The organism is Actinomadura sp. NPDC048394 (assembly GCF_040651755.1).
Taxonomy (GTDB): Bacteria; Actinomycetota; Actinomycetes; order Streptosporangiales; family Streptosporangiaceae; genus Spirillospora; species Spirillospora montaniterrae.
The window spans coordinates 57,444-107,148 of sequence record NZ_JBEZJL010000036.1; the positions used below are offsets into that span (position 1 = coordinate 57,444).

The 49,705-nt window shown below is 75.3% G+C and carries 49 protein-coding genes, 2 tRNA genes and 1 pseudogene (1 of these 52 running past the window's edge); 28 read left to right on the plus strand and 24 right to left on the minus strand.

Annotation, left to right across the window (positions count from 1 at the left end; genetic code table 11):
* From AB0C78_RS26025 to AB0C78_RS26050, 6 genes are all read left to right on the plus strand, one after another.
* Positions 1-1,174: the 3' portion of a lysine 5,6-aminomutase subunit alpha gene (locus tag AB0C78_RS26025; RefSeq protein ID WP_360752379.1), read on the plus strand. Its footprint begins 455 nt before the window's first position; the window shows 1,174 of its 1,629 coding nt (coding positions 456-1,629); its start codon lies off the left edge, out of view; the stop codon is at positions 1,172-1,174.
* Positions 1,171-2,025, plus strand: coding sequence for an OAM dimerization domain-containing protein (locus AB0C78_RS26030; protein WP_360752382.1), 855 nt, complete (start codon positions 1,171-1,173; stop codon positions 2,023-2,025). Before AB0C78_RS26025 ends, AB0C78_RS26030 begins: the two co-directional genes overlap by 4 nt.
* Positions 2,022-2,417, plus strand: coding sequence for a hotdog fold domain-containing protein (locus AB0C78_RS26035; protein ID WP_151547137.1), 396 nt, complete (start codon positions 2,022-2,024; stop codon positions 2,415-2,417). Before AB0C78_RS26030 ends, AB0C78_RS26035 begins: the two co-directional genes overlap by 4 nt.
* Before the next feature lie 642 nt (positions 2,418-3,059).
* On the plus strand, positions 3,060-4,763 hold the full coding sequence (lnt, locus tag AB0C78_RS26040; RefSeq protein WP_360752385.1) for an apolipoprotein N-acyltransferase: 1,704 nt from the start codon (positions 3,060-3,062) through the stop codon (positions 4,761-4,763).
* Positions 4,764-4,768: 5 nt separating this feature from the next.
* Positions 4,769-5,515, plus strand: a complete 747-nt coding sequence (locus AB0C78_RS26045; protein ID WP_151545262.1) for a polyprenol monophosphomannose synthase — start codon at positions 4,769-4,771, stop codon at positions 5,513-5,515.
* A gap of 120 nt (positions 5,516-5,635) precedes the next feature.
* Complete coding sequence (locus AB0C78_RS26050) at positions 5,636-6,190, plus strand: FxsA family protein (RefSeq protein WP_360752387.1); 555 nt, start codon at positions 5,636-5,638, stop codon at positions 6,188-6,190.
* A 91-nt stretch (positions 6,191-6,281) separates the two neighbouring features.
* On the opposite strand, the gene AB0C78_RS26055 is transcribed toward AB0C78_RS26050, so the two are convergent.
* On the minus strand, positions 6,282-6,626 hold the full coding sequence (locus AB0C78_RS26055) for an RNA polymerase-binding protein RbpA (RefSeq protein ID WP_067472838.1): 345 nt from the start codon (positions 6,624-6,626) through the stop codon (positions 6,282-6,284).
* A gap of 166 nt (positions 6,627-6,792) precedes the next feature.
* Positions 6,793-7,437 (minus strand): ATP-dependent Clp protease proteolytic subunit, encoded by a 645-nt coding sequence (locus AB0C78_RS26060; protein ID WP_360752390.1) that lies wholly within the window; start codon positions 7,435-7,437, stop codon positions 6,793-6,795.
* A gap of 93 nt (positions 7,438-7,530) precedes the next feature.
* Between AB0C78_RS26060 and AB0C78_RS26065 the strand changes: the two genes are divergently transcribed.
* Positions 7,531-7,827, plus strand: coding sequence for a type II toxin-antitoxin system Phd/YefM family antitoxin (locus tag AB0C78_RS26065; protein ID WP_151545260.1), 297 nt, complete (start codon positions 7,531-7,533; stop codon positions 7,825-7,827).
* Positions 7,828-7,855: 28 nt separating this feature from the next.
* Here the strand turns inward: AB0C78_RS26065 and AB0C78_RS26070 are convergent, their stop codons facing one another.
* Positions 7,856-8,662: a glycerophosphodiester phosphodiesterase gene (locus AB0C78_RS26070; RefSeq protein WP_151545259.1), complete on the minus strand. Its 807-nt coding sequence runs from the start codon at positions 8,660-8,662 to the stop codon at positions 7,856-7,858.
* Positions 8,663-8,778: 116 nt separating this feature from the next.
* Between AB0C78_RS26070 and AB0C78_RS26075 the strand changes: the two genes are divergently transcribed.
* Complete coding sequence (locus AB0C78_RS26075) at positions 8,779-8,994, plus strand: EF-hand domain-containing protein (protein WP_360752394.1); 216 nt, start codon at positions 8,779-8,781, stop codon at positions 8,992-8,994.
* Positions 8,995-9,066: 72 nt separating this feature from the next.
* On the opposite strand, the gene AB0C78_RS26080 is transcribed toward AB0C78_RS26075, so the two are convergent.
* Positions 9,067-9,660, minus strand: coding sequence for a TetR family transcriptional regulator (locus tag AB0C78_RS26080; protein WP_360752396.1), 594 nt, complete (start codon positions 9,658-9,660; stop codon positions 9,067-9,069).
* Between the two features lie 152 nt (positions 9,661-9,812).
* Between AB0C78_RS26080 and AB0C78_RS26085 the strand changes: the two genes are divergently transcribed.
* Positions 9,813-11,363 carry an MDR family MFS transporter gene (locus tag AB0C78_RS26085; protein WP_360752399.1) on the plus strand — a complete coding sequence of 517 codons (1,551 nt, stop codon included), beginning with the start codon at positions 9,813-9,815 and terminating at the stop codon, positions 11,361-11,363.
* A gap of 54 nt (positions 11,364-11,417) precedes the next feature.
* Here AB0C78_RS26085 and AB0C78_RS26090 read toward each other — a convergent pair whose 3' ends face one another.
* The 6 genes from AB0C78_RS26090 to AB0C78_RS26115 all read right to left on the minus strand — a co-directional run bounded on the left by AB0C78_RS26090 (position 11,418) and on the right by AB0C78_RS26115 (position 17,680).
* Positions 11,418-13,322, minus strand: coding sequence for an MFS transporter (locus AB0C78_RS26090; RefSeq protein WP_360752402.1), 1,905 nt, complete (start codon positions 13,320-13,322; stop codon positions 11,418-11,420).
* 147 nt (positions 13,323-13,469) lie between these two features.
* A complete protein-coding gene (locus AB0C78_RS26095; protein ID WP_360752405.1) occupies positions 13,470-14,021 on the minus strand; it encodes a TrmH family RNA methyltransferase in 552 nt (183 codons plus the stop codon).
* A complete protein-coding gene (locus AB0C78_RS26100) occupies positions 14,018-14,632 on the minus strand; it encodes a methyltransferase (RefSeq protein WP_360752408.1) in 615 nt (204 codons plus the stop codon). Before AB0C78_RS26100 ends, AB0C78_RS26095 begins: the two co-directional genes overlap by 4 nt.
* Before the next feature lie 65 nt (positions 14,633-14,697).
* Positions 14,698-15,645 carry a VWA domain-containing protein gene (locus AB0C78_RS26105; RefSeq protein WP_360752411.1) on the minus strand — a complete coding sequence of 316 codons (948 nt, stop codon included), beginning with the start codon at positions 15,643-15,645 and terminating at the stop codon, positions 14,698-14,700.
* The gene (locus AB0C78_RS26110; protein WP_360752413.1) at positions 15,642-16,667 is read right to left on the minus strand and encodes a DUF58 domain-containing protein; all 1,026 of its coding nucleotides are present in this window, start codon (positions 16,665-16,667) and stop codon (positions 15,642-15,644) included. The genes AB0C78_RS26105 and AB0C78_RS26110 overlap by 4 nt, the downstream gene beginning before the upstream one ends.
* Complete coding sequence (locus tag AB0C78_RS26115; RefSeq protein ID WP_360752416.1) at positions 16,664-17,680, minus strand: MoxR family ATPase; 1,017 nt, start codon at positions 17,678-17,680, stop codon at positions 16,664-16,666. The genes AB0C78_RS26110 and AB0C78_RS26115 overlap by 4 nt, the downstream gene beginning before the upstream one ends.
* Before the next feature lie 196 nt (positions 17,681-17,876).
* Between AB0C78_RS26115 and AB0C78_RS26120 the strand changes: the two genes are divergently transcribed.
* Both AB0C78_RS26120 and AB0C78_RS26125 read left to right on the plus strand, forming a co-directional pair.
* Entirely contained in the window at positions 17,877-18,644 is a 768-nt protein-coding gene (locus AB0C78_RS26120; protein WP_360752419.1) for a hypothetical protein, read from the plus strand.
* A gap of 67 nt (positions 18,645-18,711) precedes the next feature.
* Positions 18,712-20,400 (plus strand): DUF885 domain-containing protein, encoded by a 1,689-nt coding sequence (locus AB0C78_RS26125; RefSeq protein WP_360752422.1) that lies wholly within the window; start codon positions 18,712-18,714, stop codon positions 20,398-20,400.
* Positions 20,401-20,419: 19 nt separating this feature from the next.
* Here AB0C78_RS26125 and AB0C78_RS26130 read toward each other — a convergent pair whose 3' ends face one another.
* Together AB0C78_RS26130 and AB0C78_RS26135 are read right to left on the minus strand one after the other, a co-directional pair.
* Positions 20,420-20,686: a hypothetical protein gene (locus tag AB0C78_RS26130; RefSeq protein ID WP_360752425.1), complete on the minus strand. Its 267-nt coding sequence runs from the start codon at positions 20,684-20,686 to the stop codon at positions 20,420-20,422.
* A 131-nt stretch (positions 20,687-20,817) separates the two neighbouring features.
* Complete coding sequence (locus tag AB0C78_RS26135; RefSeq protein WP_360752427.1) at positions 20,818-21,852, minus strand: alpha/beta hydrolase; 1,035 nt, start codon at positions 21,850-21,852, stop codon at positions 20,818-20,820.
* 424 nt (positions 21,853-22,276) lie between these two features.
* Between AB0C78_RS26135 and erm the strand changes: the two genes are divergently transcribed.
* On the plus strand, positions 22,277-23,158 hold the full coding sequence (gene erm / locus AB0C78_RS26140; protein ID WP_360752429.1) for an ErmE/ErmH/ErmO/ErmR family 23S rRNA (adenine(2058)-N(6))-methyltransferase: 882 nt from the start codon (positions 22,277-22,279) through the stop codon (positions 23,156-23,158).
* Between the two features lie 18 nt (positions 23,159-23,176).
* Here erm and AB0C78_RS26145 read toward each other — a convergent pair whose 3' ends face one another.
* Positions 23,177-24,367, minus strand: coding sequence for an FAD-dependent monooxygenase (locus AB0C78_RS26145; protein WP_360752432.1), 1,191 nt, complete (start codon positions 24,365-24,367; stop codon positions 23,177-23,179).
* Positions 24,368-24,443: 76 nt separating this feature from the next.
* Here AB0C78_RS26145 and AB0C78_RS26150 point away from each other — a divergent pair, with 76 nt between their 5' ends.
* The gene (locus AB0C78_RS26150; protein ID WP_360752435.1) at positions 24,444-25,088 is read left to right on the plus strand and encodes a TetR/AcrR family transcriptional regulator; all 645 of its coding nucleotides are present in this window, start codon (positions 24,444-24,446) and stop codon (positions 25,086-25,088) included.
* On the opposite strand, the gene AB0C78_RS26155 is transcribed toward AB0C78_RS26150, so the two are convergent.
* On the minus strand, positions 25,076-26,533 hold the full coding sequence (locus AB0C78_RS26155) for a benzaldehyde dehydrogenase (protein WP_360752437.1): 1,458 nt from the start codon (positions 26,531-26,533) through the stop codon (positions 25,076-25,078). The genes AB0C78_RS26150 and AB0C78_RS26155 overlap by 13 nt on opposite strands.
* A 424-nt stretch (positions 26,534-26,957) precedes the next feature.
* Here AB0C78_RS26155 and AB0C78_RS26160 point away from each other — a divergent pair.
* From AB0C78_RS26160 to AB0C78_RS26170, 3 genes are all read left to right on the plus strand, one after another.
* Positions 26,958-27,035, plus strand: a tRNA-Cys gene (locus AB0C78_RS26160).
* Positions 27,036-27,071: 36 nt separating this feature from the next.
* Positions 27,072-27,144: transfer RNA gene (locus AB0C78_RS26165), tRNA-Arg, on the plus strand.
* A gap of 73 nt (positions 27,145-27,217) precedes the next feature.
* Positions 27,218-27,814 (plus strand): hypothetical protein, encoded by a 597-nt coding sequence (locus AB0C78_RS26170; protein ID WP_360752440.1) that lies wholly within the window; start codon positions 27,218-27,220, stop codon positions 27,812-27,814.
* Between the two features lie 25 nt (positions 27,815-27,839).
* On the opposite strand, the gene AB0C78_RS26175 is transcribed toward AB0C78_RS26170, so the two are convergent.
* The 4 genes from AB0C78_RS26175 to AB0C78_RS26190 all read right to left on the minus strand — a co-directional run bounded on the left by AB0C78_RS26175 (position 27,840) and on the right by AB0C78_RS26190 (position 30,999).
* Complete coding sequence (locus AB0C78_RS26175) at positions 27,840-28,997, minus strand: NAD(P)/FAD-dependent oxidoreductase (protein WP_360752443.1); 1,158 nt, start codon at positions 28,995-28,997, stop codon at positions 27,840-27,842.
* Complete coding sequence (locus AB0C78_RS26180) at positions 28,994-29,713, minus strand: TetR/AcrR family transcriptional regulator (protein ID WP_360752446.1); 720 nt, start codon at positions 29,711-29,713, stop codon at positions 28,994-28,996. Before AB0C78_RS26180 ends, AB0C78_RS26175 begins: the two co-directional genes overlap by 4 nt.
* 109 nt (positions 29,714-29,822) lie before the next feature.
* Positions 29,823-30,599, minus strand: coding sequence for a methyltransferase domain-containing protein (locus AB0C78_RS26185; protein WP_360752449.1), 777 nt, complete (start codon positions 30,597-30,599; stop codon positions 29,823-29,825).
* A gap of 61 nt (positions 30,600-30,660) precedes the next feature.
* Complete coding sequence (locus AB0C78_RS26190; protein WP_360752452.1) at positions 30,661-30,999, minus strand: helix-turn-helix domain-containing protein; 339 nt, start codon at positions 30,997-30,999, stop codon at positions 30,661-30,663.
* Between the two features lie 152 nt (positions 31,000-31,151).
* On the opposite strand from AB0C78_RS26190, the gene AB0C78_RS26195 reads away from it, so the two are divergent.
* On the plus strand, positions 31,152-32,150 hold the full coding sequence (locus tag AB0C78_RS26195; protein ID WP_360752454.1) for a zinc-dependent alcohol dehydrogenase family protein: 999 nt from the start codon (positions 31,152-31,154) through the stop codon (positions 32,148-32,150).
* An 89-nt stretch (positions 32,151-32,239) separates the two neighbouring features.
* On the opposite strand, the gene AB0C78_RS26200 is transcribed toward AB0C78_RS26195, so the two are convergent.
* The 3 genes from AB0C78_RS26200 to AB0C78_RS26210 all read right to left on the minus strand — a co-directional run bounded on the left by AB0C78_RS26200 (position 32,240) and on the right by AB0C78_RS26210 (position 34,297).
* A complete protein-coding gene (locus AB0C78_RS26200) occupies positions 32,240-32,944 on the minus strand; it encodes an iron-containing redox enzyme family protein (RefSeq protein WP_360752456.1) in 705 nt (234 codons plus the stop codon).
* A gap of 500 nt (positions 32,945-33,444) precedes the next feature.
* Positions 33,445-33,813 carry a DUF4180 domain-containing protein gene (locus tag AB0C78_RS26205; RefSeq protein WP_360752459.1) on the minus strand — a complete coding sequence of 123 codons (369 nt, stop codon included), beginning with the start codon at positions 33,811-33,813 and terminating at the stop codon, positions 33,445-33,447.
* Entirely contained in the window at positions 33,806-34,297 is a 492-nt protein-coding gene (locus tag AB0C78_RS26210; RefSeq protein ID WP_360752461.1) for a helix-turn-helix domain-containing protein, read from the minus strand. Before AB0C78_RS26210 ends, AB0C78_RS26205 begins: the two co-directional genes overlap by 8 nt.
* Positions 34,298-34,424: 127 nt before the next feature.
* Between AB0C78_RS26210 and AB0C78_RS26215 the strand changes: the two genes are divergently transcribed.
* On the plus strand, positions 34,425-34,973 hold the full coding sequence (locus AB0C78_RS26215) for an AAA family ATPase (RefSeq protein ID WP_360752464.1): 549 nt from the start codon (positions 34,425-34,427) through the stop codon (positions 34,971-34,973).
* A gap of 42 nt (positions 34,974-35,015) precedes the next feature.
* Here the strand turns inward: AB0C78_RS26215 and AB0C78_RS26220 are convergent, their stop codons facing one another.
* Positions 35,016-35,726, minus strand: coding sequence for a TetR/AcrR family transcriptional regulator (locus tag AB0C78_RS26220; RefSeq protein WP_360752466.1), 711 nt, complete (start codon positions 35,724-35,726; stop codon positions 35,016-35,018).
* A 126-nt stretch (positions 35,727-35,852) separates the two neighbouring features.
* Here AB0C78_RS26220 and AB0C78_RS26225 point away from each other — a divergent pair, with 126 nt between their 5' ends.
* Positions 35,853-36,869: an ATP-binding cassette domain-containing protein gene (locus AB0C78_RS26225; RefSeq protein WP_360752469.1), complete on the plus strand. Its 1,017-nt coding sequence runs from the start codon at positions 35,853-35,855 to the stop codon at positions 36,867-36,869.
* Complete coding sequence (locus AB0C78_RS26230) at positions 36,866-37,708, plus strand: ABC transporter permease (protein WP_360752472.1); 843 nt, start codon at positions 36,866-36,868, stop codon at positions 37,706-37,708. The genes AB0C78_RS26225 and AB0C78_RS26230 overlap by 4 nt, the downstream gene beginning before the upstream one ends.
* 55 nt (positions 37,709-37,763) lie before the next feature.
* On the opposite strand, the gene AB0C78_RS26235 is transcribed toward AB0C78_RS26230, so the two are convergent.
* The gene (locus tag AB0C78_RS26235; protein WP_360752474.1) at positions 37,764-38,294 is read right to left on the minus strand and encodes an N-acetyltransferase; all 531 of its coding nucleotides are present in this window, start codon (positions 38,292-38,294) and stop codon (positions 37,764-37,766) included.
* Positions 38,291-39,373, minus strand: coding sequence for a ribosome small subunit-dependent GTPase A (rsgA, locus tag AB0C78_RS26240; RefSeq protein WP_360752477.1), 1,083 nt, complete (start codon positions 39,371-39,373; stop codon positions 38,291-38,293). The genes AB0C78_RS26235 and rsgA overlap by 4 nt, the downstream gene beginning before the upstream one ends.
* A gap of 334 nt (positions 39,374-39,707) precedes the next feature.
* On the opposite strand from rsgA, the gene AB0C78_RS26245 reads away from it, so the two are divergent.
* The 8 genes and pseudogenes from AB0C78_RS26245 to AB0C78_RS26280 all read left to right on the plus strand — a co-directional run.
* Positions 39,708-40,934 (plus strand): hypothetical protein, encoded by a 1,227-nt coding sequence (locus AB0C78_RS26245; protein ID WP_360752479.1) that lies wholly within the window; start codon positions 39,708-39,710, stop codon positions 40,932-40,934.
* 85 nt (positions 40,935-41,019) lie between these two features.
* Complete coding sequence (locus AB0C78_RS26250) at positions 41,020-41,757, plus strand: response regulator transcription factor (protein ID WP_360752482.1); 738 nt, start codon at positions 41,020-41,022, stop codon at positions 41,755-41,757.
* A 47-nt stretch (positions 41,758-41,804) separates the two neighbouring features.
* The gene (locus AB0C78_RS26255) at positions 41,805-43,265 is read left to right on the plus strand and encodes a HAMP domain-containing sensor histidine kinase (RefSeq protein WP_360752485.1); all 1,461 of its coding nucleotides are present in this window, start codon (positions 41,805-41,807) and stop codon (positions 43,263-43,265) included.
* A 92-nt stretch (positions 43,266-43,357) separates the two neighbouring features.
* A complete protein-coding gene (locus AB0C78_RS26260; RefSeq protein ID WP_360752488.1) occupies positions 43,358-44,737 on the plus strand; it encodes a bifunctional glycosyltransferase family 2/GtrA family protein in 1,380 nt (459 codons plus the stop codon).
* Entirely contained in the window at positions 44,737-46,890 is a 2,154-nt protein-coding gene (locus AB0C78_RS26265) for a glycosyltransferase family 39 protein (protein ID WP_360752492.1), read from the plus strand. Before AB0C78_RS26260 ends, AB0C78_RS26265 begins: the two co-directional genes overlap by 1 nt.
* An 18-nt stretch (positions 46,891-46,908) precedes the next feature.
* Entirely contained in the window at positions 46,909-49,008 is a 2,100-nt protein-coding gene (locus AB0C78_RS26270; protein WP_360752494.1) for a glycosyltransferase family 39 protein, read from the plus strand.
* Positions 49,009-49,122: 114 nt separating this feature from the next.
* Positions 49,123-49,422 (plus strand): 4a-hydroxytetrahydrobiopterin dehydratase, encoded by a 300-nt coding sequence (locus AB0C78_RS26275; RefSeq protein ID WP_360752496.1) that lies wholly within the window; start codon positions 49,123-49,125, stop codon positions 49,420-49,422.
* 5 nt (positions 49,423-49,427) lie between these two features.
* A pseudogene (locus AB0C78_RS26280) lies at positions 49,428-49,705 on the plus strand (dethiobiotin synthetase); the annotation flags it as partial.

A 49,705-nucleotide genomic window follows, 5' to 3' on the forward strand; every position in this document is an offset into this window, starting at 1 on the left:
CGCCGCCGACCCGCCGCGCCCGCTCGTGTACCTCATCGTCGCGACCGGCGACATCTACGAGGACATCCCGCAGGCGCAGGCCGCCGCCCGCGAGGGCGCCGACGTCGTCGCGGTCATCCGCTCCACCGGGCAGTCGCTGCTGGACTTCGTCCCCGAGGGCGCCACCCGCGAGGGCTACGCCGGCACCTACGCCACCCAGGAGAACTTCCGGCTGATGCGCGCGGCGCTCGACGACGTCTCGCGCGAGCTCGGCCGCTACGTCCGGCTGACCAACTACGCCTCCGGGCTGTGCATGCCGGAGATCGCCACGCTCGCCGGGCTGGAGCGCCTGGACATGATGCTGAACGACTGCATGTACGGCATCATCTTCCGCGACATCAACCCCCGCCGCACCTTCATCGACCAGCGCTTCTCCCGGCAGATCCACGCCCGCGCCGGGATCGTCATCAACACCGGCGAGGACAACTACCTCACCACCGCCGACGCGGTCGACGCCGCGCACACCGTGATCGTCAGCCAGCTGCTCAACGAGCGGTTCGGGCACGAGGCGGGCCTCGCCGACGCCCAGCTCGGCCTCGGCCACGCCTTCGAGATCAACCCGGCGATCCCCGACTCGTTCCGGCTGGAGCTGGCGCACGCCCAGCTCGTCCGCGAGCTGTTCCCCGGCGCGCCGCTGAAGTACATGCCGCCGACCAAGCACATGACCGGCAACATCTTCGCCGGCTACCTGCTGGACGCGTTCTTCAACCTCGCCGGGGTGCTGACCGGGCAGTCGATCATCCTGATCGGGATGATGACCGAGGGCATCCACACCCCCTGGCTGTCGGACCGCGACCTGGCGCTGGAGAACGTCCGCTACGTCCGCGACGCCTGCGGCGCCCTCGCCGAGGACTTCATGCCGCGGCCCGACGGGATGATCGTCCAGCGGGCCAGGCAGGTGCTGTCGGAGTCGGTGGAGCTGCTGGAGCGCATCAACGACGACGGGCTGCTCACCGCGATCGCCGAGGGCACCTTCGGCGTCACCCGCCGCCCGCCCGACGGCGGCAAGGGACTGGACGGCGTCGTCGAACGCGCCGACGGCTACGTCAACCCCGCCATCGAGATCCTCGACACCGAGGACCCGCACGCCCACCGGACCGCGGCCGACGCCGCCGCGCAGGAGGTGCCCGCATGACCGTCGAGACGACCGGGGGGACGCAGGCCCCCGCCCAGCCCGCCGACACCCGCCAGGTGATCCGCCCCTACGGCGACACCACCGGCGACGGCATGGTCCAGATGTCGTTCACCCTGCCCGTCCCGGCGGGCAAGCGTGCCGACGCCGCCGCGCTGCAGCTGGCCGGGAAGATGGGCCTGGACCCGGCCAGCGTCGTGCACGCCAAGCCGATGGGCCCCGACTTCACCTTCTTCATCGTCTACGGGCGGGTCGGGCACCTCATCGACTACGCCTCGATCCCCGTCCCGGAGGAGCGCGCGTACCCGCTGCTGTCCTCGCAGGAGGTCAACCTCGCGATCCGGGGCGCGCTGAACCGGCGGCTCGTCGTCGTCGGGGCGTGCATCGGCACCGACGCCCACACCGTCGGCATCGACGCGATCCTCAACGTCAAGGGGTTCGCGGGGGAGAAGGGCCTGGAGTACTACCGGGAGATCCAGGTGGTGAACATGGGCGCCCAGGTCACCGTCGAGGAGCTCGTCGAGCGCGCCAAGGCCGAGGACGCCGACGCCGTGCTGGTCTCCCAGGTCGTCACGCAGAAGAACGCGCACCTGCACAACACCAAGCAGATGGCCGCCGCGTTCCACGCCGAGTACCCCACCGCCGTCGCCGCCGGCATGGGACGCCCGCTGCTGGTCGTCGGCGGGCCCCGGTTCGACACCGTCACCGAGGAGGACCTCGGCGTCGACCGGATCTTCGGCAAGGGCACCACGCCCGCCGAGGTCGCCAGCTACCTCGTCCACGCCCTGCTCCCGGGGCAGGCCGTCCAGGACGCCCGGCAGGCCGCCGACGACGAAGGAGAGGACGGACGATGAGCGACCCCCGCGAGGGCCTGACCGTCACCCACCGCCGCTACGTGCCCTACGCCCACGCCCACTACGCCGGCGACCTGGTCGACGGCGCCTACATGCTCGGCCTGTTCGGCGACGTCGCCACCGAGGTGTGCATCCGCACCGACGGCGACGAGGGCCTGTTCGCCTCCTACTCCGACGTGCAGTTCCGCGCGCCCGTCCGGGCCGGGGACGTGCTGGAGGCCAGCGCCGTCGTCACCCGCGTCGGCACCCGCAGCCGCACCCTGGACTTCGAGGCCCGGGTGGTGTGCCGGGGCCGTCCCGACAAGGGGGAGTCGTCCGCCGAGGTGCTGGCCGAGCCGATCGTCGCGGTCACCGCGACCGGCACGGTGGTCGTCCCCGCGCCCGGCGGCTGAGGCACGGGCCCGATCCCGCCCGCGGCGCAGGACGCCGCGGGCAAGATCGGCGCGTCCGGGACGGAATTGACAGGGGCCCGCGATCATGGGGCTGAGCTGGGAGAACAGAGAGTCGCCGCAGAACATGCGGCGGTTGACAAGGGCCGCGAAGCCGGTAGTTTTGCTGCAGTCCAGCACGGGACTCACCGATCGGCCGCCCGGGTCGTCACCGGGCACCGCGCCGCGGCGGGACCAGAGCGGGCCACACCGGTGGCCGACGCCCCCGCCCGAGCCAGTGCGGTGGTCCGGGCCGGTGTCCGGGCGGAGCCGCCCGATCGCGCGGGGGGTTGGACCCGGGAAGGGCCCGGACATCCAGTAGAAAACGGAGACCCGCTCTCACCGCCTGTGGGACGGCTCCGGCCCGATGGATGTCACGGGCCCTCTTCCGCGTCGGCCGCGACCCCTGGCCGCCGCGCCGTCCTCCCTGTCCGCCGTTTCCGCCGTTTCCGGCCGCGCCTCCCGCCGTCCGTATCGCCCCGCCCCCGGCCTCGAGCGCATACCGTTGCCGCATCGGCGGTAGCACCGAGACCGGGGCGTGGTCGCCCCGGCCGCCGCGGGCCGGTAGCGTTCCGGCGGACGGATCGAGCGAACGAGGGGTGGACGTTGGCCCAGGAGACCCTCCCGGACCGGCAGCCGGCCGGCGGACCGGCGGACGCCGGCGGCGGGCCCGGCGGCGCGGCCGGACGTCCCGGGCGCCTCGCCCGGCGCGGCCGGGCGCTGCGGCGCTTCCTGCGCACCGGCGGGCGCGCCGGATGGCCCCGCACCCTCGTGGTCCTGGTCGCGGGCGGCGCCCTGTGCCTGGCCTTCCCGCCGTTCGACCTCACCCCGCTCGGGCCCGTCGCCGTCGCCGCGTTCACCCTCGCGCTGCGCGGCCAGGCGGCCCGCACCGGCGCCTGGCTCGGCTTCCTCGGTGGCGCCGCGTTCTTCCTGCCGACCCTGGACGGCCTGATCCCGGTCGGCCCCGACGCCTGGGCCGCGCTCAGCCTGGTCCAGGCCCTGTACTTCATCCCCATGGGCGCCGCCATCGCGCTGGTCACCCGGCTGCCGGGCTGGCCGGTGTGGACGGCGGCGCTGTGGGTCGCCCAGGAGGCGCTGCGGGGCCGCGAGCCGTTCGGCGGGTTCCCGTGGGCGCGGCTGGCCTTCAGCCAGACCGCCACGCCCCTGACCCCCTACGCCTCGGTCGGCGGGGCGCCGCTGGTCACCTTCCTGACCGCCCTGCTCGGGGGCCTGCTCGCCGCCGCGGCCGTCGCCGCGTGGCGGCTCCGCCCGTCCCGCCCGGGTCCCGAGAGCGATACCGATGGCGGCGGCACGGCGGCCAAGCCTCGCAGGGGGCGCGCGGCCGTCTCGGGCGCCCTGGCCCTGGTGGTGGCCGGCGCGGTCACGGGCGCGGGCCTTCTCATCCCGACCCCCACCGACGGCCCGCACGTCACGGTCGCGGTCATCCAGGGCAACGTGCCCCGCCTGGGCCTGGACTTCCTCGGCCAGCGCAAGGCCGTCCTGAACAACCACGTCAACGCCACCCACCGGCTGGCCGCCGAGATCCGCGCCGGCGAGGTCGCCCGGCCGCAGCTGGTGGTCTGGCCGGAGAACTCCAGCGACCTGGACCCCTACACCGAGCCCGACGCCTACCGGGCCATCGACGGCGCCGTGAAGGACGTCGGCGTCCCGGTCCTGGTCGGCGCCCTCACCGACACCCCCGACCGCAAGAAGGTCGAGAACCGCGGGATCGTCTGGGACCCGGTGACCGGGCCCGGCGACTACTACGTCAAGCGGCACCCCGTCCCGTTCGGCGAGTACCTGCCGTACCGGGACGTCCTCACCAAGATCATCAAGCGGTTCGAGCTGATCCCCCGGGACTTCGCCAAGGGCACCCGGTCCGGGGTCATGCGGCTCGGGCCCGTCGACATCGGCGACGTGATCTGCTTCGAGGTCGCCTACGACCGGGAGGTCCGCGACGTCGCCCGCGGCCGGATCCTCGTCGTCCAGACCAACAACGCCACCTACGGCCGCACCAGCCTGCCGCCCCAGCAGATCGCCATGTCGAGGCTGCGCGCGGTCGAACATGGCCGTACGATCTTGGTTGCCGCGACGAGCGGGATCAGCGCGATCGTCGCCCCGGACGGCCGGATGATCGACCGGTCCCGCGAGTTCGTGCCCGACATCCAGGTCGCGAGCGTCCCCGAGCGCACCGAGCGCACCCTGGCGGACCGGCTCGGCGAGTGGCCGGAATGGGTGCTGGTCGCGGTGGGTATCGGAGCGCTGTGCGCCGCGGCATGGACGACGGCCAGGAAGAACGAGGAGAATTGACGCCGATGGAGATCCCAGCCGACCTCGGCAGGGTGCTCGTGATCATCCCGACCTACAACGAGCGGGAGAACATCGAGCGCATCACCGGCCGGGTGCGCAAGGTCGTGCCGTCGGTGGACGTGCTGGTCGTGGACGACGCGAGCCCGGACGGCACCGGCGAGGTCGCCGACGCCCTCGCCGCCGCGGACGACCAGGTGAAGGTCCTGCACCGCACCGGCAAGGAGGGCCTCGGCCCCGCCTACATCGCCGGGTTCCGGTGGGCCGCCGAGCAGGGCTACGACGTCATGGTCGAGATGGACGCCGACGGCTCCCACCAGCCGGAGGAGCTGCCCCGGCTGCTGGCCGCGCTGGAGGACGCCGACCTGGTCATCGGCGCCCGCTGGGTGCCCGGCGGCAAGGTCGAGAACTGGCCGAAGCGCCGCGAGGCGCTGTCGCGCGGCGCCAACACCTACGCCCGGCTGATGCTGCGCATCCCGCTGCACGACGCCACCGGCGGCTACCGCGCGTTCCGCGCCGCGACGCTGGACAAGATCGGCCTGGACGGGGTCGACTCGCGCGGCTACTGCTTCCAGATCGACCTCGCGCTGCGCGCGCTGCACAAGGGGCTGCGCGTCGTCGAGGTGCCGATCACCTTCGTCGAGCGGGTGCACGGCACCAGCAAGATGAGCCGGGACGTGATGATGGAGGCGGCGCTGCGCATCACCCAGTGGGGGATGGCCGAGCGCACGGGCAAGGGCGACCGGTCCGGCTGATCCGCCCCCGCGGCACCGGGAGCCCGGCGCCACCGGGAGCCCGGCGGCGCCGGGGGAAACGTTCGGGGGCGTCCTGGCGTTGACACCGGTACAGGCTTACCGCAACCCGAAAATGGAGCCATGCTGCCGCTCGCACTGGTCCTGGCGTTCCTGCTGATACCGGTCGTGGAGATCGTCCTGCTCGTCCAGGTCGGCGAGGTGATCGGCCTGTGGCCGACGCTGGCGCTGCTGGCGGCCGAGACCCTGCTGGGCGGCTGGATCGTCCGCCGGGAGGGCCGCCGGGCCTGGCGCGTCCTGCAGGACACGCTGCGCCGCGGTGCCGCGCCCGACCGGGAACTCGGCGACGCCGCCCTGGTCATGGCCGGCGGCGTGCTGCTGCTGATCCCCGGCCTCATCACCGACGTCCTCGGCCTGCTGTTCGTGCTGCCGTTCACCCGGTCGCTCGTGCGCCGCGTCGTGTCCCGGTACACCGCCCGGCGGATGCGCCTGGCCGGGGACCGCGCGTCGATGACCTACCCGCCCGGCCCCGGCGGCCCGGGAGGGCCCGGGTTCGGGCCGTTCGGCCGTTTCGACCCGTTCGATCCGGGGGCGGACGGCCGCGACCCGGACACCCCGCGCGGCCCGGTCGTGCGCGGCGAGGTCGTCGAGGAGGACGACCACCCGTCCCGCACCTGACCCGCCCGGCCCGGCCCCACAGGGCCCGACAAGCACACATACGAAGAGGCCCGCACCGGAAGGTGCGGGCCTCTTCGCCGTCGTCAGACGGTCATGCCGATCTCCTGCGCCCCGCCCGCAGGATCTCCAGCCGCTCGGCGAGGACCTCCTCCAGGTCCTCCACGGTTCTGCGCTCCATGAGCATGTCCCAGTGGGTGCGCGGCGGCTTCCCCTTCTTGGCTTGGGGCAGCTCCCCGTCGACCCGCAGGGCCGTGGCGCCGCAGCTGCGGCATTCCCAGGTCATCGGCACCTCGGCCTCGGCTGCGAGCGTCACGGTGAACCGGTGGCCCTTCGTACAGGTGTAGTCCACCTCTTGCCGAGGGGCCAGATCGGTGTTGCGATCGTTCTCGTAGCTCGTCGCTCCGAGTCGGGTGCCGCGAAGTGCGCGCTCGGCCATCGTCACGTGCCTCCCAGACGGCTTGCGGTCTTGCCCTGACCAACGCTGGACACCATCACAAGATTCCCGGATCATGCGGCGTCCAACCCTGCTCTTTGCGGCCGTACCGGGCCGCCCGCGCCGATCGTCCGGCGGGCCGCGCCGGCGCGTGCTCGGGCGCCGGCCGTCAGGACCCGACGCGGTCGGTGCTGTCGATGACGTGGTCGACGAATCCGTACTCGCGGGCCTGCTCGGCGGTGAACCAGCGGTCCCGGTCCCCGTCGGCCTCGATCCGCTCCAGCGGCTGGCCGGTGTGGAAGGCGGTGCGCTCGGCGAGCGTCCGCTTCAGGTACAGCGACTGCTCGGCCTGGATCTTGATGTCGGACGCGGTGCCGCCGATCCCGCCGTGCGGCTGGTGCATCATCACCCGCGCGTGCCGCAGCGCGTACCGCTTGCCCGCCGTGCCCGCGCACAGCAGCGTCTGCCCCATCGAGGCCGCCATGCCCAGCGCGACCGTCGACACGTCGTTCGGGACGAACTGCATCATGTCGTAGACCGCCATCCCGGCGTCGACGACCCCGCCGGGGGAGTTGATGTAGATGGTGATGTCGCGCCGCGCGTCCTGCGCGGCGAGCAGCAGCAGCTGCGCGTTGACCCGGTTGGCGACCTGGTCGTCGATCTCCGTGCCGAGGAACACGATCCGCTGCGCCAGCAGCCGCTCGTACAGCTGCGCCTCCGCGAGCGGCGGCGCCTCGGCCACCTTCGCCGTCGTCCGCGGCGCGAAGGTCTCCGCCCGCCCTCCGTGGCGGTCGTGCTCCGGTCGTTCGAACATGCACCCTCCTCTGTTATGTACAGAACGTACACTCTGTACAGCTCGAGAAGCTACAGAAGCGCGCCGGGAGGGGCCAGGGGAGTTCGCTATACGATGAACAGCGTGGAAAAGCCGGTGACGGAGGCACGCAAGGAGTTCGCCGACCTGGTGAACCGGGTCGCCTACACGGGGGAGCGCGTGGCGCTGACCCGCCGTGGGAAGGTGATGGCCGCCCTCGTGTCCGCGGAGGACCTGGAGCTGCTGGAGAGCCTGCGCGCCGGGCGCCTGGACCTCACCCAGACCGGGCCCGCCGCGTCCCAGCAGCCCGATCGGCCGCAGCACGCGCCGCTGCGGATCGCCGCGGAGTACCGCCCCGGCGGGCCGCCGCGCCCCCCGGGCTTCGGCCGCTGAGGCGCCACCCGCCGCGCGGCCGCCGGGCTCAGGACGCCGGGGTGGGGCGAGGCCACAGGTCGCGGGACGCCATCACGTGGCGCAGGGCGACCAGGTCGTCGGTCATGATGCCGTCGATGCCGATGTCGAGGAGCCGGTTCATCGCGGCGGGGTCGTTGACCGTCCAGGCGTGCACCTTCAGGCCGAGCCGGTGCGCCTCCTCGATGAACGCCTCGGTGACGAACGGGACGGGCCCGAGACCGTAGGGGACCTGGGCGCAGGCCACGCCGGTCGACGCGAGGCGGACGAGCTTGGCGGTCGGGCCGCCGTAGGACCGGGCGCGCAGCGCCATCAGCCCGCGCGGCCCCAGCGCCATGCACACGTCCTCGGCGTCGAACAGCGGCAGGCGCGCCCGCATCTGCGCGAGCCGGCGGGTGGAGAACGAGGTGATGCACACCCGGTCCCACGCGCCGGTGCGGTGCAGGACCTCGGCGAGCGGGCCGATGACCGGGGCGTCCTTGAGGTCGATGTTGACGCGCGCGTCCGGCCACGCCGTCAGGACGTCCTCGAGGCGGGGGATGGGCTCGGTGCCCCGGATGCGGGCCTTGGCGACCTCGGCGTAGGGGAGCCGCGCGATCGCTCCCGTCCGGTCGGTCACCCGGTCGAGGGTGCGGTCGTGGAAGGCGACGACGACGCCGTCCGCGGTGGCGTGGGCGTCGGTCTCCAGGTAGCGGTAGCCGAGGTCGATCGCGCGCTGGAAGGCGGCCATCGAGTTCTCCGGCCGGCCGCTCGCGCCGCCGCGGTGGGCGAACGGGATCGGGCCCGGGTGGTCGAGGAAGGCGTACGAGCGGGGCACCCGTCCGATTATGGCCGACGCCCGCGCCCAGCCTGACCTTACTATGTAAAGGCGCCGGGCTCGTGCCGTCACTGCTAACGTCGCCTCCCCAGACGATCAGCAGGAGGAGCAGCCCCATGGCCGACGTGAACGAGTACCGGGCGACGTTCGAGCTGGTGGACGTGGACGGCGACGGGTACATCTCCACGGCCGAGCTGAAGAACCTGATGTCCAGGCTCGGGCAGGGCATCACCGAGACGCGGGCCGTGGAGGTCGTCGTCGCGGCCGACGCCAACCACGACGGCAAGATCTCGCTGGAGGAGTTCGCGGCGCTGATGGAGCAGACCGCGTAACCCGGCGCGATCGGGCAGGCCCGGCCGCACGCCTTCGGGCGCGGCCGGGCCTTTCGTCGTGCGTGGGATGCGTCAGCCGCGGGGCGAGGTGGCGGCGAGGGTGGCGTCCCAGCCGTTCTCGAGGAGGTCGAAGGCGCGCTCGACGGCCTCGCGGGGGTCGGCGCTGCCCCGGGCGAGGGCGGAGGTCTCCAGCGCGAAGTGGGCGAGGGCGGCGCAGGCGGGGTCGTCCTCGGGGCGGCCGGCGTCCTCGGCGATGGCGCGGGCGAGCGCGGTCTCGTGGCGCATCCACATGCGGTGCGCGTAGTCGCGCAAGGCCTGGTGGCTGTCGACGAGGCGGGTGAAGTCGGCGGTGGCCCGGCCGGGGTCGACGAACTTGCGGCGCAGGATGTGCTCGCGCAGCGCGGCCGCCGCCGAGGTGCCGGCGGGACGGTCGCGGACGGCGGCGACGAGGGCGGCCTCGACGTCGGCGTCCAGGTCGAACACCAGCGCCTCCTTGCTGGGGAAGTGCTTGAACAGCGTGGTGGTGGAGACGTCGGCGGCCTCGGCGACGTCCTTGATGCCGACGTTGTCGTAGCCGTGCTCGAGGAACAGCCGCAGGGCGGCGTCGGCGAGCGCCTTGCGGGTGGCGGCCTTCTTGCGTTCCCGGCGGCCCATCGTCTCCGTCATGCCGCCATCCTAGCCGCTCGGTTGCCTCGATTGAAAAGTTGACTCGTTGCACTTTTGTATCGAGTGTGCTTTTGTGGAGGGGCCGGGCCCGGCGGCGACGCCCCGATGAGCCCGGCGCCCCCTCCGTTCCCGCACGAGTGAGGTGATCAGCCATGTCCGCACCCGATCCGTCCCCGTCCCCGCCGGCGCCCCGCGCCATCCGGTGGGCCCTGCTGGGCGTGATGCTCGCGATGCTGCTGTCGATGCTGGACAACATGGTGGTCGGCACCGCCATGCCGACGATCGTCCGCGACCTCGGCGGCCTGGAGCACATCTCCTGGGTCGTCACCGCGTACACGCTGGCCACCGCCGCGTCCACGCCCGTCTGGGGCAAGTTCGGCGACCTGTTCGGCCGCAAGAACGTCTACCTGCTGGCGGTCGCGGTGTTCGTGGCCGGGTCGGCGCTGTCGGGCGCCGCGCAGTCGATGCTCCAGCTGATCCTGTTCCGCGCCGTGCAGGGGATCGGCGCGGGCGGCATCGCCGCCCTGGCGTTCGCGCTCATCGGGTCGCTGGTGCCGCCCCGCGAGCGGGGCCGCTACCAGGGGATGACCGCGTCGGTGATGGCCGTCGGCACGATCGGCGGGCCGCTGGTCGGCGGGTTCATCACCGGCCACGCCGGCTGGCGCTGGGCGTTCTACGTCAACCTGCCGCTCGGCGCGCTCGCGCTGGTGTGGTGCTGGTTCATGCTGCGGCTGCCGGCGTCGCGCGGCAAGGCCCGCATCGACTGGGCGGGCATCACGCTGATGACGGCGGTGATCTCGGCGCTGGTCCTGGCGACGACCTGGGCGGGCAGCACGCACCCGTGGGGATCGTGGCAGGTCCTGGGCCTGTTCGGGGTCGCCGTGGCGGGCGTCGCGGCGTTCGTGGCGGTGGAGCGCCGGGTCGCCGAGCCGGTGCTGCCCCTGCGGATCTTCACCGGGCACCGCAACTTCCCGCTGATGTCGGTGCTGATGCTCGTGTCGGGCGTGACGATGTTCGGGTGCGCGCTGTACCTGCCGCTGTTCCAGCAGACCGTCCAGGGCGCGTCTGCCTCGGACTCCGGGCTGCTGCTCCTGCCGATGATGGCGCCGGTGGTGCTGGTGTCGCAGATCGGCGGGCGGGTGATGTCGGCGACCGGCCGGTACAAGCTCTTCCCGGTGCTCGGCACGGCGTCCATGACCGCGGGGCTGCTCCTGCTGTCGACGATGGACGCCTCGACGCCCCGCGCGCTGACCGGCTGCTACATGGCGCTGGTGGGCGTGGGGATGGGCTTCCTGACGCAGATGGTCACCACGATCGCGCAGAACAGCGTCGAGATGCGGGACATGGGGGCCGGGTCGGCGGCGATCACCCTGTTCCGGACGATCGGCGGGTCGGTGGGGGTGGCGGTGTTCGGGTCGCTGTTCAACCGGGCCGTCCACGGTGGCCTTCCCGCGGACGGCTCCGGCGCGGTGCACGCGGCGGCCCTGCCGCGGGCCGCCCGGGAGGCCTATCTGCACGCGTTCGTCACCGGGACGCACCAGATCTTCCTGGTCGGGGCGGTCGTGTGCGCGGTCTCGCTGGCGGCGGCGCTGCTGGTGAAGGAGGTCCCGCTGCGCGGCAAGGCCGAGCCCCCGTCCGGCCAGGCGAAGCCGGGGTCCGAGTCCGAGGTGGGGGCGGCTCCCGAGCCGACGTCGGCGAGCTGAGCGAAGCGGGTCCCCGGCCGCTCGGGCGGCCGGGGACCGTGCCGTGCGGGCGGTTCAGCGGAGGCGGCGCAGTTTGAGGGCGTTGTCGGTGCGGGTGATGGTGCTCCCGTCCGGGGCGGTCTGGACGCGCTCGTGCTCGCCGCTGTGCAGCACCTCCCACGCGTCCTGCGGGAGGCGCAGGGATTCCAGCACCTCGTCGGGGGTGGGCAGGTGCATGTCGTGGTGGTCGTGCCCGTCGGCGTGGTCGTGGCCCTGCTGCTCCCAGGGCGGCGGTCCGGCGTGGCCGACGATCAGCAGGGTGCCGCCGGGCGCGACGGCCGCGGCGGCGGACCGCAGGATCTCCTCGCGGGGCATCTCCCGGGGCGAGTGCAAGAAGTGCGCGGACACCAGGTCGAACTCGCCCTTGGGGAAAGACACGGCGAGGTCGTGGTGCTGCCAGTCGACGCGGTCGGCGACTCCGGCGTCGGCGGCGTGCCGGGCGCCGCGTTCGAGGGCGACGCGGGAGATGTCGACCGCGGTGACGCGCCAGCCGCGGCGGGCGAGCCAGACGGCGTCGGCGCCCTCGCCGGCGCCGAGGTCGAGGGCGGTGCCGGGCGGCAGGTCGGCGGTCTCGCGGACCAGGACGGTGTTGGGGTCGCCGCTCCAGATCCGCTCGCTCTCGGAGTAGCGGTCGTCCCAGAACTGCTCGGCGGTGGTGCCGTCGTCGTCGCTCATCGTGCGTCCTCGGGGAGGTGTGGTGGCCTGTTCCGGTGCCATGCTCGTTCCCCGGACCGGATTCGGCGAACTCTTTTGCCGTTTCCGCAAAAGCCGCGGGGCCAGCAGCACGGGTGCGGCGAGGACGGCCGGGGCCGCGGCGACCGCGAAGCACGCGGGCAGCGGCAGCGCGTCCAGGCAGGCGCCGATGGCCCCCGTCCCGGCGGACGAGCCGAGGTTCACGGCGGTGTTGACCCAGGCGCTCGCGCGGACGCGGTCGCGGGGCGCGGCGTCGGCGTCCGCCATCAGGTAGGAGGTGGTCAGCGACGGCCCGACGAACGCGCCGGCGGTGAACATCGCGGCGGCGAGGACGGCGACGCCCGGGGCGAGGCCCGCCGCCGCGACCGCGGTCCCCAGCGCGCCGGCGAGGACGGCCAGCCGCACGCGCATGGAGGGCCGCCAAGCGACGGCGCCGTATCCGAGGCCGCCGAGGGCGCTGCCGGCCGACATCGCCGCCATCACCCAGGCGCCGCCGGTGGCGTGGTGGTGGTGCCGGGCGGACGCGACGGCCAGCAGTTCCATGCAGCCGAGGGCGGCGCCGGTCGCGGCCGCCGCGGTGACGGGCGCGAACTGCAGCGCCCGGCCGCTCCGGAGCGGGCGGTGCCCGAGCGGGCGCGGGCGGACGGCGGGGGAGGTGACCAGCCCCAGTGTCCCGGCGGCGACGAGGCCGGCGCTGGTGGCGACGCCGAGGGACGGCGTCGCCACCGCGGTCGCGAGGCCGGCCAGGAGCGGGCCGGTGATGAACAGCAGTTCCTCGGCGACGGCGTCGAGGCTGTAGGCGCGCTGCTGGAGCGCTTCGCCGGCGGCGAGGTCGTTCCACAGGGCCCGCATCACCGGGCCGAGCGGGGGGGCGGTCGCGCCCGCCGCGGCGATGAGGACCACGAGCAGCGCGATGGGCGCGCCGGGACGCCAGGTGGCGGCGGCGAGGCCGAGGAGCGCCAGGGCGTAGGCGCCCGACATCGGCGGCAGGGCGGCGCGGGGGCCGTGCCGGTCGATGAGGCGGGCGCGCAGCGGCGACAGCACGGAGATGGTCAGGCCCAGTGCCGCCATCAGCGCGCCCGCGGTGGTGTAGGAGCCGGTGGAGGCGGTCAGCGCGAAGGTGAGGGAGAGGAAGACCGTGCCGTAGGACAGGCGGCCGAGCAGCGCCGCGCCGAAGGTGCGGGCGGCGTGCGGGGCGCGCAGGACGGCCGCATAGGAGGGTGCCATGAGCGTGTTCCTCGAAACGGGTCCGCGGGGGGGGGGAGAGGACGTGCGTGGACGCCGGAATGCGCGGGCCGCCCTGGGGCGGGCGGTCAGCGCGGCGCTCTACGCACGGAGGAACAGCACGGCATGATCATAACCCGGTGGTGCGGGTCAGGACGACCATTCGCGGCGGCGGGCCTCGGCGAGGGCGATGGCGGTGGCGACCGCGACGTTGAGGGAGCCGACGCGTCCGATCTGGGGGATGTAGGCGACGGCGTCGGCGGCGGCCAGCAGGGCGGGGGAGCAGCCGTGGTCCTCGCCGCCGACGGCCAGGCACACGTCGCCGTCCAGGGGCGCCTCGTGCAGCGGGACGGCGTCGCCGGTCAGCTCGATCGCGACGATGCGCAGGCCCTCCTCGCGGATCGCGGCGGCCGCCTTGGCGGGGGTGCCGGCGTGCTCCCAGGGGACGAGGCGTTCGGTGCCGAGCGCGGTCTTGGCGACGTTGCGCTGGTCGGGGGGCGTGGCGTTGCCGGCGAGCCAGAGCCGTTCGACGCCGAACACGGCGGCGCTGCGGATGATCGAGCCCATGTTGAACGGCTGGGTGACCGACTCGACCAGGAGGCCGAGGCGGCCTTCGGTGCGGCGCCGCCAATCGCGGTTGAGGCGCTTGACGTCGGTGGGACGCAGCTGCCTGCGGGCGGGCGCGGAGTCGGTGCTGCTCATCGGGTGTGGCCTTCCGTGCGGGACGCGACGCGCAGGACGCGGTAGGCGGAGCGCGAGGCGATCCGCTCGGTGGGGAAGCCCTGGTCGTTCAGCCAGCGCTGGAGGGAGTCGGAGCCGAGGTGCTTCTGCACGACCAGGTGGGCGAGGCCGCCGGGGGACAGGCGGGGCAGCCAGGCCAGCAGCAGGTCGTGCAGGGCGGCCTTGCCGATCCGGATCGGCGGGTTGGACCAGATCGCGGCGAAGCGCAGGCCGGGGTCGACCTCGTCCGCCAACTTGAACCTTACATTGTCAAGGCCGGCGATGGTGGCATTCGAATCAGCGAGCTCCAACGCTCGCTGATTCACATCCACACCCCACACGCTCGCCTGCGGCGAGCGGCTTGCCAAGGTGAGCGCGATCGGTCCGTACCCGCAGCCGAGGTCGAGCAGGTCGCCGTCCTGCGGCGGCGCGGGGACGGTCTCCAGCAGGACGCGGGTGCCGGCGTCGACGCGGTCGGGGGAGAACACGCCGCTGTCGGTCTCCAGCCGCAGGTGCAGGTCCGGCAGGACCAGGTCCACGGTGCGGCGGCGGCTCGCGGCGCCGGGCCGCTCGGCGAAGTAGTGTTCCCCCACGTCGGCCGACCGTATCAGCGTTCGGGACGTCCCCGCGCCGCCGTGAGCCGGGCGGGGCCGGGCGGTCAGGGCAGGCGGGAGAACCAGACGAGGGACGCCCCGCCGGCCGCCAGCGCGAACAGCAGCGCGATGCCGGTGTAGCGGGCGGCGACGTCGCGGTGCTCGGTCTTGAACCCCAGGGAGCTGCCGATGTTGGCGTACACGTCGCGCAGCTGGCCGGCGTCGGCGGCCTCGTAGGCCTTGCCCTGGGTGCTGGTGGCGAGGGTCTTCAGCGCCTCCTTGTTGACCGAGACGCTGGTGGTCTCGCCCTCGATGTCGACGGTGCCGTACGGCGTGCCGAACGCGATCGTCGACACCGGGACGTGCGCGGCGCGGCTGGCGTCGATGGCCTCCTGCACGGACCGGCCGGTGGTGTTGTCCCCGTCGGACAGCAGCACGATGTGCGCGGGCGGCGGGTCGTGCGCGGCCTGGGTGTCGAAGGTACGGATGGCCTGCAGGGAGGTGAACACCGCCTCGCCGATCGCGGTGCGCTTGGCGAGGCTGAGCTGGTCGAGGGAGGCGATCGCGGTGTCGCGGTCGGCGGACGGCGCGGCGATCAGGTTGGCGTTGCCGGCGAAGGAGACGACGCCGACGTTGAAGCGGGACGGCAGCTCGCGGATGAACTTCTTGGCGGCGGCCTTGGCGGCCTCCATCCGGTTCGGCGGGACGTCCTGGGCCATCATCGACAGCGACACGTCGACGGCGACCATGATGGTGGCGCGGTCGCGGGGCACCTTGACGGAGCTGGCGGGGCGGGCGAACCCGATCATCATCAGCACGATCATGATGAGGAACAGCGCGGCGGCGACGTGCCGGCGCCAGCCCGGCCGTTTCGGGGCGACCTGGGAGAGCAGCGCGAGGTTGGTGAAGCGGACCGCGTAGTTGCGGCGGCGCATCTGCAGCACGACGTACAGGCCGGCGAGGATCGGCGCGAGGGCCAGCAGCCAGAGGCGGTCGGGCGACAGGAAGGTCATGGGCGCACTCCCGCGGTGGAGACGGCGCGGCCGGCGGCGCGGCGCTGGCGGACGGCGAAGCGGGCGACGTCGGCGATCCAGTCGCGGTCGGTGCGCAGGACGAGGTGGTGGGCGCCGCAGCGGCGCAGGGCGGCGCGGGTGCCGGCGCGCTGGGCGGCGGCGGCCTGGGCGTAGCGCTCGCGGGTGCGGCGGCTGAGGACGATCTCCTGGACGGCGCCGGTCTCGGGGTCGGTCATCTCGACGAGGCCGACGTCGGGGAGGTCGAGTTCGCGGGGGTCGATGACCTCGACGGCGAGGACCTGGTGGCGGGCGGCGAGGCGGCGCAGGGGGCTCTCCCATGCGGGTTGCGCGTCGGGGCCGGTGGCGGGGTCGGCGCCGGGGGGCGGGAGGAAGTCGGAGATGACGACGCGCAGGCCGCGGCGGGTCTGGCCGCGGGCGAGGGAGGTGATGGCGGCGGCGAGGTCGCCGTGGGGTGCGCCGGAGGTGGCGGTGGTGCCGGACATGGCGGCGGGCGGGCCGGTGCCGGGGCCGGTGGGGGCGTCGAGGACGGCGTGCAGGAGGGCGTAGAGGGCGGCCTTGCCGGTGCGGGCGGGCCAGCGGCGCAGGCCGCCGGGGTGCTGGAGGTAGGCGCCGACGCGGTCGCCGAGGCGGACGGTGAGGAAGCCGACGGCGGCGAGGGCGGCGACGGCGAGTTCGCGTTTGACCATGCCGGCGGTGCCGAAGTCCATGCTGGGGGTGAGGTCGACGAGGGCCCAGGCCTCGAGTTCGTGGTCGGCGACGAGGTCGCGGACGTGGGGGGTGGTGGTGCGGGCGGTGACGGCCCAGTCCATGTGGCGGACGTCGTCCTCGCCGGGCTGGTAGAGGCGGGCTTCGGCGAGTTCGGTGCCGGGGCCGGGGAGCAGGCCGAGGTGCTCGCCGTTGAGCAGGCCGTCGAGGCGGCGGGTGACCTGGAGTTCCAGGCGCCGCAGGGTGCGTTCGGGTGCGAGCTGGGCGAGCTTGTCGTCGCGGCGGGGGGCGGTCATGCGGTGGTCACCGCCGCGGCGCCGTGGTTCCAGACGACGCGGGGCGGGGGGACGGCGGCGAGGATCTGGTCGACGACCTCGGCGGGGTCGGTGCCGTCGGCGAGGGCGTCGAAGGACAGCACGAGGCGGTGGGAGATGACGTCGCGGGCGACGGCCTGGACGTCGTCGGGCAGGACGTAGTCGCGTCCGGACAGCAGGGCGAGGGCGCGGGAGGTGGCGACGAGGCCGAGGGTGGCGCGGGGGCTGGCGCCGATCTCGATGACGGGGCGCAGGTCGGGCAGGCGGTACTGCTCGGGTTCGCGGGTGGCCATGACGAGGCGGACGATGTAGTCGGCGACGAGTTCGTGGACGGAGACCTCTTCGGCGGCGCGCTGGAGGTCGCCGAGGCGGTCGGGGTCGAGGACGGGGGTGGCCTCGGGGGGGTCGACGCTCATCCGCTGGAGGATGTGGAGTTCCTCGTGGGCGGAGGGGTGGCGGACGTCGATCTTCATGAGGAAGCGGTCGCGCTGGGCTTCGGGGAGGGGGTAGACGCCTTCGGACTCGATGGGGTTCTGGGTGGCGAGGACGATGAAGGGGCGGGGGAGGGGGTAGGTGTTGCCGCCGAGGGAGACCTGGCGTTCGGCCATGACCTCCAGGAGGGCGGACTGGACCTTGGCGGGGGCGCGGTTGATCTCGTCGGCGAGGACGAAGTTGACGAAGACGGGGCCGAGCTCGACGTCGAACTGCTCGGTGGAGGGGTGGTAGATGCGGGTGCCGACGATGTCGGAGGGGACGAGGTCGGGGGTGAACTGGAGGCGGGCGAAGGTGCCGCCGACGACTTTGGCGAGGGTGCCGACGGCGAGGGTCTTGGCGACGCCGGGGACGCCTTCGATGAGGCAGTGGCCGCGGGCGAGGAGGGCGACGACCATGCGTTCGACCATGTGGTCCTGGCCGACGATGACCTTCTTGACCTCGGCGAGGGTGTTCTGCAGCAGCGCGGCGGCCTCGTCGACGTCGTTGGCGGCGATGGTCATGTGGGTGTCCCTCACTGTGCGGCGGGTGTGAGCGGGCGCGTTCCGACCCTACGCGATCACCTGTACCCGTTCGTGCGCGATCCGTGCCTGTGGTCTGGGGGCGGGTGGAGCGGGGCCGGGCCGGGGGTGGGGCGGGGGTAGGTGGGGGTGGTCGTGGTGGGGACCGGGGGCGGGTGCGGTTGTTAGGGTTGCGGCCATGTCGAGGCCGTTGCCCCCGGGCGATCCCGCTCAGCTGGGGCCGTTCCGTTTGTCGGCGCGTTTGTCGGAGTCCGCTGCCGGGATCGTGTTCCTGGGGGTGGACGGTGAGGGGCGGCGCGCGAGTGTTGCGGTGCTGAACCGGGGTGCGGCGGAGGACGCGGCGGCGCGGGACCGGTTCCGGGCGGCGATCAATGCGGCGGTGCCGGGTGCGGGTGGTGCGGTGCGCGGCGGTGATGATGGTGGTGGTGCGCCGGTGGTGGCGGCGCAGCCGGATGGGCCGGCGCCGTGGGTGGCGACGGTGTATGAGGCGGGCGGGCGTGGTGCGGAGCGGTTCTTGGAGCCGGTGGTGCTGGGTGGTTCGGGGCGGCGGTGGGGGCGGCGGCGTGGTCCGCAGTTCCAGCCGCATTGGCTGGGGTCGTCGGAGGCGGCGCTGGCGCGTCCGCGGCCGCAGGCGGGGCCGGTGGTGGGTCCGGTGGCGGCTCCGGAGCGTCCGCCGGAGCGGAGTCTGGTGGCGGCCGTGCTGACGTTGGCGGCGGCGTTGGTGGTGCTGGTGGTGTTGATGGCGGTGCTGTTCTCGTGTCAGCCGCGGCCGAAGGATCCGCCGCCGGAGCCTCCGGAGCCGACGCCGTCGGTGTCGTCGTCGGTGCCGCCGCCGTCGGTGCCGCAGCCGCAGCCGGGGAATCCGTCGCCGCCGCCGTCGGGGGTGCCGACGCCGTCGCCGTCGGGTTCGGGGTCGGGTGGCGGCGGTGATGGCGGGCCGCTGTGACGGTGGCCCGGGGGGCTGGCCCCTTTTCATGATCGCTTTGTGGGGCGGGTGGTCTTAGCCTGGGGCGATGACCGCTTCTGAGGTGAGCGCTGTGGACGCTCTGGCCGATCGGTACGTGGACGCTTTCGCGGCTTTGGATCCGTGCCGTGCGGCGATGATGGGGATCGCGGGGCAGGAGTCCCGGTTGACCGATTTCGGGCCGGACGGGTGGGCGGCGCGGGCGGAGTTGACGCGGTCGACGCTGGCGGAGCTGGATCGGATCACCGCGTCCGGCGGGGCGTCCGGCAGGGCCAGGGGTGCTGCGGGGCGGGTGGCGGCGGCGGTGCTGCGCGAGCGTCTGGAGTGCGAGCGGGAGCTGGACGAGGCGGGGGTGCGGTCGTGGGAGCTGGACACCATCGACGGTCCGGTGCAGCGGCTGCGGACGGCGGTGGATCTGCTGGACCAGGGCGCGGCGACGGACTGGGACGCGGTGGTGGCGCGGGTGGGCGGGCTGGCGGGGGCGCTGGCGGGGCTGCGGGTGTCGCTGGAGGAGGCGCTGCGCGGGGGCCGGGTGGCGGCGCGGCGGCAGGTGCTGCGGAACGTGCGGGAGTGCCGGGAGATGCCGGGTTTCCTGGCCGGATTCGCGGGCCGGTACGAGGACGGGCCGTTGCGGGGGCGGTTGGAGTCGGCGGTGGGGGCGGCGTCGCGGGCGCTTGAGGATTTCGCGGGGTTCCTGGCCGGTGAGGTGGTGCCGCGGGCGCCGGAGCGGGACGCGCTGGGCGCCGACCGGTACCGGCTGGGGGTGCGGGATTACCTGGGGACGGACCTGGATCTGGAGGAGACGTACGCGTGGGGCTGGCGGGAGCTGGCGCGGATCGAGGCGGAGATGGCGGACGCGGCGGCGCGGATCGCTCCGGGGGAGCCGGTGGCGGCGGTGATGGCGGCGCTGGACGCCGATCCGGCGTACCGGATCCGGGGTGCGGAGGCGTTCCGGGCGTGGATCCAGGAGCTGGCCGACGGGGCGATCGCGGATCTGGACGGGACGCATTTCGACATTCCGGAGCCGTTGCGGCGGGTGGAGTGCCGGATCCCGCCGGTGGAGTCGGGGGTGTACTACCTGGCGCCGGCGGAGGACCTGTCGCGTCCGGGGACGGTGTGGTGGACGGTGGCGGATCCGGATCAGGAGATCGTGACGTGGACGGTGCCGGCGACGATGTTCCACGAGGGGGTGCCGGGGCATCATCTGCAGCTGGGCGTGACGACGTTGAACACCGCGACGCTGAACCGGTTCCAGCGGCTGTCGGGTGAGCTGTGCCCGGGGCATGCGGAGGGGTGGGGGCTGTACGCGGAGCGGTTGATGGACGAGCTGGGGTATTACCGGGATCCGGCGTACCGGCTGGGGATGCTGGCGGGCGGGCAGCAGTTCCGGGCGGCGCGGGTGATCTTGGACATCGGGCTGCATCTGGAGCTGGAGATCCCGGCGGGGTCGGGGTTCCATGAGGGGGAGCGGTGGACGCCGGAGCTGGGGTGGGAGTTCCTGCGGGCGCATGCGGGGCCGGAGACCGACGCGTACATCTCGTTCGAGATCGACCGGTATCTGGGGCGTCCGGGGCAGGCGATCGCGTACAAGGTGGGGGAGCGGGTGTGGCTGGAGGGGCGTGAGGACGCGCGGCGGCGTGCGGGTGCGGCGTTCGATCTGAAGGGGTTCCACCGGCGCGCGCTGGATCTGGGGCCGATGGGGCTCGATCTGCTGCGGTCGGAGCTGGCCCGCCTCTGAGCCGGGTGCGGGGTTTCCGTCAGACGGGGGCGGAGGGGCCGACGGCGGGGTCGACGCCGGTTTCGCGGAGCCAGCGGCCCTGCGTGCCGCACGTGGCGGGGTCCTCGCCGGGCAGGTCGGTGGAGGAGCCGACGTGGGAGGCGCTCTCGTCGCCCGGTTCGAGGATCCGCTTGCTGTAGTGGGGCGGCCAGCGCAGCAGCATCCTGCGGCCGCAGGTCGGGCAGGCCCATTCCTCGGTCCCGGACGCTTCGGCCCGGATCATCCGCATCTGGTGCGTCGCCCTCAAGGCGGGTCCTCCTCAACCGTTGGCGAGGTTCGGCGAAAATCCGGCTCGTTATGGTGATTGCCCACGTCAAGGCGGTTAAACGACCTGGGCAAGCGACGGCGACGGCACGCCCGGCGGCGCCGCGGGGACGGTCAAGGCCGGTCAAGCCCATCAGTGGACGGCGGGGGCGGGGGCGGGGGTGTCGCGGTGAGGGCGGCGCGGACGGCGGCGCCGATGCGGTCGACGGCCTCGGCGGGGCGGCGCGCGAACGCGCCCCAGCCGAGGAAGCCGTGGTCCAGGCCGGTGCCGGTGAGGAGGGTGACGGGGACGCCGGCGGCGCGGAGGCGTCCGGCGTGCTGTTCGGCCTGGGGGCGGAGCCGGTCGTGCTCGGCGGTCGCGATGATCGCGGGGGGCAGGCCGCGGGGGTCGGGGTCCAGCAGCGGCGACACGTCGGGGTGGGCGGGGTCGGCGCCGTCGAGGTAGAGGCGCAGGGCGCGGCGCACTCCGGACGGGGGCCAGGGCAGGCCGTCGGGGTCGGGTGGGGCGGGCGGGACGTCGCGCAGGTCCAGCGCCGGGTAGACGAGCAGTTGCAGGACGGGGCGGGCGGGTCCGGCGGCGCGCAGCAGGCCGGCCGCTGCGGCGGCGAGTTGCCCGCCGGCGCTGTCGCCGGCGACGCCGATGCGGGCCGGGTCCAGGCCGAGGGGGCCGGTGTGGGCGGTGGTCCAGCGGACGGCGGCGACGGCGTCGTCGAGCGGTGCGGGGAAGGGGTGTTCGGGCGGGCGGCGGTAGCCGACCGATAGCCAGGCGACGCCGCTGGCGACGGCGAGGGCGCGCACGACGGGGTCGTAGGAGTCGACGTCGCCGAGGACCCAGCCGCCGCCGTGGAAGTACACCATCGCGGGTGCGGGGCGGTCGCCGCCGGGGTGGTAGAGGCGGGCGGGCAGCGGTCCGGCGGGGCCGTCGACGGTGACGTCGCGGACGGCGGCGACGGGCGGGCGCGGGGAGCGGGCGAGGTCGGCGGCGTGCTCGCGGCGCGCGTCCCGGATCGCGGCGGCGGTGTCGCGGCCGGTGTCGCGGCCGGTGTCGCTGCTGGCGCCCGCGGGGGCGGGCGGCTCGGGCCGGGGCTCGGCGGGCGGTTCGGTGAGGCGGCGGCGCAGGAACTCCAGGTAGTCCGGATCGCGGCCCATGGCTCTCCCTGACGGCGCGGCGGACGGCGGGGGTGGCCCAGCCTACGAGGCCGCCGCCGCGCCTCCCCGGCCCGGGGGCGGGAAAATGCGTTGGGGCCGGGGGCGGTGGTCTTCTACGATCGCGGGCATGGCCTGTTTCATCGAGTGCGCGGTCCTGGGGACCGGCCACGCCGCCTCTGTCCGGCTGCGCGCGGCCCGTCCCGTCCTGGACCGGCCGGTGGCGCGCGCCCGCGCCTGACCTTCCCCGGGCGGGGCCGTCCCACGGATCCCCGCCTGTTTCCTCGCGCCGGTGCGGCGGCCTGTGCGGCCGCGTGCCGGTGCCGGCGTCCCCGCCCGCGGTCCAGGGCCTTCGAGCGTCCATGACCATCTCGGACGGGCCCTGCCGCGCCTCTTCTCCGGTTTTTCCCGGCCGGTCGCGCGTGCGGTGACGCCGCTTCGCGCGTGCCTGCGGTGCCCGTCCGGCCGGCCCTCGTGGGGCCGGAAGCCGAGGACGGCGACCCTGAACCAGCATCATCACGGCGGCCCGCGCGCGAACGCGCGGCGGGCGCTGTCGCAGAACTTCCTGTCCGATTCCGCGGCGATCGCCCGTTACGCCCGTGCCGCGGTGCCCGCGTCCGGTGCGCTGATCGTGGAGGCCGGTGCGGGCGACGGCCGTGTCACCGCCGCTCTGGCCGCCCGCGCCGGGCGCGTCGTCGCCTACGAGATCGACCCGCGGCTGGCGGCGCGGCTGCGCGCCCGGTGCGCGCGGCTGGGCAACGTGCGGTGCGTGACCGGCGACTTCCTGGCGGCCCGGCCGCCGTCGGGCCCGTTCCATCTGGCGGGCAACATCCCGTTCGCGGCGACGTCGCGGATCGTCGGGTGGGCGCTGGCGGCGCCGGGCCTGGCGTCGGCGACGCTGATCACGCAGCTGGAGTACGCGCGCAAGCGCACCGGCGGGTACGGGCGCTGGTCGCGGCTGACCGTGCGGACCTGGCCGGAGTTCGGCTGGGAGATGGGCGGGCGGGTGCCGCGCGGGCTGTTCCGGCCGGTGCCGCGGGTGGACGGCGCGGTGCTGCGGCTGGTGCGGCGGCCGCGTCCGCTGCTGCCGCCGGCGGCGATGGGCGACTACCTGCGGTGCGTCGACCTGGGGTTCACCGGCCGGGGCGGTTCGCTGCGGGCCTCGCTGCGGGAGCGGTATCCGCGCCGGCGGGTGGACGCGGCGCTGGCCGCGGCGGGGATCGCGCCGGGCGCGCTGGTCGCCGATGCCCACCCCGACCAGTGGATCGTGCTGGTGCGCGCCCTGACCGCACCCCCGCACCGGCGCTGAGGCGGGCCCGGCCGTGGGTCAGGCGGGTTCGCCGGGCGGCCGCCACCGGAAGATCATGTCGCCCTGCCGGTCGAGCGCGTTCGGGCCGAGCAGCCCGGCGAGGCGGACGGCGGCGTCGCGGACGGCGACCGGCACCGCGCCCGTCAGCGCCGTCATCCGGCCGATCTGGCGGGAGCGCCGCATCACCCGGGTGGTGCGGCGCCGCCGCGCGGCGGTGTAGGCGGCCAGCGCGTCCGGCACGCCCGGGCCGGTGGCGGCCTGGGTGGCGTGGTGGGCCAGGACGACCGCGTCCTCGATGGCCTGGCAGGCGCCCTGGCCGAGGTTGGGGGTCATGGGGTGCGCCGCGTCGCCCAGCAGCGCGACCCGGCCGCGGTGGAACGCCGGCAGCGGCCGGGGCATGTGGTGGACGTCGTTGCGCAGCACCGCGCCGGGGTCCACGGCCTCCAGCAGGGCGGGGACGGGGTCGTACCAGTCGCCGAACAGCCGCAGCAGCTCGGCGCGCTCGTCGCCGTCGGGGGCGCGGGCGCCTTCGGGTGCGGGGGCGGTGGCGTACAGGTAGGCGCGGCCGCCGGCGAGGGGGTTGATGCCGAAGACGGTGCCGCGGCCCCACGCCTCGGCGGGGGTGAAGCCTCCGGCGGGGGCGCGGGTGACGGCGCGCCAGGCGGTCAGGCCGGTGTAGCGGATGGGGGAGCGGCCGGGGAACAGGGCCGTGCGGGTCGGGGAGTGGATGCCGTCGGCGGCGACGACGAGGTCGGCGGTCTCCTCCCCGGCGCCGCTGCCGGTGGTGACGGTGACGGTGGCGGGGGTGGTGGCGCCGCCGGGGTCGGTGAGGGCGGCGGTGGAGTTCAGGTGCAGGGCGCCGTCGGGCAGGCGGTCGGCGAGCAGGTCGACGAGGGCGGCGCGCAGGGTGACCACGAGCGGGTCGCCGTAGCGGTCGGCGGCGGTCTGGATGGAGGTGCGCGACAGCCAGCGCCCGTCGGCGCGGCGGACGCCGCCCTCGCCCTGGAAGGCGTTGAGGGCGCGGACGGGGTCGCCGGCGCCGATGGTGTCCAGGGCGCGCAGGGCGTTGGGGCCGATCGCCAGCCCGGAGCCGACGGGTTCCAGGGACGCGGCGCGTTCGTGCAGCGCCACCGTCCAGCCGTGGGCGTGCAGGGCCGCGGCGGCGGTGAGGCCGCCGATCCCGCCGCCGATCACGATCGCGTGCGCCATGGACGCTCACCCCTTCTCACTACAGCCGTAGTCCCTATACTACGCCTGTAGTTAAGGGCGGGTAGGATCGGGGTCCATGACGTCCCCGCGCGGCGAGCTGGTCGCCGACGCCGCCATCGCGGTGCTCGCCGACGCCGGCATGCGCGGCCTCACCCACCGCGCCGTCGACCGCGCCGCGGGGCTGCCCGCCGGGTCCACCTCCAACCTGGCCCGCACCCGCGCCGCGCTGCTGGAGCTGGCACTGCGCCGCCTCACCGAGGCGGAGCGGCGGCGGCTCGCCGCGTCCACCGCACTCCAGGGCGCGGACCTGCGCGGACCGGGACGCGCGGCGCTCGCCGAGGCGCTCGCCGCGATGGTGGACGCGCAGCTGCGCGAGCACCGCGCGTCGGTGCTGGCCCGCTACGAGCTGGCGCTGGAGGCGACCCGCCGGCCCGCGCTGCGCGCGATCTACGACGAGCTCGGCCGCGGGTTCCGCGCGGCCGCCGCCGACCTGATGCGCCGGGCCGGGTCGCCCGACCCGGCCCGGCACGGGCCGCTGCTGGTCGCGTTCGTCGAGGGCCTGCTGTTCGACGCGGTCGCCGGCGCCGGCCCCGAACCGGACGCCGCCGGCCTGCGCGCCGCCGTCGCCGCCTACCTCGACGGCGTCCTGCCCCGGGACACCACCCCCACCGGGCCCGCCGGGCCCGGGGAGGCGCTGCAGGAGGCGCGTCAGAACGGGTAGGGGGCGATCTCCCCGCGCACCGTCACCCACTGGGTCTCGGTGAACGCCTCGATGTTGGCGTCCGGGCCGCCGAACCGCGACCCGTTCCCCGACGCCGCCAGCCCCCCGAACGGCACCACCGGCTCGTCGTTGACGGTCTGGTCGTTGATGTGCACCAGCCCGGTCGGGACCGCGTCGGCGATCGCCATCGCCTGGCCGACGTCGCCGAGGATCCCCAGCGACAGCCCGTACTCGCTGTCGCGGGCCAGCGCGACCGCCTCGTCCACCCCCGAGAACGGCACGACCGGCGCGACCGGCCCGAACACCTCCCGCGCGTAGGCGGGCATGTCCGGGGTGACCTCCGCCAGCACCGTCGGCCGGTAGAACAGGCCCTCGTGGGTGCCGCCGGCCGCCAGCCGCGCCCCCGCGGCGACGGTGTCGCGGACCAGGGCGTCGACGTTCGCGAGCTGCCCCTCGTCGATGATCGGGCCGAGCGCGACCGGCCCGGCCGCCGGGTCCCCGACCGGGAGCTTGTCGGCCTTGTCGGCCAGCGCGGCGACGTACTCCTCGTGCAGGCTCTCGTGCACCAGGTGCCGCCCGGTCGTCATGCAGATCTGCCCCTGGTGCAGGAACGACCCCCACGCGCCCGCCGACACCGCCTTGCCGATGTCGGCGCCCGGCAGCACGATCAGCGCGTTGTTGCCGCCGAGCTCCAGGTGGGCGCGCTTGAGCAGCCGCCCGCACGCCTCACCGATCTTGCGGCCCGCGGCCGTGGAGCCGGTGAACGACACCACCCGCACCTGCGGCGCCGCCACCACCGCCTCGCCGGCCTCCAGCCCGCCCGGCAGCAGGTGCAGCAGCCCCTCGGGCAGCCCCGCCTCCTGGAACACCCGCGCGACGCTGACGCCCCCGCACACCGCGGTGCGCGGGTCCGGCTTGAGCAGCACCGCGTTTCCGAGCGCCAGCGCCGGCGCCACCGACCGCATCGACAGGATCAGCGGGAAGTTGAACGGCGCGATCACGCTGACCACCCCGGCGGGACGGCGCCGCGCCAGGCTCCACCGCGGCTGCGCCGACGGCAGCACCAGCCCCTGCGGGTGCGAGGCCAGCGCCGCCGCCTCATAGCACAGGCCCGCCGCGAAGTGCGCCTCCAGCTCCGCCTTCGCCGGCACCGACCCGGCCTCCCGCACGATCCAGTCCTGGATCTCCGCGGCGTGCTCCTCGAACAGCCGGCCCGCGCGGCGCAGCACCGCGGCGCGCTCCTCGTAGGTGCGGGCGGCCCAGTCGCGCTGCGCGTCCGCGGCGGCGGCGGCCGACGCGGCGACGTCGCGCGCCGACGCCTGCCCGAGCGTGCCGAGCACGGCGCCCGTCGCCGGTTCGACGACCCGCAGCTCGCCGCCGTCCGCGGCGGCCCACCCGCCGGTGAAGATCTTGCCCGTCCACGTACCGGGATCCAGCAACGCCATCGTCGACTCCTCCTCGAACACGCGCCCACGCCCGCGGGCCGAACACGGGGCCCGCACGCCCGGCGCGGCCCGTCCCCCCAGCCTCGCCGTACCAGGCCGCTGGCGGAACAACGCGTTTCCGCTGAACGGAATGTCCCGCTGCGGGCCGCGCCGAAACCACGCTCACCTCCGCCGCCGGCCGGTAAATCCGTTGCGGGGTCCGCGCGGCGCCGCGCATACTGATCACATCGACCGGCCACCGGGAAGGGAGCAGACCATGACGTGCCGACGCGGCCGATACACCTGCCCCCGGTCCCCCCGGCGGGCGGCCCCCTGACCCTCGCGCACCCCGCGCGTCACGGCCGCCCTCCCCTCCGGAACGGCGGCCTTTCCGCTGTCCAAGGGCCTCCTCGAAGGCCCCCGAGCCCGTGTCCTTGCGGGCCCCGACGCTGTGGCCGAACGGTATCCAGGCACCGGATTGCAGATCCGGATCATGTGGGTTCGAATCCCACCAGCGTCTCCAGCCCCGCCCCCACAGTCACCCGGGGGCGGGGCCCCGCTCCCCGTAGCTCAGAGGACAGAGCGCCGGACTCCGAAGCCGGGCGCCGCAGGTTCGATCCCTGCCGGGGAGACCCCAGCACGACCCCAGTAAGACCCAGTAAGACCTAGGAAGACCCCCGTATCCGGACCGGCGGAAGGGCGCGCATGCGCAAGATACCGACACTGTTCGTCCGCGACTGGGACGGCGACCCCCGCCACGTCACCCGCGAGCCCGACCCGGCCTGCGCGTGGGTGCTCGCCGGCGAGGGCCGCGCCACCCGCAAGTACGACGGCACCTGCGTCCGCTTCGACGGCGCCCGCTGGCACGCCCGCCGCGAGGTCAAGCCCGGCCGCCCCGCCCCGCCCGGCTTCACCCCCCTCGCCACCGACCCCGCCACCGGCAAGACCGTCGGATGGGAGCCCGCCGAGCGGTCGGCGTTCTGGAAGCACCTGCGCGCCGCCCTCGACGCCCTCGACGCACTCAACGAAAGCGACGGGGGCGACGGAAGCGGCGGGGGCGGCCTCGCCCCCGGCACCTACGAGCTGATCGGCCCCAAGATCAACGGGAACCCGGAGGGCGCCGCCGCGCACACCCTCGTCCGGCACGGCGCCGACGACCTCGGCGAGGTCCCCCGCGACCACGACGGCCTGGCCGCCTGGCTGCGCGCCCGCCCCTACGAGGGCATCGTGTTCTGGCGCGACCCGGCCGACCCCGGCTGCGACAAGGCCAAGATCAAGCGGCGCGACTTCCCGCCCGCCTGACCCCGCCGGGGGAGGGGAGCGGGGGTCAGGCGGCGTGCTCGGCGAACATGGCGACCAGGCCGTCGGGCGCGTCCGCGGCCAGGCACCGCTCCAGGCTCTCCGCCGAGTCCGCCGCCGCCTCGGCCGCCCGCGCGAACATCGCCGCCTCGTAGGCGGCCAGCGCCGCCTCCGCGTCACCGGGGTGCGCCGCGATCGCCTCGCCGAGCTCCGCGCCGTCCAGCATCGCCAGGTTCGCTCCCTCACCGGCGAACGGCGACATCAGGTGCGCCGCGTCGCCCAGCAGCGTGACGCCCGGCACCCGGTCCCAGCGGACCCCGACCGGCAGCGCGTGGACCGGCCGCGGCACCAGCGGCCCGTCGGCGTCGGCGACCAGCGCCCGCAGCCCCTCGTCCCAGCCGCCGAAATGCGCCAGCACCGCCGCCTTCGCCGCCGCCGCGTCACCGAAGTCCACACCGTCCGCCCACTCCCGGGCGACCCGCAGCGCGGTGTAGACGTGGACGCCGCCGTCCGGCTCCCGGTGCGCCAGGAACCCCCGGCCGCCGCCGAGCGCGAACAGCATCCCGCCGCCGGCGATCCGCGCCGCCTCCGGATGGCGGACGTCGGCGTCGTGCAGGTCCGACTCCACCATGATCACCCCGGTGTAGGCGGGGACGGCGTCCGACACCAGCGGCCGGATCCGCGACCACGCCCCGTCCGCGCCGACCAGCAGGTCCGTGGTGAACGTTTCCCCGCCGGTCAGGCGCACCTCGTGGCGGCCGCCGCCCAGCGGCCGCGCCCCCTCCACCTTCGCGCCCCACCGCACGGTGCCCTCCGGCAGCGAGGCCAGCAGCAGGTCCCGCAGCGCGCCCCGGTCCACCTCGGGACGGCCCCGGCCGCCGTCGTCGGGCTCGGCGAACCGCACCCGGCCGGCCGCGTCGAGGATCCGCATCTCCTCCCCGCCCGCGTGCACCAGCGGCAGGAACCGCTCGTGCAGGCCCGCCGCGCGCAGCGCCCGCTGCCCCGACTCCTCGTGGATGTCGAGCATGCCGCCCTGCGCGCGGGCGCCCGCCGAGACGTCCAGATCGAACACGGCCGCCTCGATGCCGTGGACGTGCAGGACCCGCGCCAGGGTCAGGCCGCCCAGGCCCGCCCCGACGATCGTGACCGGCTCGTGCGCGCCGGTCGTCGTTCCGCTCGCGTTCATGATGTCCTCCCGATGTCGTCGTCGTGGTCCGGTGCGGGGGTGGCCAGCACGCCGGCGATCAGCGCCCGGAACCCCCACGACAGCCGCTGCCGCGGCGTGCCCGACAGCAGCGGCCCGGCCAGCGCCGCGATGTGCGGCCGCCGCCCGGGCGACGCGCCGCGCAGCGCCTCCACCAGCGCGTCCCAGTCCCCGGCGGCGTCGGTGTCGGCGTCGCGGGCGGACTGCTCGGCGGCCGTCGCGGTCGCGTGCTGCAGCAGCACGTCCACCCCCCACGCCGCCTGCCCCGGCGACGCGCCGCCCTCGGTCAGCAGCGCCAGCAGCCGCTCGACCAGGTCCAGGTAGTTGTCCCCGCTGGGCCGCGCCGCCAGCGCCGACCGCGCCAGCCCCGGATGCTCCATCAGCATCGCGGTGTAGGAGGTCAGCACCGCCTCCAGCCGCTCGGCGAACGTCCCCGACGCCGGCGGCGGCGCGACCGTCCCCAGCAGCTCGTCCAGCACCGCCGCGTGCAGCTCGGCGGTGCTGCGCACGTACACGTACAGCGACGCCGGGCCGGTGTCCAGCTCGGCGGCCAGCCGCCGCATCGTCACCTTCGCCAGGCCCTCCGCGCGCACCAGCCGCACCGCGGCCGCGACGATGCCGTCCCTGGTCAGGGCGGGTTTGGCCGGGCGTTCGCGGCGGCTGCGCGGCGCGCCGCCGGCAGGGGTCTCAGCTGTCATGCCCCCACACTAGACGAACATGTTCGTTCCGAACAGGTTCGTAACGAACATGTTCGTCGTGAGGTGCGTCACCGCCCGGATCGCCGGCCGTATCGCCGGCCGCGGTCTTTCAGGCCGGGCGGGACGCGACCGTGATGACGTGGCCGCTCACCCCGAGCAGCGACGGCACCGACTCCACCGCCCGCAGCACATCCAGGACCGTCGAGCGGTCCTCCTCCAGCAGCTCCTCCAGGCCCCCGAACAGCCACACCGCGCCCTCCAGCCCGTAAGAGCGGGCGCCGGGCAGGCCGGCGTCGGCGAACTCGCGCGGCGGCTCGCCCGCCTCGTGCAGGTAGGCGGTGGTGAACCCCATCTCCGGCGTGGCGCGCAGCACCCCGGTCGCGACCGAGGCGTCCACGACCGCCCGCTCGCCCCGGTAGCGGCGCTTGCGGAGCATGTCGTGCAGCGCGGCGTGCCGGCCGATCGTCGCCGCCGCCACCACGCCGCCGGGCCGCACCACCCGCGCCGCCTCCCGCAGCGCCCGCACCCGGTCGGCGCGCTCCACCAGGTGGTACAGCGGCCCGAGCAGCAGCACCGCGTCGGCGGACGCGTCCGGCTCCGGCAGGTCGCGGGCGTCGCCGGGCCGCGCCGTCACCCCGGGGATCCGGGACGCCTGCTCCACGTGCAGCGGGACCGGATCCACCAGCTCCACGGCGTGGCCGTCGGCGGCCAGCCACTCGGCGTGCACCCCGGAACCGCCGCCGACGTCGACCACCCGCGCAGGCGGCGCCGGCAGCACCCGCCGCAGCACGTCCTGGGTCCGCCACAGCTCCAGCCGCCCGTCGCCCTCGCGCAGCCGCCGGTCCTCCTCGCCGCGCTCGTAGTAGCGCAGAACATCGCGATCCATGCCGCCGAGGCTCCCCGCCCCGGCGCGGCGCCCGCAAGCCGATAAACGCGGGGGAGGCGGGTCAGGTGCGGGCGCGCTCGGCGGCCACCGCGTCCAGCAGCCCGGGGAACACCGCGTCGAACTCCGCGCGGCGCAGCGCGTTCATGCGGGACGTCCCGACGTAGTACTGGCGGATCAGCCCCGCCTCGCGCAGCACGTGGAAGTGGTGCGTCGCGGTCGACTTGCTGACCGGAAGGTCGATCGCGCCGCAGCTCAGGTCGGTGCCGGCCGCGTCCAGCTCGGCCACGATCCGCCGCCGCACCGGGTCCACCAGCGCCTCCAGCACCCGCTGCAGGCCCACCTCCCGCACGTCGGGATGCGGCGGGACCCGGTCCCGCCCGCCCTCGCGCACCGTCGCCATACCGCGCACCTCCCGCACCCATCGTACGACGGCCATCAAAGTACGACGATCATCAAAGTTTGACAGCGATCGTACTTTCGGGTTGGGTGAACCCCCGGGCGGCGCGCCGCGCCGCCCGCCGAGGACGGGCGAGGGCGAAGGGGCGATGCGCGATGACCACCACGGTGCGGTTCCACGAACTCGGCGGCCCGCAGGTGCTGCGGCTGGAGGACGTGGACACCGGGAAACCCGGCCCCGGCGAGCTGCTGGTGCGCGTCGAGGCGATCGGCCTCAACCGCGCCGAGGCGCTGTTCCGCGCCGGCGCCTACATCGAACCGGTCAAGGCGTTCCCCGCCCTGCTCGGCGCCGAGGCCGCCGGCACCGTCGAGGCCGCGGGCCCCGGCGTCACCGGATTCGCCGAAGGCGAGCCGGTCAGCGTCGTCCCCGCGTTCTCGATGAACGACTACGGCGTCTACGCCGAGAAGGCGATCGTCCCCGCGGCCGCCGTGCTGCGCCGCCCCGAGGGCCTGGACGCCGTCGGCGGCGCCGCGGTGTGGATGCCGTACCTGACCGCCTACGGGGCGCTGGTGGAGACCGGCGGGATGCGCGCCGGCGACACCGTCGTGCTGACCGCCGCGTCCAGCAGCGTCGGCCTGGCCGCGATCCAGGTCGCCGTGCGCGCCGGCGCCCGGCCCATCGCCGTCACCCGCAGCCCCGCCAAGAAGGAGGCGCTGCTCAAGGCCGGCGCCGACGAGGTGATCGTCACCCGCGGGCACGACGTCGCCGCGCCCGTCCTGGAGCTGACCGGCGGACGCGGCGCGCGGTTCGTGTTCGACGCCGTCGCCGGGCCCGGCGTGACCGACCTCGCCCGCGCCGTCGCCCCCGGCGGCACCCTCATCGAGTACGGGGCGCTCAGCGGCGAGCCGACGCCCTACCCCGGCTTCGAGCTCGGCATGCCCGCGTTGAACATGCGGACCTACACCCTGCACGAGACCACCCGGGACGCGGCGCGGCTGCGCCGCGCCGAGGCGTTCGTCGCCTCCGGCCTGCGCGGCGGCGCGTTCGCCCCCGCCGTCGACCGCGTGTTCGGCCTGCACGAGATCGTCGAGGCGCACCGCTACCTGGAGGCCGGCGCCCAGATCGGCAAGATCGTCGTCACCACCGGCCGCTGACCGCCGGCCCCGGCACGCCCGGCCGGCGCACGGCGCGGCCGGCGCGCCACCCGCCGCGGGCGGGCCGCGCCGGCCGGCCGGGCGGGTGCTCAGGCGGGGGCGGCGGTGAGGGTGCGCGACAGCTGCGCGTACACCTCGTCCCAGAACGCCACGTGCTCGCCGATCTCCCGGCGCGCCGCCCGCTCCATCAGCGCCTCATCGGCGAAGTAGCCGTTGACCAGCACGTCCCACAGCGCCGCGAACGTCTCGGGGCCCTTGGTCTCGTGCAGGCTGAGGAAGTCCAGCCCCGAGACCACCCCGTAGTGCGCGGCGAGCGCGTCGATGACGACGCGGTTGCGGACGGGGCTGGCGATCTCGCGGCCCGCCAGCGCCGCGACGGCCTCCGCGCCGTCGCGCTCCGGGGCCAGGAACCGGTCGGGGAACGACGCGCAGTAGGCGGCGGTCACCGGCAGCGGCGCCACCGACGACGGCCGCTGGACGCCCAGCGCCCGCAGCATCCGCACCGCCAGGCCGTGATGGTCCCCGCCGACCTCCTCCTCGATGTGCGCGGTCAGTCCCGACAGCACCCGCGAGGCGTCGAACTCGGTACCGAACGCGGGGCTCTTCACCACGCAGACGCCGAGCCACCGGTGAAATTGGTTCCGCCACAGGTAGTACTGCCCGAAAACGTCGCGGACCACCTCGATCGGAGCCTTTCCCGTCCGCAGATCGGAAAAGAACGCGCTGTCGTCCAGCGTTACCTGGGCGTGGGCGAGGAGGTCGGCCGATACGGCGGATCCAGCGAGCGAGGTCATGTTTCTCCAATGATCTGCGGCCATTTCGTGTCCGTCATCGCCGCACGTCGAGGCGGGGTTTCGACGCTTTTCACGCCCGCGGGCGGGCCCGCCGGGGCCAAGGCCCGCGGACGCGCGATGCGACACGCTAACTGCAGAACCTAACCGACGTTCAGCGCCCGCCCAATATCGCCTTCACTGGCCCATTACCGTTGCCGCCGCGACACCTTGCACGACCGTGCCGCCGTATGGTATTTCCCGGCCGGCGACGGGGCGGGCTGCGCCTTTATCGGAACACCCCCCGCCCCACGCGTTTCTGCCGTGCACCCCGGCCCCGGCGCCGGGACCGATACCGCCCGAACCGATGGCCGGATCCGGCCGTGAGAATCTCACAGAACCCGCCGCTGTCGCCGATACACGACGCCCCGAACGCCCCCGGTACCGAACCCGGCACCCGGAGGCGGACCCGCGCCGCCCACGCCCGCGCCGTCGCCGCTCGGCCCGCGACCGGGCCGCAGCGGTCAGGCCACCGCGCGCAGCCGGTCGTCCAGCTCCTCCAGGTCGGCGACGAACCAGACGTGGTCGCCCGCGTTCGACTCCCGCACCAGCGCGCGCAGCGCCGGGCTCTCCGCCAGGTGCCGCGAGATGTCCCCGACGACCGCCAGCCGCAGCCGGTAGTTCACGAACTTCTGCATGACCTCGCCCGCGAACCGCGTGCCGAGCGAGAAGAACCGCCCGTCCAGCCGCGCCGCCGGCACCGCCACCACCTGCGCGCCCAGGAACACCGCCCCGATCAGGTCGAGCGCGTCCTGCTCGGTGGCGACCGGCGGCCCGTCCGGGTCGCACATCAGCACCTGCACGCCCGCCCGCTCCCGCACCTCGTCAGCCATCGCCGTCCTTTCTCCCGCCGGCCGGGCCGTCCTCCAGGACGCCGCCGTCCAGCACCGCCTCGATCAGCCGCAGCACCTCCGCGGTGGCCGCCACCCCGCCCAGCACCACGATCTTCATCCGCCCGCGCTCCTCGTCGTGGACGGTCTGGACGCGCACCGCGCCCCCGCCGCCGCGCCCGGTGTTCACCCCGGCCAGCACGACGGTGGCGAGCCGGTCGGCGGCGACGCGGCCGACCCCGTCGACCTGCACGATGCTCGACACCTCCGCCCGCCCCGCACCCCCACCGCCCGGTGCGCCGCCCGGTCCGCCGACGGCCGGGCGCGGACCCCCGGTCAGCGCCTCCAGCGCCGCCGCCGAGATCCGGTACTGCTTGCCGATCCGCACCGCCTCCAGCCGCCCGGCCCGGATGTAGCCGCGCACCGTCCGCACGTGCAGCCCGAGGAGGTCCGCGACCTCCTCCACCGAATACATTCGCTCCGCCATCACTCCGCAAACTACCCTAACAACGGTCAGATAGGGAAGTTTGCGGAAGATAACCTGGGTGCGGGAACGGCCGGCGCGGGCGTAGCGTGGCCCGCGGACGCACGGCGGCACGGGGGAGGGACGAGGGATGGCGGACGGGGAACGCGGGACGGTCACCGTGCTGACCGGGCCGTGCGGCGCCGGGAAGAGCACCGTCGCCCGGCTCCTGGCCGGACGGCTCGCGCCGAGCGTGCGCCTGCACGGCGACGACTTCTTCGCCGCCATCGCCCAGGGCGCGATCCCGCCCTACCTGCCCGAGGCACAGCGGCAGAACGAGACCGTCGTCGCCGTCCAGGCCGCCGCGGCCGCCGGATACGCCGCCGGCGGCTACCACGTGGTGTTCGACGGGGTCGTCGGGCCGTGGTTCCTCGGCCCGTTCCGCCGCGCCGCCGCCGGCGCCGGCGTCCCCCTGCACTACGTGGTGCTGCGACCCGACCGCGACACCGTGCTCGCCCGCGCCACCGGCCGCGGCCCCGGCGCGCTCACCGAACCCGGCCCGGTCCTGCGGATGTTCGAGGAGTTCGCCGACCTCGGCGAGCACGAGCCCCGCGTCCTGGACTCCGCGGCCCTCACCCCCGAGCAGACCGCGCGGGCCGTCGAGCGCGGGATGGAGTCCGGCGCCTACCGCCTGCCCTGACCCCGGCCCGACCGGCACGACGCCGGGGGCGGGGCGCGGGCGTCACAGGCAGGAGGCGATGCAGTCCAGGACGCGCTCCAGCCCGTAGGCGAACTGCTCGGCGGGCTCCATGTGCGGCAGCGCCGCGTCCTTCACCACCCGGGCGAACATCGGATGCTCGCCGGCGTCGAGGAGCTGCTGGACGTAGGGGGAGCTCTGGCGCATCAGGTCCTGCACCGTCATGCCCGTGCGGAGCCGCTCGCGCTCCCGCTCGATCTCGGCGCGGACGGTGGTGACGACGTAGCCGTTCAGCATGGTCACCAGCGTGATGATGTCGTCGACCGGGATCCCGACGTCCAGGGCGCCGAAGCCGAACTCCAGGATCCGCAGCTGGTTCGGGCCGAACGTCGGGCGGGCGCGGTGCAGGTCGGCCAGCCACGGGTGCGCCAGCCACATCTCGCGGGTGTTGCGGGCGACCAGCGCCAGGTCGGCGCGCCAGTCGCCGGTCGGCCGGTCCGGGACGTCCAGGGTGCCGACGACGTGGTCGTACATCAGCTCGATCAGGTCGTCGCGGGAGGGGACGTAGCGGTACAGCGACATCGCGCCGGTGCCGAGCTCGGCGGCGATCCGCCGCATCGACGCCGCCTCCAGCCCGTCGGCGTCGGCGATCCGCACCGCCGCCTCGGTGATCTGCGCGCGGCTGTAGGCGGGCCTGGGGCCGCGGCCCTGCCGTTCGGGGACCGCGAAGATGCTGACCGCCTCGACGTCCGCCACCGTGCTCCCTCCGCCGCTCGCGGGACCCGATCCGGCCCCTCGTGCGGATTCTAGTTGCGTACATCGTACTCGGTTGTCTAGCCTGGCGTCACTCAACCGCGTACGGCGTACCCAATGGAGGCGATGATGCCGGACGAACCGATCGTGTCGGCCGAGGCGCTGCACAAGCGCTACGGCGGCACCAAGGCCCTGGACGGCCTCGACCTGGCCGTCGCCCCCGGCACCGTCTGCGGGCTGCTCGGCCCCAACGGCGCCGGCAAGACCACCGCCGTGCGGATCCTCGCCACCCTCGCCGACGCCGACTCCGGCCGCGCCCGCGTCGCCGGCCACGACGTCGCCGCCGAACCCGACCGGGTCCGCGCCGCCATCGGCCTCGCCGGCCAGTACGCCGCCGTCGACGAGAAGCTCACCGGACGCGGCAACCTGCGCATGTTCGGCCGCCTCTACCACCTGCCCCGCCGCGAGGCCCGCCGCCGCGCCGACGAGCTGCTGGAGCGGTTCGGGCTGATGGAGGCCGCCGACCGGCAGGTGGCCGGCTACTCCGGCGGCATGCGCCGCCGCCTCGACCTGATCACCAGCCTCATCCTGCGGCCCCGGGTGCTGTTCCTGGACGAGCCCACCACAGGCCTGGACCCGCGCAGCCGCGGCGAGATCTGGGACGCCGTCCGCGGGCTGGTCGCCGACGGCACCACCGTCCTGCTCACCACCCAGTACCTGGACGAGGCCGACCGGCTCGCCGACGACGTCGTCGTCATCGACCACGGCCGCGTCATCGCCGGCGGCACCCCCGACGAGCTGAAGGCCTCCATCGGCGACCGGCTCGACGTCGCCCTCGCCGACCCCGCCGACGCCGGCGAGGCCGCCCGCGTCCTGGCCGGCCTCGCCGGCGCCCACCCCGACCTGGACGGCGCCCGCCTCACCGTGCCGCTCACCCGCGGCGCCGTCCGGCTCGCCGACGTCGTCCGCGAACTCGACCGCGCCGGCGTCGCCGCCGAGGACGTCGGCCTGCGCCGCCCCACCCTGGACGAGGTGTTCCTGCGCCTCACCGGCCGCGACGCCGACCCCGCCGCCGACGAGCCCGGAGGCACGACCGGAGACACCGCCGGCGACCCGGCCGGCCGGCAGAAGGAGACCGTCCGATGAGCGCCCCCGCCCTGCCCGCCCGCCCGTCGTCGCTCGCGGCGCGGCTGCGCTGGACCGCCGCCGACGGCCTCACCCTCGTCGGCCGCGAGCTGGGCCGGCTGCGCCAGGAACCCGGCGAGCTGATCGCCGCGCTGATCTTCCCCGCCGTCATGGTGGTGCTGTTCGGGTACGTGTTCGGCAGCGCCATCACCGTCCCCGGCGGCGGCAACTACCGCGAGTACCTGATGCCCGGCCTGTTCGTCATGGTGTCGTTCACCTCCGTCATGGCCGTCACCATGCGGGTCGCCACCGACGCCTCCCGCGGCGTCATGGACCGGTTCCGCGCCATGCCGATGGCGCGCTCGGCCGTCCCGTTCGGGCAGGCCGGCGCCGACGTGCTCAACGGGGTGCTCGCGCTGGTCATCATGGCCGCCACCGGCCTGGTCGTCGGATGGCGCGCGCACCGCGGCCTGTGGCCGACCGCCGAGGCGTTCCTGCTGCTGGTGCTGCTGCGGCACGCGCTCAGCTGGGCCGGCTGCTTCCTCGGGCTGGTGGTGCGGAACGAGCAGACCGCCGACCAGTTCGTCCCGCTGGTGTTCCCGGTCACCATGCTGTCGAACTCGTTCGTGCCGACCGGCGGGATGCCCGGCTGGCTGCGGGCCGTCGCCGACTGGAACCCCGTCAGCGCCGCCACCGCCGCCTGCCGGCAGCTGTTCGGCAACCCCGGCGCGCCCGCCGCCCACACCGGCCTCGCCTGGCCCCTCGCGCACCCCGTCGCCGCGACGCTGCTGTGGTCGATCGCGCTGACCGCGGTGTTCGCGCCGCTGTCGGTCCGCACCTTCCACCGGCGCGGCCGCTGACGGGACGGGCCGCGCCCCCGGGGCGAAGTCCTGCCCGGGGGCGCGGCCCGCGCGCTCACACGCCGAACGGCGCCGCGTACTCGATCACACCGGACGGCACCGGGCCCGGGCCGCCGCCGAGCACCAGCGCCATCAGCGCCTCGTCCGGCACCTCGAATCCGGCCGAGATCCCCAGCGTCGACGCCCGCGTGAACCCGAACCGCGGGTAGTAGCCGGGATGCCCCAGCACCACCACCAGCCGCTCACCGCGCCGCTGCGCCGCCGCGAGGACCGCGCGGACCGCCGCGCCGCCCGCACCGTGCCGCTGATGCTCGGGAAGCACCGCCACCGGCGCCAGCGCCAGCGCGTCCGCGCCGCCGACCCGGCAGCGCGTCAGCAGCGCGTACCCGGCGACGCGCCCGCCGGGGTCCTCGGCCACGAACGCCAGGCCCGGCAGCCACGCCGGGTCCCGGCGCAGCGCGTCCACCAGATCGGCCTCCCCGGCCGTCGGGAACGCCGCCTCCAGCACCCGGCGCACCGCCGCCTCGTCCGCCGCCGTCTCCGGCCGCGTCGCCCACGTCCCGCTCATCGGCCGCGCCCCGCTCATCGGCCGCGCCCCCGCTCCTTGTACATCTGCCGCTGCCAGCGGCTGACGGCCTTCCACTTGTCGCGCTGCTCGGCGCGCAGCCGCGCGTCGGTCCGCGAGGCGATCCACGCGTTCTCCCGCAGCAGCTTGCGGTAGCTGTCCAGCCGCCGCTGCGGCAGCGACCCGTCCGCGACCGCCGCCAGCACCGCGCAGCCCGGCTCGGACCGGTGCGCGCAGTCGCCGAACCGGCACGCTCCGGCGAGCTCCTCGATGTCGGCGAACGCCTGCCGCAGCCCGTCGCCGGCGTCGAACAGCCCGACGCCCCGCAGCCCCGGGGTGTCGATCAGGACGCCGCCGCCCGGCAGCGGCAGCAGCTCCCGCCGGACGGTGGTGTGCCGGCCCTTGCCGTCGGACGCGCGGACGTCGCCCGTGGCGAGCACGCCCGAGCCCAGCAGCGCGTTGCCGAGCGTGGACTTGCCCGCGCCCGACGGCCCCACCAGCACCACCGTGCCCGACAGCACCGCCGCGACGACGTCCACGCCGTCGCCGGTCGCGGCGCTGCACGCCACCACGTCCACGCCCGGAGCGGCGGCGGCGACGTCCGCCTCCGCCTCGGCGCGGGAGGCGACCTGGTCGGCCTTGGTGAGCACCACCACCGGCCGGGCGCCGCTCTCCCAGGCCAGCGCCAGCATCCGCTCCAGCCGCCCGAGATCGGGCTCGGGCACCAGCGGCACCGCGATCGCGACGGTGTCGACGTTGGCGGCCAGCACCTGGCCGCGCGAGTCCCGCGCCGCCGACGACCGGACGATCGCGGTACGGCGCGGCAGCAGCGCCGCCAGCACCGGGCGCCCGTCCGGGCCGTCCGGCCGCAGCGCCGCCCAGTCGCCCGTGCACGGCGCCGCCGCCGGATCGTCCGGCGACCCGAGCGCCCCGGCCAACGCCCGGCCCGGACCCGACTCGGTCACCACGTCGCACAGGCCGCGGTCCACCGCGGCGACCCGCGCCGGCACCAGCCCGGCCGCGCGGTGCGCGAGGAAATCGTGCTCCAGGGTCTCGTCCCAGCCGTAGGCGGACAGGGAAGACCCGTCGAAAGAAGACAACGGAATGGAACCCTTCACAGGAAAGGGGCCTCGGCGAGCGCGCCGGACGGAACGGACCGGGGTCAGCCGGAGGCCCGGGAGATGAGGAGGCTGTGGCTGCTGCGCGCAGCAGCGACCGCGACGACGGCCATCCGACCTCACCCCCCTTTCGGTTCCGGCGGCCACCCTACCCGCCCGCCCCGCGCCGGGCCATCCGATTTCCCGGGGCCCGGCGCGTGCGCTTCCCAGGGGCCCGACGCGGGCGCCCGGGCCCGGCCGCGGGCGAAGGGGAGTGGAACGGGTAAACGGAAAGTATGGTGATTTGAGGCGGCGGAGCGTGATGGGGGACGTGACCGTGGACGAAAGGGACCAGCGGGACCGGCGGCCGCACGAGCCGGAGCCGCGCCCGCACGGGCGGAACCGGCCCGAGCGGCACCGGCCCGAGACGCGCCCGCAGGAGGCGCGCCCGCAGGAGCGCGGCCTCGCCGAGCGCGCCGACCAGGCCGCCGCCGAACGCCTGGAAGAGCTGTGGAACGGGCTCGCGCCCGTCGCCGGCGGCGCCGCCCGCCTCGCCACCACCGTCAGCGAACCCGTCCGGCACGCCGCCCGCGACGCCGCGTCCCTCGCCGCGGCCCGGATCGTCGAGCAGATGGCCGGCACCCCGGTGATGCGGGCCGTGGAGAAGGCCGCCCGCGACGCCGCCGTCAAGGCCGCCTCGGCCGCCGCGGAGAAGGCCGTGCGGGAGGCCCGCGCCGCCGCCGAGGCCAACCCCGCCACCGCCCCCGCCGTCGAGGCCGCCACCGCCGCGATGACCCTCGCCGAGCAGGCCGCCCAGCACCCCATGGCGATCGCCGCGCGCCGCCTGGCCGCCCGCAGCCCCCTCGCCCGCGCCGCCACCGCCACCGCGCTGGACATGGCGGGCCGCACCATGACCACCGCCGCCGCCTCGCCCGCCATGCAGGCCGCCACCCGCGCCGTCGTGGACGCCGCCATCGACGCCGTCGCCGACGCGGCCGTCGACGCCGCCCTGGTCGCCGGCCGCGACCTCGTCGGGCGCGTCGTCCGTGAGACGGCCCGCGAGACCGCCCGGGACCTGGCCGCCGCGCTGCGCGACCGCGCCCGCGGCTCCGCCGAGATCAACGCGATCGCCGCCGAGCTCACCCCGATCGCCGGCGCCGCCGTCGACGCCGGCCGCGACCTCGCCGAGCGCACCGGCGCCCGCGACGCCGCCCGCTCGGCGAGCGGGCTGCTGGCCGCCGCCGCGGGCGGAGCGTTCGCCCGCACCGCCCGCGACCTGGCCGTCCGCGCCGCCGCGCAGGCCGCCACCGCCGCGATCGAGGTCGTCATGGCCGACCTGCTCCGCGAGGCCCTGAAGATCGCGATGAAGGACGTGCTGCGCGACATGGTCCTGGACGTCGCCCGCGACGTCGTGGTGGACGTGGCCCGCACCACCTGGGTCACCGCGACCCGCCCCGCGCCCGGGCCCGTCGTCGTCCGCGCCACCGCCCGAACCGTCACCACCGACCGAACCGTCACCACCGAGCCGGCGGCCGACGACCCCGGCGACGCGCCGCCCCGCTGAAGCCGCGCTCAGAACTTTCTGAAAGATCCATGAGAAACGCCCGCCCGCGGCCGGACCCCTCACCGGCGGTGTTTACGGTGAGTGCATGGAGCCCGGCACCCCGCAGGCGGCGCCCGCCGCCCGGATACTGATCGTCGACGACGAGCCCGCCGTCCGCGAGTCGCTGTCCAGCAGCCTGGAGTTCGAGGGCTACCGGGTCGCCGAGGCCGCCGACGGCGTCACGGCCCTGGAACGCGTCGAGGCCGAACGCCCCGACCTGGTCGTGCTGGACGTGCTCATGCCCCGGATGGACGGCCTGACCACCTGCCGGCGGCTGCGCGCCGCCGGCGCCACCATGCCGGTGCTGATGCTCACCGCCCGCGACATGGTCGGCGACCGCGTCACCGGCCTGGACGCCGGCGCCGACGACTACCTCGCCAAACCGTTCGAGCTGGACGAACTGCTCGCGCGGGTGCGGGCCCTGCTGCGGCGCAGCGCGATGAACACCGACCCCGGCGGCGACGCCCGCCGCGACGACGTCCTGGCCTTCGACGACCTGCGGATGGACACCCTCACCCGCGAGGTCACCCGCGCCGGCCGGCCCCTCGCCCTCACCCGCACCGAGTACATGCTGCTGGAGATGTTCCTGACCCACCCCCGCCAGGTCCTCACCCGCGAGCAGATCCTCGAGACCGTCTGGGGCTTCGACTTCGAACCCGCCTCCAACTCCCTCGACGTGTACGTGATGTACCTGCGGCGCAAGACCGAGGCCGGCGGGCTGCCCCGGCTCGTGCACACCGTCCGCGGCGTCGGCTACGTGCTGCGGACGGCGGCGTCCCCGTGACCGCCGGGCGGCGCCCCGGCGCGGCACGCGCCCCCAGGCGCCCGCCGGTGACGCGGCGGCTGACGCTGCGGGCCCGGATGGCGCTGCTCACCGCCGCCGCCGTCGCGCTCGCCGTCGCCGTCTGCGCCGCCGCCGGCTGGTACCTCACCCGCAACCAGCTCTACCACGAGCTGGACCGCCGCCTCGGCGCGTTCTCCGCCGGCCCGCCCGGCGGCCCCGGGCCCGGCGGACCCGGCGGCGGACCGGGCCGCATGGCCCGGATGCTGCCCGAACTGCAGGAGGCGCTGCGCGACTGCCGGTCCGTCCCCACCAGCAGCGGCACCGACGGGCGCCTGCCCGGCCCCTACGAGATCACCCAGGTCGTCGACGCGCGCGGGCGGGGCTGCACCGTCCCCGACGCCGGGTCGCTGAAGGTCACCGCCGCCGACGCCGCCGTCGCCCGCGGCGACAGCGACCGCGCCCTGCACGACGGGACCGGCGTCAACTCCAGCGGCAAGTCCGAGGACGTGCGGATCCTCACCTACCCCGCGCAGGCCTCCGACGGCACCCCGTTCGCGGTGTCGGTCGCGATCTCCCTGGACGAGGTGGAGGGGCCGCTGGACAACCTCGCGCTGCTGCTGGTCGCCGTCACCGCCCTCGGCGTGCTGGTGTCCGCCGCCGCCGGCCTGATGATCGCCCGCGCGTCGCTGCGTCCCGTCGACGAGCTGACCGGCGTCGTCGAGCACATCGCCCGCACCGAGGACCTCGGCACCCGCATCCCCGCCGAGGGCACCGACGAGATCGCCCGGCTCAGCCGCTCCTTCAACGCCATGACCAGCGCGCTGGCCGCCTCCCGGGACCGCCAGCAGCAGCTCATCGCCGACGCCGGGCACGAGCTGCGCACCCCCCTCACCAGCCTGCGCACCAACATCGACCTGCTGCTGCGCGCCGAGGCCACCGGCCGCGACCTGCCCGCCGCCGCCCGCCACAACCTGCTGGTCAGCGTCAAGGCGCAGATGCAGGAGCTGTCCAGCCTGGTCGGCGACCTCCTCGAACTCGCCCGGCCCGACGAGGCCGAACCGGTCCTGGAGACCGTCGCGCTGCACGACGTGGTGGACCGCGCCGTCGAACGCGCCCGGCTGCGCGGCCCCGGCCTGACCGTCCGGGCCGACACGCAGCCCTGGTACGTCCGCGGCGACCCCGCCTCGCTGGAACGCGCCGTGGTGAACCTGCTGGACAACGCCGTGAAGTTCTCCCCGCCCGCCGGGACCGTCACCGTCCGGCTCGCCGGCGGTGAGCTCACCGTCCGCGACCACGGCCCCGGCATCCCCGCCGCCGACCTGCCGCACGTGTTCGAGCGGTTCTGGCGGTCCCCGTCCGCGCGGAGCCTGCCCGGCTCCGGGCTCGGCCTGTCGATCGTCGCCCGCGTCGTCGGCGAGATGGGCGGCCGCGTCGCCCTCGAACCCGCCGAGGGCGGCGGCGCCCTCGCCCGCGTCCGCCTCCCCGGCACCGGCGAGCCCCGCGACTGAAACACCGCCCGCACCGGCCCTCGCGGGTTTTCTCATACCGCGTTAATCAACGGCTCAGGGGCTTCCCACACCCGCACCCGAACCTCGGTCCCATGAGTCACCTTGTCACCGAACGGGGCACGCCCGCCGGGCCGCCCCCGCCCGTGCACGACCACGGCGGGCGGGGCAGGCTGGTCGAGGTGGTCATCCCCGTCCACAACGAGGAACGCGTCCTGGCCGCCAGCGTGCGCAGGCTGCACGCCTACCTGGCCGACACCTTCCCCTACCCGTTCCGGATCACCATCGCCGACAACGCCAGCACCGACGGCACCTGGCGCGTCGCCCAGGACCTGACCGGACGGCTGGACCGCGTCGACGCCGTCCACCTGAGCCTCAAGGGACGCGGACGGGCCCTGCGGCACGTGTGGGGCACCAGCGACGCCGACGTCGTCGCCTACATGGACGTGGACCTGTCCACCGACCTGGACGCGTTCCTGCCGCTGGTGGCGCCGCTGATCTCCGGCCACAGCGACCTGGCGATCGGGTCCCGGCTCACCCGCGGGTCCGCCGTCGTGCGCGGCCCCCGCCGCGAGGTCATCTCCCGCTGCTACAACCTGCTGCTGCGCACCACCCTCGCCGCCCGCTTCTCCGACGCCCAGTGCGGCTTCAAGGCCGCCCGCACCGAGATCGTGCAGGCGCTGCTGCCGTCGGTGGAGGACGAGGAGTGGTTCTTCGACACCGAGCTGCTGCTGCTCGCCGAACGCAACGGGCTGCGCATCCACGAGGTCCCCGTCGACTGGGTCGACGACCCCGACTCCCGCGTCGACGTCGTCCGCACCGCCCGCGACGACCTGCGCGGCATGGCCCGCGTCGCCCGCCGCATGCTCACCGGCGCCTTCCGCGCCCCCGTCGGCGGCCGCCGCACCCCCGCCGCCGGCGGCCCCGGAGCGGGCCTGCCCGCCGGGATGGCGCGGCAGCTGCCCGCCTTCGCCGTCATCGGCGCCATCAGCACCCTCGCCCAGCTGATCCTGTTCGTGCTGCTGCGGCTGATCATGGGGCCGCTGTGGGCGAACGCGCTGTCGCTGGTCGTCACCACCATCGGCAACACCGCCGCCAACCGGCGCTTCACCTTCGGCGTCACCGGCACCCGCCGCGCCCTGCGCCAGCAGCTCGAAGGCGGCGCGACGTTCCTGCTCGGCCTGGCGCTGTCCACCGGCGGGCTCGCCCTGCTGCACGCCGCCGCCCCCGGCGCGTCCCGCGCCGTCGAGGTCATCGCGCTCATCGCCGCCAACGGCGTCGCGACCCTCGTGCGGTTCCTGCTGATGCGCGCCTGGATCTTCCACCCCCGCCGCCTCGGCGACCGCGACGAGGGCGCCGGCTCCCCGCACGCCGGCGCCCCCCGCACCGCCCCCGGCACCGGCCCCCGCACCGACGTCACGATCTCCGGGGACGGCCGCGCGCCGGCCGCCGAGGAGACCGGAGGAACCCTCTGATGGCACAGACGATCCCCGCGCCCGCCGCACCGGCCGCGGCCCCCGAGCACGGCGGCCGGATCCGCCGGCTGCTGCTCGGCGCCCCCGGCGACCCGCGCTGGGCACGCCCCGCGCTGTGGGCGGTCCTGGCCGTCGCCGCCGCCCTGTACGCCTGGAACCTCACCTCCGGCGGCTACGCCAACGACTTCTACGCCGCCGCCGTCAAGAGCGGCACCCAGAGCTGGAAGGCGTTCTTCTTCGGCTCCCTGGACGCCGGCAACTACATCACGGTCGACAAGCCGCCCATGGTGCTGTGGGTGATGGAACTGTTCGGCCGCGTCATCGGCTTCGGCACCTGGGCGCTGCTGCTCCCGCAGGTCATCGAGGGCGTCGCCGCGGTCGCGCTGCTGTACGCCACCGTCCGCCGCGCGTTCGGGCACCCCGCCGCGCTCATCGCCGCCGCCGTGCTCGCCCTCACCCCGATCACCGTCGCGATCAACCGCGACAACAACCCCGACACGCTGCTGGTGCTGCTGCTGGTCGCCGCCGCGTGGGCGTGCCAGCGCGCCGTCGAGACCGGACGGCTGCGGCCGCTGCTGCTGTCGGCGTTCTTCGTCGGCTGCGGCTTCAACACCAAGATGCTGCAGGCGTTCCTGGTCGTCCCCGCGCTCGCGCTGGTCTACCTGATCGCCGGACGCCCCGGGATCGTGCGGCGCCTCGGGCACCTGGCCGCCGCCGGCGCCGTGCTGGTCGTGTCGTCGTCCTGGTGGATGCTGATCGTCGACGCGATCCCCGCCGCGAACCGGCCCTACATCGGCGGCAGCACCGACGGCACCGTCTGGGACCTGGTCATCGGCTACAACGGCCTCGGCCGCGTGTTCGGCGAGAACAACGGCCCCGGCGGCGGACGCGGCGGCCCCGGCGGCGGCGCCTCCTTCGGCGGCCAGCCCGGCGCGGGGCGGCTGTTCAACGACATCGTCGGCGGCCAGATCTCCTGGCTGATCCCGTTCGCCGTCATCGCCCTGATCGCCTGCCTGGTGCTGCTGTGGAAGCGGCCCCGCACCGACCTCGCCCGCGCCGCGCTGCTGCTGTGGGGCGGATGGCTCGCCGTCCACTACGTCATCTTCAGCTTCGCCGAAGGCACCTTCCACCCCTACTACACCACCGCCCTGGCACCCGCGATCGCCGCGCTCACCGGCGTCGGCGCCGTCCTGCTGTTCCGCGCCGGCCGCGGCGAGGCCCGCTGGGACCGGCTGCGGCCGCTCGCGGGCGCGGCCGCGATCGCCGCGACCGGAGTGTGGGCGTTCGTCCTGCTGGACCGCACCCCGTCCTGGCATCCCTGGCTGCGCTGGACGATCCTCGCCGCGACCGCGGCGTCCATCGCCGCGCTGCTGCTCGCCCGCCTCACCCGCCTCACCCGCCGCGCCGGCACCCGCGCGCTCGTGGCCGGGACCGCCCTGGCCGCCGTCGCGACGCTGGCCGGGCCGGGCGCCTACGCGGTGTCGGCGGCCTCGACCGCCTCGGGCGGCTCCAACCCGCAGGCCGGGCCGTCCACCGGATTCGGACCGGGCGGCATGCGCGGCGGACCCGGCGGCATGCCCGGCGGATCCCGAGGCGGCTTCCCGGGCGGCTTCCCCGGTGGCTTCCCGGGCGGCCAGGCGCGCGGCGGCGCACCGAACGGCGCCGCGCCCGGCGGGCAGAACCCCGGACAGAACCCCACCACGCAGCAAGGACGCACCGCACAGCAAGGAGGCCGGATGCCCTGGAACGGCGGTGCGGGCCGCGGCGGCTTCGGCGGCGGCCCCGACGGAGGCGAGGTCAGCGGCCAGATGATCTCCTACCTGGAGAAGAACCAGGGCGGCGCCACCTGGCTGCTGGCGGTGTCCAGCTCCCGGACCGCCGACCCGATCATCCTCAGCACCGGACGGCCCGTCATGGCGATGGGCGGCTTCACCGGCAGCGACCCCGCGATGACCGTCGCCAAGATGCAGAAGTACGTCAAGGAGGGCAAGCTCCGCTACGTCCTGCTCGGCGGCGGCATGGGCCCCGGCGGCGGGGACTCCTCGGTCACCGCGTGGGTGCAGAAGAACGGCACCCTGGTCGACCCCTCCGCCTACGGCGGCACCGCATCCTCGTCCGGCTCCACCGGCGCCCAGCTGTACAAGCTCGGCTGACCCCTGGGATATCCACCGATGACCTCCACGATCCAGGCCTCCCCGCCCGCCCACCGCACCCCGGGCGGGTGGGGAGGCCGCCCCCGCCGGCTCCTGCGCCGCCTGTGGCGCGGGCCCGGCACCGACCCCGCGTGGGCGCGGCCCGCGCTGCTCGCCCTGCTCGCCGCGACCGCCGTGCTGTACCTGTGGGGCCTCGGCGCGTCCGGCTGGGCCAACGCGTTCTACTCCGCCGCCGTCCAGGCCGGCGCCACCAGCTGGAAGGCGTTCTTCTTCGGCTCCTCCGACGCCGCCAACGCCATCACCGTCGACAAGACGCCCGCCGCGCTGTGGCCGATGGAGATCGCCGCGCGGATCTTCGGGGCGAACTCCTGGAGCATCCTGGTCCCGCAGGCGCTGATGGGCGTCGCGACCGTCGCGATCCTGTACGCGGCGGTCCGGCGCCGGTTCCCCGCCTGGGCGGGACTGCTGGCCGGGGCGTCACTCGCGCTCACCCCGGTCGCCGCGCTGATGTTCCGGTTCAACAACCCCGACGCGCTGCTGGTGCTGCTGCTGACCGCCGGCGCCTACGCCGCGATCCGCGCGCAGGAGAACGCGAGCACCCGCTGGCTGCTGGTCGCGGGCGCGTGCGTCGGCACCGGATTCCTGGCCAAGATGCTGCAGGCGTTCCTGGTCGTGCCGGTGTTCGCGGTGGTGTACCTGGTGACCGCGCCCACGCCCGTCCGGCGGCGGCTGTGGCAGCTCGTCCTCGCCGGCGCCGCGCTCGTCGCGGCCGCGGGCTGGTGGGTGCTGGCCGTCGCGCTGGTGCCCGCCTCGTCCCGCCCCTACATCGGCGGGTCCCAGCACAACTCCGTGCTGGAACTGGCGCTCGGCTACAACGGGATCGGCCGCCTCAACGGCGACGAGACCGGCGGCCTCGGCAACCTCAACCAGGACGCCGGCCTCGGCCGGATGTTCGGCGCAGCGATCGGCGGCCAGATCTCCTGGCTGCTGCCCGCCGCGCTGGTCCTGCTGGCCGCCGGGCTGTGGGTGACCCGCCGCGCTCCCCGCACCGACCCGGCCCGCGCCGCGCTGCTGGTGTGGGGCGGATGGCTGCTGCTCACCGGAGCGGTGTTCAGCGAGATGCAGGGCATCTTCCACGAGTACTACACCGTCGCGCTCGCCCCCGCCGTCGCCGCCCTGGTCGGCATCGGCGCCGCGCTGCTGTGGGAGCGGCGCCGCACCACGGAGGGCGCCGCGTTCCTTTCGGTGACGGTCGCCGTCACCGCCGTGTGGGCGTACGTGCTGCTGGGCCGCAATCCCGGCTGGCACCCCTGGCTCGGCCCGGCGATCGTCGTGGCCGGGCTGGTGGCGGCCGCCGCTCTGGCCGGTGTCCGGCTGCTGCGCGGGCCGCTGCTGGCCGCCGTGCTGGCGCTGGCGGCCGCCGCGTCCCTCGCGGGACCGGCCGCGTACGCGGTGGAGACGGCCGGCACCCCGCACTCCGGGTCGATCGTCACCGCCGGTCCCCGCACGTCCGGCGGCGGGTTCGGGCCCGGACGCGGCGGCCCGGGCGGCGGGCCCGGCCGGGCCGGCGGCGGCTGGAACCGCGGCCAGGGATTCGCGCCGCCGCAAGGCGGCGCGCAGGCCGGCACGCTCCCCGGCGGCCCCGGAGGCGGATTCGGCGGCCAGGGCAACGGCCGGCAGGGGGCGCAGGGCGGCGGGTTCGGCGGCGGACGCCCCGGCGGCGCGGGCGGCGGCCCCGGCGGGCTGCTGAACGCCGGAACGCCGAGCGCGCAGGTCACCGCCGCGCTCAAGGCCGGCGCCGGCTCCTACACCTGGGCCGCCGCCGCGATCGGGTCCAACACCGCCGCCGGCTACCAGCTCGCCACCGGCGAGCCGGTCATGGCGGTCGGCGGCTTCAACGGCACCGACCCCGCGCCGACCCTCGCGCGGTTCCAGAGCCTCGTCCGCCAAGGGAAGATCCACTACTTCGTCGGCGGCGGCGGGACGATGATGGGCCGCGGCGGCGGCAGCGGCAGCGACGACGCCCAGAAGATCAGCGCATGGGTCGCCGCGAACTTCAAGGCCGTGTCCGTCGGCGGCACCACCCTGTACGACCTGTCGGCAGGCGCGTCCCGGTGACCCGCCCGGCCGGGAGACCCGCCCGGCCGCGTGACCCGCGCCACGGCACGCGCCGGGGTCCGTGATGTACTCGGAGAGGAGACCGCGGCGACCCGACGACAGGGAGTGACCACGATGGCCGACACGCTCGACGACACCGCCGTCGCCGACCGCCTGCGCGACCTGCCCGACTGGACCAGGAACGGCGACGAGATCCGCCGGGAGGTGAAGGCGCCCTCGTTCCTGGAGGGCATCGCGGTGGTCGACGAGGTCGCCCGGGCCGCCGAGGACGCCGACCACCACCCCGACATCGACATCCGGTGGCGGACGCTGACGTTCGCGCTGTCCACCCACAGCGCCGGCGGCCTGACCGGCAAGGACTTCGACCTCGCCGCGGTGATCGACCGGATCGCCGGCCGGCACGGCGCCCGGTAGCGGCCGTGGCCGTCCAGGTGGCGGTGTGCGGCCCCGCCGAGTGCACCGAGCACGACTGGGACCGCGCCCACGAGACCGGGCGGCTGCTGGCCCGCCGCGGCGCCGTGCTGATCTGCGGCGGGCACGGCGGCGTCATGGCCGCCGCCGCGGCCGGCGCCCGCTCGGCCGGCGGGACCGTGGTCGGGGTGCTGCCGGCGGCGGGCCGGTCCGCCGCCGGCCCCGACCTGTCGGTCGTGCTGCCGACCGGGCTCGGCCAGGCCCCCCACCACCTGATCGTCAACGC

Coding starts and splice junctions, on each gene's coding strand:
- AB0C78_RS26050 (WP_360752387.1), top strand. CDS start 5,636: ATGCTGCCGCTCGCACTGGTCCTGGCGTTCCTGCTGATACCGGTCGTG.
- AB0C78_RS26045 (WP_151545262.1), top strand. CDS start 4,769: ATGGAGATCCCAGCCGACCTCGGCAGGGTGCTCGTGATCATCCCGACC.
- AB0C78_RS26190 (WP_360752452.1), bottom strand. CDS start 30,999: ATGGCGACGGTGCGCGAGGGCGGGCGGGACCGGGTCCCGCCGCATCCC.
- AB0C78_RS26115 (WP_360752416.1), bottom strand. CDS start 17,680: ATGACCATCGCCGCCAACGACGTCGACGAGGCCGCCGCGCTGCTGCAG.
- AB0C78_RS26210 (WP_360752461.1), bottom strand. CDS start 34,297: ATGGCGGAGCGAATGTATTCGGTGGAGGAGGTCGCGGACCTCCTCGGG.
- AB0C78_RS26260 (WP_360752488.1), top strand. CDS start 43,358: ATGAGTCACCTTGTCACCGAACGGGGCACGCCCGCCGGGCCGCCCCCG.
- AB0C78_RS26270 (WP_360752494.1), top strand. CDS start 46,909: ATGACCTCCACGATCCAGGCCTCCCCGCCCGCCCACCGCACCCCGGGC.
- AB0C78_RS26085 (WP_360752399.1), top strand. CDS start 9,813: ATGTCCGCACCCGATCCGTCCCCGTCCCCGCCGGCGCCCCGCGCCATC.
- AB0C78_RS26235 (WP_360752474.1), bottom strand. CDS start 38,294: ATGAGCGGGGCGCGGCCGATGAGCGGGACGTGGGCGACGCGGCCGGAG.
- AB0C78_RS26150 (WP_360752435.1), top strand. CDS start 24,444: ATGACGTCCCCGCGCGGCGAGCTGGTCGCCGACGCCGCCATCGCGGTG.
- AB0C78_RS26265 (WP_360752492.1), top strand. CDS start 44,737: ATGGCACAGACGATCCCCGCGCCCGCCGCACCGGCCGCGGCCCCCGAG.
- AB0C78_RS26155 (WP_360752437.1), bottom strand. CDS start 26,533: ATGGCGTTGCTGGATCCCGGTACGTGGACGGGCAAGATCTTCACCGGC.
- AB0C78_RS26225 (WP_360752469.1), top strand. CDS start 35,853: ATGCCGGACGAACCGATCGTGTCGGCCGAGGCGCTGCACAAGCGCTAC.
- AB0C78_RS26055 (WP_067472838.1), bottom strand. CDS start 6,626: ATGGCCGAGCGCGCACTTCGCGGCACCCGACTCGGAGCGACGAGCTAC.
- AB0C78_RS26120 (WP_360752419.1), top strand. CDS start 17,877: ATGTCGAGGCCGTTGCCCCCGGGCGATCCCGCTCAGCTGGGGCCGTTC.
- AB0C78_RS26095 (WP_360752405.1), bottom strand. CDS start 14,021: ATGAGCAGCACCGACTCCGCGCCCGCCCGCAGGCAGCTGCGTCCCACC.
- AB0C78_RS26250 (WP_360752482.1), top strand. CDS start 41,020: ATGGAGCCCGGCACCCCGCAGGCGGCGCCCGCCGCCCGGATACTGATC.
- AB0C78_RS26135 (WP_360752427.1), bottom strand. CDS start 21,852: ATGGGCCGCGATCCGGACTACCTGGAGTTCCTGCGCCGCCGCCTCACC.
- AB0C78_RS26175 (WP_360752443.1), bottom strand. CDS start 28,997: ATGAACGCGAGCGGAACGACGACCGGCGCGCACGAGCCGGTCACGATC.
- AB0C78_RS26105 (WP_360752411.1), bottom strand. CDS start 15,645: ATGACCTTCCTGTCGCCCGACCGCCTCTGGCTGCTGGCCCTCGCGCCG.
- AB0C78_RS26035 (WP_151547137.1), top strand. CDS start 2,022: ATGAGCGACCCCCGCGAGGGCCTGACCGTCACCCACCGCCGCTACGTG.
- AB0C78_RS26090 (WP_360752402.1), bottom strand. CDS start 13,322: ATGGCACCCTCCTATGCGGCCGTCCTGCGCGCCCCGCACGCCGCCCGC.
- AB0C78_RS26125 (WP_360752422.1), top strand. CDS start 18,712: ATGACCGCTTCTGAGGTGAGCGCTGTGGACGCTCTGGCCGATCGGTAC.
- AB0C78_RS26185 (WP_360752449.1), bottom strand. CDS start 30,599: ATGGATCGCGATGTTCTGCGCTACTACGAGCGCGGCGAGGAGGACCGG.
- AB0C78_RS26230 (WP_360752472.1), top strand. CDS start 36,866: ATGAGCGCCCCCGCCCTGCCCGCCCGCCCGTCGTCGCTCGCGGCGCGG.
- AB0C78_RS26065 (WP_151545260.1), top strand. CDS start 7,531: ATGAACAGCGTGGAAAAGCCGGTGACGGAGGCACGCAAGGAGTTCGCC.
- AB0C78_RS26030 (WP_360752382.1), top strand. CDS start 1,171: ATGACCGTCGAGACGACCGGGGGGACGCAGGCCCCCGCCCAGCCCGCC.
- AB0C78_RS26215 (WP_360752464.1), top strand. CDS start 34,425: ATGGCGGACGGGGAACGCGGGACGGTCACCGTGCTGACCGGGCCGTGC.
- AB0C78_RS26170 (WP_360752440.1), top strand. CDS start 27,218: ATGCGCAAGATACCGACACTGTTCGTCCGCGACTGGGACGGCGACCCC.
- AB0C78_RS26075 (WP_360752394.1), top strand. CDS start 8,779: ATGGCCGACGTGAACGAGTACCGGGCGACGTTCGAGCTGGTGGACGTG.
- AB0C78_RS26200 (WP_360752456.1), bottom strand. CDS start 32,944: ATGACCTCGCTCGCTGGATCCGCCGTATCGGCCGACCTCCTCGCCCAC.
- AB0C78_RS26205 (WP_360752459.1), bottom strand. CDS start 33,813: ATGGCTGACGAGGTGCGGGAGCGGGCGGGCGTGCAGGTGCTGATGTGC.
- AB0C78_RS26060 (WP_360752390.1), bottom strand. CDS start 7,437: ATGTTCGAACGACCGGAGCACGACCGCCACGGAGGGCGGGCGGAGACC.
- AB0C78_RS26080 (WP_360752396.1), bottom strand. CDS start 9,660: ATGACGGAGACGATGGGCCGCCGGGAACGCAAGAAGGCCGCCACCCGC.
- AB0C78_RS26275 (WP_360752496.1), top strand. CDS start 49,123: ATGGCCGACACGCTCGACGACACCGCCGTCGCCGACCGCCTGCGCGAC.
- AB0C78_RS26180 (WP_360752446.1), bottom strand. CDS start 29,713: ATGACAGCTGAGACCCCTGCCGGCGGCGCGCCGCGCAGCCGCCGCGAA.
- AB0C78_RS26195 (WP_360752454.1), top strand. CDS start 31,152: ATGACCACCACGGTGCGGTTCCACGAACTCGGCGGCCCGCAGGTGCTG.
- AB0C78_RS26110 (WP_360752413.1), bottom strand. CDS start 16,667: ATGACCGCCCCCCGCCGCGACGACAAGCTCGCCCAGCTCGCACCCGAA.
- AB0C78_RS26145 (WP_360752432.1), bottom strand. CDS start 24,367: ATGGCGCACGCGATCGTGATCGGCGGCGGGATCGGCGGCCTCACCGCC.